Source organism: Polaromonas sp., assembly GCF_012927485.1.
Taxonomy (GTDB): Bacteria; Pseudomonadota; Gammaproteobacteria; order Burkholderiales; family Burkholderiaceae_C; genus Polaromonas.
Genome location: NZ_JABBPC010000037.1, coordinates 1 through 57,671, shown reverse-complemented (window position 1 = coordinate 57,671; position 57,671 = coordinate 1). Strand labels below are relative to the sequence as shown.

At 59.7% G+C, this 57,671-nt stretch carries 48 protein-coding genes and 1 tRNA gene (1 of these 49 running past the window's edge); 16 read left to right on the top strand and 33 right to left on the bottom strand.

The window, feature by feature from the left end; genetic code table 11:
* A protein-coding gene (gene tkt / locus HHJ16_RS16770) for a transketolase (RefSeq protein ID WP_296902448.1) crosses the window boundary here: on the top strand, nucleotides 1–253 show its 3' end. The gene continues 1,820 nt to the left of window position 1, outside the view; 253 of the gene's 2,073 nt are visible here — the last part of the coding sequence; the start codon falls outside the window, past its left edge; the stop codon is at nucleotides 251–253.
* A gap of 104 nt (nucleotides 254–357) precedes the next feature.
* The gene (locus HHJ16_RS16765) at nucleotides 358–912 is read left to right on the top strand and encodes a DUF488 family protein (RefSeq protein ID WP_296902446.1); all 555 of its coding nucleotides are present in this window, start codon (nucleotides 358–360) and stop codon (nucleotides 910–912) included.
* Nucleotides 913–920: 8 nt separating this feature from the next.
* Here the strand turns inward: HHJ16_RS16765 and pgm are convergent, their stop codons facing one another.
* From pgm to rpe, 12 genes are all read right to left on the bottom strand, one after another.
* Entirely contained in the window at nucleotides 921–2,597 is a 1,677-nt protein-coding gene (gene pgm / locus HHJ16_RS16760) for a phosphoglucomutase (alpha-D-glucose-1,6-bisphosphate-dependent) (protein WP_296902445.1), read from the bottom strand.
* A gap of 89 nt (nucleotides 2,598–2,686) precedes the next feature.
* On the bottom strand, nucleotides 2,687–3,781 hold the full coding sequence (gene tal, locus HHJ16_RS16755; protein ID WP_296902444.1) for a transaldolase: 1,095 nt from the start codon (nucleotides 3,779–3,781) through the stop codon (nucleotides 2,687–2,689).
* Nucleotides 3,782–3,872: 91 nt separating this feature from the next.
* On the bottom strand, nucleotides 3,873–4,898 hold the full coding sequence (gnd, locus tag HHJ16_RS16750) for a phosphogluconate dehydrogenase (NAD(+)-dependent, decarboxylating) (RefSeq protein ID WP_296902442.1): 1,026 nt from the start codon (nucleotides 4,896–4,898) through the stop codon (nucleotides 3,873–3,875).
* A gap of 259 nt (nucleotides 4,899–5,157) precedes the next feature.
* Nucleotides 5,158–5,439 (bottom strand): hypothetical protein, encoded by a 282-nt coding sequence (locus HHJ16_RS16745; protein WP_296902441.1) that lies wholly within the window; start codon nucleotides 5,437–5,439, stop codon nucleotides 5,158–5,160.
* A gap of 129 nt (nucleotides 5,440–5,568) precedes the next feature.
* Nucleotides 5,569–6,774, bottom strand: a complete 1,206-nt coding sequence (locus tag HHJ16_RS16740) for a YncE family protein (protein ID WP_296902464.1) — start codon at nucleotides 6,772–6,774, stop codon at nucleotides 5,569–5,571.
* A 50-nt stretch (nucleotides 6,775–6,824) separates the two neighbouring features.
* Entirely contained in the window at nucleotides 6,825–7,781 is a 957-nt protein-coding gene (locus HHJ16_RS16735; protein WP_296902439.1) for a creatininase family protein, read from the bottom strand.
* A gap of 307 nt (nucleotides 7,782–8,088) precedes the next feature.
* Nucleotides 8,089–9,360 (bottom strand): divalent metal cation transporter, encoded by a 1,272-nt coding sequence (locus HHJ16_RS16730; protein WP_296902437.1) that lies wholly within the window; start codon nucleotides 9,358–9,360, stop codon nucleotides 8,089–8,091.
* Between the two features lie 60 nt (nucleotides 9,361–9,420).
* Complete coding sequence (locus HHJ16_RS16725; RefSeq protein WP_296902435.1) at nucleotides 9,421–10,737, bottom strand: YjbE family putative metal transport protein; 1,317 nt, start codon at nucleotides 10,735–10,737, stop codon at nucleotides 9,421–9,423.
* Nucleotides 10,738–10,917: 180 nt separating this feature from the next.
* Nucleotides 10,918–11,799 (bottom strand): protease modulator HflC, encoded by an 882-nt coding sequence (locus HHJ16_RS16720; RefSeq protein WP_296902433.1) that lies wholly within the window; start codon nucleotides 11,797–11,799, stop codon nucleotides 10,918–10,920.
* Nucleotides 11,796–12,854 carry an FtsH protease activity modulator HflK gene (gene hflK, locus HHJ16_RS16715; RefSeq protein WP_296902431.1) on the bottom strand — a complete coding sequence of 353 codons (1,059 nt, stop codon included), beginning with the start codon at nucleotides 12,852–12,854 and terminating at the stop codon, nucleotides 11,796–11,798. Before hflK ends, HHJ16_RS16720 begins: the two co-directional genes overlap by 4 nt.
* A gap of 291 nt (nucleotides 12,855–13,145) precedes the next feature.
* Nucleotides 13,146–14,465, bottom strand: coding sequence for an MFS family transporter (locus tag HHJ16_RS16710; protein WP_296902430.1), 1,320 nt, complete (start codon nucleotides 14,463–14,465; stop codon nucleotides 13,146–13,148).
* 129 nt (nucleotides 14,466–14,594) lie between these two features.
* Complete coding sequence (gene rpe / locus HHJ16_RS16705; protein WP_296902429.1) at nucleotides 14,595–15,296, bottom strand: ribulose-phosphate 3-epimerase; 702 nt, start codon at nucleotides 15,294–15,296, stop codon at nucleotides 14,595–14,597.
* Between the two features lie 104 nt (nucleotides 15,297–15,400).
* On the opposite strand from rpe, the gene apaG reads away from it, so the two are divergent.
* The 5 genes from apaG (at nucleotide 15,401) to thiL (ending at nucleotide 21,443) form a co-directional block, all read left to right on the top strand.
* Nucleotides 15,401–15,796 (top strand): Co2+/Mg2+ efflux protein ApaG, encoded by a 396-nt coding sequence (gene apaG, locus HHJ16_RS16700; protein ID WP_296902428.1) that lies wholly within the window; start codon nucleotides 15,401–15,403, stop codon nucleotides 15,794–15,796.
* An 8-nt stretch (nucleotides 15,797–15,804) separates the two neighbouring features.
* Nucleotides 15,805–17,772, top strand: a complete 1,968-nt coding sequence (locus tag HHJ16_RS16695) for a site-specific recombinase (RefSeq protein ID WP_296902427.1) — start codon at nucleotides 15,805–15,807, stop codon at nucleotides 17,770–17,772.
* Between the two features lie 232 nt (nucleotides 17,773–18,004).
* The gene (locus tag HHJ16_RS16690) at nucleotides 18,005–19,264 is read left to right on the top strand and encodes a cation:proton antiporter (RefSeq protein WP_296902426.1); all 1,260 of its coding nucleotides are present in this window, start codon (nucleotides 18,005–18,007) and stop codon (nucleotides 19,262–19,264) included.
* Nucleotides 19,254–20,393: a YbdK family carboxylate-amine ligase gene (locus tag HHJ16_RS16685; RefSeq protein WP_296902424.1), complete on the top strand. Its 1,140-nt coding sequence runs from the start codon at nucleotides 19,254–19,256 to the stop codon at nucleotides 20,391–20,393. Before HHJ16_RS16690 ends, HHJ16_RS16685 begins: the two co-directional genes overlap by 11 nt.
* A 63-nt stretch (nucleotides 20,394–20,456) precedes the next feature.
* The gene (thiL, locus tag HHJ16_RS16680; RefSeq protein WP_296902422.1) at nucleotides 20,457–21,443 is read left to right on the top strand and encodes a thiamine-phosphate kinase; all 987 of its coding nucleotides are present in this window, start codon (nucleotides 20,457–20,459) and stop codon (nucleotides 21,441–21,443) included.
* Between the two features lie 84 nt (nucleotides 21,444–21,527).
* Here the strand turns inward: thiL and HHJ16_RS16675 are convergent, their stop codons facing one another.
* From HHJ16_RS16675 to HHJ16_RS16630, 11 genes are all read right to left on the bottom strand, one after another.
* Entirely contained in the window at nucleotides 21,528–22,376 is an 849-nt protein-coding gene (locus HHJ16_RS16675; RefSeq protein ID WP_296902421.1) for a peptidylprolyl isomerase, read from the bottom strand.
* A 27-nt stretch (nucleotides 22,377–22,403) separates the two neighbouring features.
* Nucleotides 22,404–23,120 (bottom strand): respiratory nitrate reductase subunit gamma, encoded by a 717-nt coding sequence (narI, locus tag HHJ16_RS16670; RefSeq protein ID WP_296902419.1) that lies wholly within the window; start codon nucleotides 23,118–23,120, stop codon nucleotides 22,404–22,406.
* Nucleotides 23,117–23,812: a nitrate reductase molybdenum cofactor assembly chaperone gene (gene narJ / locus HHJ16_RS16665; protein WP_296902417.1), complete on the bottom strand. Its 696-nt coding sequence runs from the start codon at nucleotides 23,810–23,812 to the stop codon at nucleotides 23,117–23,119. Before narJ ends, narI begins: the two co-directional genes overlap by 4 nt.
* 3 nt (nucleotides 23,813–23,815) lie before the next feature.
* Nucleotides 23,816–25,348, bottom strand: a complete 1,533-nt coding sequence (narH, locus tag HHJ16_RS16660) for a nitrate reductase subunit beta (protein ID WP_296902416.1) — start codon at nucleotides 25,346–25,348, stop codon at nucleotides 23,816–23,818.
* The gene (locus HHJ16_RS16655) at nucleotides 25,345–29,163 is read right to left on the bottom strand and encodes a nitrate reductase subunit alpha (protein ID WP_296902415.1); all 3,819 of its coding nucleotides are present in this window, start codon (nucleotides 29,161–29,163) and stop codon (nucleotides 25,345–25,347) included. Before HHJ16_RS16655 ends, narH begins: the two co-directional genes overlap by 4 nt.
* Before the next feature lie 34 nt (nucleotides 29,164–29,197).
* Nucleotides 29,198–30,826: an MFS transporter gene (locus tag HHJ16_RS16950; protein ID WP_366557508.1), complete on the bottom strand. Its 1,629-nt coding sequence runs from the start codon at nucleotides 30,824–30,826 to the stop codon at nucleotides 29,198–29,200.
* Between the two features lie 27 nt (nucleotides 30,827–30,853).
* Nucleotides 30,854–32,116 carry a nitrate/nitrite transporter gene (locus tag HHJ16_RS16945; protein WP_366557507.1) on the bottom strand — a complete coding sequence of 421 codons (1,263 nt, stop codon included), beginning with the start codon at nucleotides 32,114–32,116 and terminating at the stop codon, nucleotides 30,854–30,856.
* A gap of 254 nt (nucleotides 32,117–32,370) precedes the next feature.
* Nucleotides 32,371–33,081 (bottom strand): response regulator, encoded by a 711-nt coding sequence (locus HHJ16_RS16645; protein ID WP_296902413.1) that lies wholly within the window; start codon nucleotides 33,079–33,081, stop codon nucleotides 32,371–32,373.
* A gap of 12 nt (nucleotides 33,082–33,093) precedes the next feature.
* Nucleotides 33,094–35,022, bottom strand: coding sequence for a type IV pili methyl-accepting chemotaxis transducer N-terminal domain-containing protein (locus HHJ16_RS16640; protein ID WP_296902411.1), 1,929 nt, complete (start codon nucleotides 35,020–35,022; stop codon nucleotides 33,094–33,096).
* Between the two features lie 4 nt (nucleotides 35,023–35,026).
* Entirely contained in the window at nucleotides 35,027–36,142 is a 1,116-nt protein-coding gene (holA, locus tag HHJ16_RS16635; RefSeq protein WP_296902410.1) for a DNA polymerase III subunit delta, read from the bottom strand.
* 50 nt (nucleotides 36,143–36,192) lie between these two features.
* Nucleotides 36,193–36,615 carry an Lrp/AsnC family transcriptional regulator gene (locus HHJ16_RS16630; protein ID WP_296902408.1) on the bottom strand — a complete coding sequence of 141 codons (423 nt, stop codon included), beginning with the start codon at nucleotides 36,613–36,615 and terminating at the stop codon, nucleotides 36,193–36,195.
* Between the two features lie 180 nt (nucleotides 36,616–36,795).
* Between HHJ16_RS16630 and HHJ16_RS16625 the strand changes: the two genes are divergently transcribed.
* The 3 genes from HHJ16_RS16625 (at nucleotide 36,796) to HHJ16_RS16615 (ending at nucleotide 39,663) form a co-directional block, all read left to right on the top strand.
* Entirely contained in the window at nucleotides 36,796–37,899 is a 1,104-nt protein-coding gene (locus HHJ16_RS16625; RefSeq protein ID WP_296902406.1) for an ornithine cyclodeaminase, read from the top strand.
* Nucleotides 37,896–38,813, top strand: a complete 918-nt coding sequence (gene rocF / locus HHJ16_RS16620; protein WP_296902404.1) for an arginase — start codon at nucleotides 37,896–37,898, stop codon at nucleotides 38,811–38,813. Before HHJ16_RS16625 ends, rocF begins: the two co-directional genes overlap by 4 nt.
* A gap of 367 nt (nucleotides 38,814–39,180) precedes the next feature.
* The gene (locus HHJ16_RS16615) at nucleotides 39,181–39,663 is read left to right on the top strand and encodes a YqaA family protein (protein ID WP_296902402.1); all 483 of its coding nucleotides are present in this window, start codon (nucleotides 39,181–39,183) and stop codon (nucleotides 39,661–39,663) included.
* Between the two features lie 85 nt (nucleotides 39,664–39,748).
* Here the strand turns inward: HHJ16_RS16615 and HHJ16_RS16610 are convergent, their stop codons facing one another.
* The 8 genes from HHJ16_RS16610 to HHJ16_RS16575 form a co-directional block, all read right to left on the bottom strand.
* Nucleotides 39,749–40,936: an acetate/propionate family kinase gene (locus tag HHJ16_RS16610; protein ID WP_296902400.1), complete on the bottom strand. Its 1,188-nt coding sequence runs from the start codon at nucleotides 40,934–40,936 to the stop codon at nucleotides 39,749–39,751.
* Nucleotides 40,937–40,953: 17 nt separating this feature from the next.
* Nucleotides 40,954–42,387 (bottom strand): bifunctional enoyl-CoA hydratase/phosphate acetyltransferase, encoded by a 1,434-nt coding sequence (locus HHJ16_RS16605; protein ID WP_296902398.1) that lies wholly within the window; start codon nucleotides 42,385–42,387, stop codon nucleotides 40,954–40,956.
* A 46-nt stretch (nucleotides 42,388–42,433) separates the two neighbouring features.
* Nucleotides 42,434–43,213 (bottom strand): enoyl-ACP reductase FabI, encoded by a 780-nt coding sequence (gene fabI / locus HHJ16_RS16600; RefSeq protein ID WP_296902396.1) that lies wholly within the window; start codon nucleotides 43,211–43,213, stop codon nucleotides 42,434–42,436.
* A 78-nt stretch (nucleotides 43,214–43,291) separates the two neighbouring features.
* Nucleotides 43,292–43,693 (bottom strand): hypothetical protein, encoded by a 402-nt coding sequence (locus HHJ16_RS16595; protein ID WP_296902394.1) that lies wholly within the window; start codon nucleotides 43,691–43,693, stop codon nucleotides 43,292–43,294.
* A complete protein-coding gene (locus HHJ16_RS16590; RefSeq protein ID WP_296902393.1) occupies nucleotides 43,683–45,467 on the bottom strand; it encodes an alpha/beta fold hydrolase in 1,785 nt (594 codons plus the stop codon). Before HHJ16_RS16590 ends, HHJ16_RS16595 begins: the two co-directional genes overlap by 11 nt.
* 189 nt (nucleotides 45,468–45,656) lie before the next feature.
* Nucleotides 45,657–46,406 (bottom strand): rRNA pseudouridine synthase, encoded by a 750-nt coding sequence (locus tag HHJ16_RS16585; protein WP_296902391.1) that lies wholly within the window; start codon nucleotides 46,404–46,406, stop codon nucleotides 45,657–45,659.
* A gap of 144 nt (nucleotides 46,407–46,550) precedes the next feature.
* On the bottom strand, nucleotides 46,551–47,642 hold the full coding sequence (gene ychF, locus HHJ16_RS16580; protein ID WP_296902389.1) for a redox-regulated ATPase YchF: 1,092 nt from the start codon (nucleotides 47,640–47,642) through the stop codon (nucleotides 46,551–46,553).
* Nucleotides 47,643–47,702: 60 nt separating this feature from the next.
* Nucleotides 47,703–48,623, bottom strand: coding sequence for an MOSC N-terminal beta barrel domain-containing protein (locus tag HHJ16_RS16575; RefSeq protein ID WP_296902387.1), 921 nt, complete (start codon nucleotides 48,621–48,623; stop codon nucleotides 47,703–47,705).
* A 116-nt stretch (nucleotides 48,624–48,739) separates the two neighbouring features.
* Between HHJ16_RS16575 and HHJ16_RS16570 the strand changes: the two genes are divergently transcribed.
* The 5 genes from HHJ16_RS16570 (at nucleotide 48,740) to HHJ16_RS16550 (ending at nucleotide 53,542) form a co-directional block, all read left to right on the top strand.
* Nucleotides 48,740–49,861, top strand: coding sequence for an FAD-dependent monooxygenase (locus HHJ16_RS16570; protein ID WP_296902385.1), 1,122 nt, complete (start codon nucleotides 48,740–48,742; stop codon nucleotides 49,859–49,861).
* Between the two features lie 37 nt (nucleotides 49,862–49,898).
* Nucleotides 49,899–50,618 carry a DsbC family protein gene (locus HHJ16_RS16565; protein ID WP_296902383.1) on the top strand — a complete coding sequence of 240 codons (720 nt, stop codon included), beginning with the start codon at nucleotides 49,899–49,901 and terminating at the stop codon, nucleotides 50,616–50,618.
* A gap of 160 nt (nucleotides 50,619–50,778) precedes the next feature.
* Entirely contained in the window at nucleotides 50,779–52,605 is a 1,827-nt protein-coding gene (locus HHJ16_RS16560) for a peptidase M61 (RefSeq protein WP_296902382.1), read from the top strand.
* Nucleotides 52,606–52,638: 33 nt separating this feature from the next.
* Nucleotides 52,639–53,427 carry an enoyl-CoA hydratase gene (locus HHJ16_RS16555; RefSeq protein ID WP_296902380.1) on the top strand — a complete coding sequence of 263 codons (789 nt, stop codon included), beginning with the start codon at nucleotides 52,639–52,641 and terminating at the stop codon, nucleotides 53,425–53,427.
* A 38-nt stretch (nucleotides 53,428–53,465) separates the two neighbouring features.
* Nucleotides 53,466–53,542: transfer RNA gene (locus tag HHJ16_RS16550), tRNA-Met, on the top strand.
* A 95-nt stretch (nucleotides 53,543–53,637) separates the two neighbouring features.
* Here the strand turns inward: HHJ16_RS16550 and HHJ16_RS16545 are convergent.
* Together HHJ16_RS16545 and HHJ16_RS16540 are read right to left on the bottom strand one after the other, a co-directional pair.
* Nucleotides 53,638–54,981 (bottom strand): sigma-54 dependent transcriptional regulator, encoded by a 1,344-nt coding sequence (locus tag HHJ16_RS16545; protein ID WP_296902379.1) that lies wholly within the window; start codon nucleotides 54,979–54,981, stop codon nucleotides 53,638–53,640.
* A gap of 8 nt (nucleotides 54,982–54,989) precedes the next feature.
* The gene (locus HHJ16_RS16540) at nucleotides 54,990–56,306 is read right to left on the bottom strand and encodes an acetate kinase (RefSeq protein ID WP_296902378.1); all 1,317 of its coding nucleotides are present in this window, start codon (nucleotides 56,304–56,306) and stop codon (nucleotides 54,990–54,992) included.
* Between the two features lie 601 nt (nucleotides 56,307–56,907).
* Here HHJ16_RS16540 and HHJ16_RS16535 point away from each other — a divergent pair.
* Nucleotides 56,908–57,540, top strand: a complete 633-nt coding sequence (locus HHJ16_RS16535) for a hypothetical protein (protein WP_296902377.1) — start codon at nucleotides 56,908–56,910, stop codon at nucleotides 57,538–57,540.
* The last annotated feature ends 131 nt before the right edge of the window (nucleotides 57,541–57,671 follow it).

The following is a 57,671-nucleotide window of genomic DNA, read 5'->3' as shown; positions in this document are numbered from 1 at the left end:
CGACATTCAGCCGCAAAGCTACCGCGACGACGTGCTGCCGCCAAATGTGCCGGCTCGGCTGGCGGTCGAACTCGGCGTGGCTCAAGGCTGGCACCGCTATATCGGCGACCGGGGCGACCTAATTTGCGTCGATCGTTTTGGTGCCTCCGCGCCGGCTGACAGGGTATTGCGCGAATTCGGCTTTAGCGTGGACAACGTCGTAGCGCGCGCGCACAAGATGCTCGCGAACCATGAAAACAACCATGCGCCATGAATTCGCAGGCGGCCGAGTCAGCGCAACGCTCATTCAGAGGCCCGCTGAGCCCAGCGACACCATGACTCGTGAGGGGACACGGCGATGAACATGATCGATCCGTGATGCCAATTGAATCCGCTGCTACTGCCATCCAGACAATCTGGACGATTGGCCATTCGACCCGTTCGCTGGAAGCCTTCCTGGGCCTTCTCGCCGACTACCGCATTGAGACTGTCGCCGATGTACGGCGCTTTCCCGGGTCCCGCCGATATCCGTACTTTTCACAGGACGCGCTGACCCAGACGCTGCCGGCGCACGGCATGTCCTATCAGTGGCTGCCGCAACTCGGCGGCCGGCGCAAGATGCGAGCCGATTCGCCGAATACGGGATGGCGCAATGCCTCGTTCCGCGGCTATGCCGATCATCTTTCCAGCCAGGAATTTAACGAAGGCCTGGATGTTTTACTGGCGCTGGCGGCGCGGCAGAGAACAAGCTTAATGTGTGCCGAAGCAGTGTGGTGGCGTTGCCATCGCTCGCTAATCGCTGACGTCCTCCACCTGCGCGGCATCGAAGTCATACACATTTTGGATGCCACGCACAGCAGCGTTCATGACTACACGTCGCCGGCGCGGATTGTGGATGGTCAATTGACTTACCCCCCGGCTTGCCTTGCCTAGGTGCAGGCTCAGCGCAGGCGTTGCGCGCTGGAAGGCGGAGCTTCGATGGCGTGGTCGACGATCTCCTGCGCTTCCTTCAAGATGCGCTGCAAGTGATCGGCACCGCTAAAACTCTCCGCATAAATCTTGTAGATGTCTTCAGTCCCCGAGGGCCGTGCAGCAAACCAGCCGCTTTTGGCGATTACCTTGATGCCGCCGATCGGAGCCCCGTTGCCTGGTGCGCGGCTGAAAATGCACTCAATCTTTTCACCGGCCAGTTCAGCGGACTGGATATTCTGCGGAGCGAGCGCCGCGAGCTGCTGCTTCTGCCGGGGCGTCGCCGGGGCCTCGACCCGGTCAGCAACAGGATTACCGAACTCCTGCGCAATCTCGGTATACAGAGCGCCCGGATCGTGTCCGCAACACGCGGTGATTTCGGCCGCAAGTAAGGCCGGGACGATGCCGTCTTTGTCAGTGGTCCAAACCGTCCCATCGCGACGCAAGAAGGAAGCGCCCGCGCTTTCCTCCCCGCTGAAACCGAGCGACCCGTCGAGCAGCCCGGCCGCAAACCATTTGAAGCCCACCGGTACTTCATAAAGCGCACGTCCGAGCCGCGCGGCGATGAGGTCGATCATCTGCGTGCAAACGACCGTCTTGCCGACTGCCGCCTGCGCCCCCCACTGCGGTCGGTGCTGAAACAGGTAATCAATCGCCACTGCCAAATAGTGGTTGGATGGCAGCAATCCCGCCTTCGCGGAGACGATGCCGTGACGGTCGTGATCGGTGTCGCAGGCAAAGGCGATGTCGTAGCGATCTTTCAGGCCGATAAGACCTTGCATGGCGTAAGGCGACGACGGGTCCATTCGGATGCGTCCGTCCCAGTCGACCGTCATAAAGCGAAACGTAGGGTCGACTTCCTCGTTGATCACGCTCAAATCGAGCTCATGGCGCTCGGCGATTCGTGCCCAGTAATGCACCCCCGCGCCGCCGAGCGGATCGACGCCGATACGGACCTTCGCATCCCGTATGCTGCCCATATCGATCACGTTGCCAAGGTCGGCGACATAGGCGCTCAAAAAGTCATGGCGGTGGGTCGTTGGCGCGCGCAACGCTTGTGCGTGCGGGAGGCGTTTCAAACCGCCTAGCGCCCGCTCCAGCAAAGCGTTCGCAGTGGCCTCGATCCAGCCGGTGATGTCTTGGCCGGCCGGGCCGCCATTGGGCGGGTTGTACTTGAAGCCGCCGCTGTCAGGCGGATTGTGTGACGGTGTGACGACGATTCCGTCAGCCAACCCCGACGTGCGGCCGCGGTTGTGCGCGAGGATCGCGTGCGAGACAGCCGGTGTAGGCGTGTAGTCATCGTTCGTCGCCAGCATGACTTCGACGCCATTGGCTGCCAGGACTTCAAGTGCGCTGGCGCAGGCTGGCCGGGAAAGTGCGTGGGTGTCGATACCGAGGAAGAGTGGGCCGTCAATGCGGTGCTCCTTGCGGTACTGGCAGATCGCCTGCGTGATTGCCAGAACATGCCATTCGTTGAACGAAAGTTCAAGCGATGAGCCACGATGTCCCGAGGTGCCAAACGCGACCCGCTGTGTCGGCACCGCAGGATCGGGAATTTCGGTGTAATACGCGGTGACGAGCTTTGGCACGTCTACCAACAGCGACGGCGGCGCTAGCTTGCCAGCAAGTGGACTGATGTGGGTGCTCATGACGCTGCGACGGAGTGCGCGCTTATTGCGAACTTGGCGATTCCGCCGAGGTCACCGGCTGTGCCCGCAGAAAGTTTTTCATGGGTTGATCACCACGGCGTCTTTCCGGCGAGTTGCACCCTCTTCTCCCTGATGCGCGACAGGAGCGCGTTCCACGATTGTGAAAAAGCATCTGCGCCCTCACGCTGCAGTCGCTGCGCCAGCGCGTCGTCATCGACGCCTTCACGCCTGAATTCGTCCAACACCGCCTCGGCGTAGCCGCCGTCGACAGGCATCATTTCACCGACCTGGCCATGGTCGGCGAATGCCAGCAGCGTCTTTTCCGGAATGGTGTTGATGGTGTCAGGCGCAGCGAAAGCTTCGATGTAAAGCGTATCCGGCGCAGCCGGGTCCTTGGTGCCGGTGCTGGCCCACAGCAGCCGTTGCGGATGGGCACCAGCTTTCGCAAGCTTTTTCCAGCGCGGCGAGGCCAGCAACTCACGGTACGTTTTATAGGTGCGCATGGCGATCGCGATACCCAGGCGGTTGTGATACTGCGCAGAGATGTCCTCCTTCACCGCAACGTCCCAGCGGCTGACGAAGAGCGAGGCGACTGATTCGACCTTGGGGTCAAGGCCGGCTGCAATGCGGCGTTCAATGCCGCGCAGATATGCGCCAGCGGCAGCAACGTACTGCTCGCGCGAGAACAGCAAGGTGACATTGATGGGCACACCGGAAAATATCGATTCCTCGATGGCAGGTATGCCTGCCGGCGTACCCGGAATCTTGATGAAGAGGTTGGGCCGCCGGGCCGCCGCATGAAGTCGCGCCGCGGCTTGAATCGTCTTGACGCTATCGTCGGCAAGGAGCGGTGACACCTCGAGTGAAACCCATCCATCAACGCCATCGGTCTCGTCGTAGGCCGATCGCAACAGGTCGGCGGCCTGGCGCAAATCTTCCAACGCAAGTGCAAAAAAAATAGCTTCTTCCGACTCGCCCTGGCGCGCCAGGTCGGCAATTGCCTGGTCGTAAAGGTGGCCATGGCCGATCGCGTGTTCGAAAATCGTCGGGTTCGAGGTGAGTCCCGTCACCGACAGGTCTGCGATGTATCGTTTCAGCGTACCGTTCGTCAGTATTTCGCGGCTGATATTGTCAAGCCAGATGCTTTGACCGAGATCGTGAAGCTTTCGGAGCTTGGGGTTCATCATTTCTCCTGAATTACGCTCGCCGCGCTTTTCGATCTCTCGAACTATCACTATCGGCCAAATCGCCAATCTGTGCAAGCCGCCGGCGATCTCATTTCGGACCTTCTGCGGTTTTCTCTCTGTGACCGCCGAATTCATGCCGCATCGCCGACAGCAGCTGGTTGGCGAAAGCGGCCTCGCCGCGTGACGCAAAGCGTTCGTACACCGCCGCGCTGAGAACCGGCGTCGGCACCGCTTCGTCGATGGCCGCCTGCAGCGTCCAGCGGCCTTCCCCCGAATCGGAGACTCGCCCATCGTAGGCCGAGAGCTGGGGATCTTCTTGCAGCGCGCTGGCCGTCAGATCGAGCAACCACGAGCCGATCACGCTGCCACGACGCCAGACTTCAGTGATGTCTGGCAGGTTCATTTCGTAGCGATAGAACTCCGGATTGCGCAGCGGCGTTGTCTCGGCGTCACTCGCGTGCTTCCTAGTTCCGACGTTGGCATTGCGCAAGATGTTGAGCCCTTCGGCATAGGCCGCCATCATTCCGTATTCGATGCCGTTGTGCACCATCTTTACGAAGTGCCCTGCGCCGTGGGGGCCACAGTGCAAAAAGCCTTCTTCCGCGTTGGCGACGCTGCCGCTGCGCCCGGGCGTGCGTTCTGCTGCAGCGGTGCCCGGTGCCAAAGCCAGGAAGATGGGTTTCAGGCGCTCGACGATGTCGGCTTCGCCGCCGATCATCAAGCAATAGCCGCGTTCAAAACCGGCCACGCCGCCGCTAGTGCCCACATCCACGTAATGAAGGCCCAATGCGGTCAAGTCGTTCGCGCGTCGAATGTCGTCGCGGTAATACGAATTTCCACCGTCAATTACCACATCGCCTGTGTCCAGATGGGCAACCAGCGCACCGAGCTCGTGATCGACCACCGCTGCCGGCACCATCATCCAGATCATCCGGGGCCGGGTCATCTTGGACACCAGTTCCTCAAGCGACGACGCGCCCTCGGCCCCTGCCTTACTCAGGGTGGCAACCGCCTCCGCTTGCGGGTCATAGACAACGCACTGATGGCCTTTGCTTAACAGGCGCCGAACCATGCTGGCACCCATGCGCCCCAAACCAATCATTCCGAGCTGCATTTTTCTTCTCCGTTCTGAGTGGGGCTGGCTATCGCAGCAAGGGGCGGCTCGCCACTCGGGGATCGATGCGAGTATCTAAATTCATAAGAACTTTAGACTACCCGATTTAACGCCCGTTGCCTCCCCGGATTAGCGCTCCAAGCGGGGTAGGACGCTACCGACCAAGATCTACAACGTTATTGCGGGCATTAAGTTGCGGCGACTTCCCTGATTCAACCGGCGTCAAACACAGGCGGTGGGCGGCCTGGTTGGCGCCTATTCATTCATCTTTTTTTTGTAGCTCTTTTCCGCTCGAATCCGAAGACGGCTCTGCAGTCTCCGTTTTCTCCGCGCCCCGGATATTCATTCCTGCCAGACACACCTGCAGGACCACCAGAGCGTAGGCGTGCGAATACAACCCCCACGTGACCCACAACAGATTGCTGCCCAAGAACAGCCAGAACCCAAGCTTGCGCTTTCTCTTTTTCACTGACGCGATATACCAGGAGGCCACAACGGTGACGACCATTGCTGGCCATTGAATGAGGTCAACGGCGTCCATGAGTCGATTCCTTCATTGCTGCGAAATGAGTGGCGGCATATTGCGATGGCATCGGGCGCTCTGCGTGTTTTTTAATAAAAACCCGATTCCGCAACGCCAGCCATCACCCGAAGCGTTGTTTAACTAGCGTCAGCGCAGATTGCCGGTATGGCCGAGAGAATAGCGTCCAGGCTGCGGCCACACGGTCAGGCCATGCGGTTCCTGTCCCACCTTGATCTGCGCGACGGCTCCTGTCAGCGTGTTGATGCGGTAGACCACGTCGTCGAAGCGACCAGAAAGCCAGAGCGCTTTGCCGTCGACGCTGACATTACCCATGTCCGGGCTGCCACCACCCGGAATCGGCCATTGTGCGACGACCTTTTCACTGGCGAAATCGATCACGGTGACGCTACCTTGACCATGCCGCCGACCGTGGATCTTGTGCGTGCCGCGGTTGGCGACATACAGTCGCTTGCCGTCGCGGCTCGGGTACAGCCCGTGCGCACCTAATCCAGTGGCAATGAAGCCAATCTCTTTGAGCGCATCGCCGTCGACGATGTGCACCCCATCGGCACTCATGTCGGCAATATAGAAGTGCTTGCCGTCAGGCGAAATTCGGATGTCCTGCGGCATGCCCTTGGTCGACGTGCAAATTTCACTCGCTCCCGGGCTGTTCGAGTCGGGTGCGTCTTTGAACCGGGTAGCCGGCATCTTCAGCTTGAGATACCCGGCGACCTTCCGGTTAGCCAGATCGATCTTAGCCACACTGCCGTCAAACTCGCAAGTGAAGAGTGCGTAGCGCCCGTCAATTGAAAAGTCGGCGTGATTGATACCGCCGCATTGGGGCGTGTCGACCGAATACTGCAGGACCATCGTCTGCGGATCGCGAAAGTCCAGTCGGTGCATCGCTTCTGCCACCACGATCGCCGACTTGCCGTCGGGCGTGAAATACATGTTGTAGGGGTCGTCGACCGGAACCGCCTTACCCGGCTTGCCGGACCGCGGATCAATCGGGGTCAAACTGCCAACGGCCCGGCGCTCGGCGTTGTTGGCGACCCATAAAGTACGCAAGTCCCACGACGGAACGACATGCTGCGGGCTGATACCGACCTTGAATTTATCGACCACCTTCATGCTTCCCGGGTCAATCACGTAGACGTCATTCGAGCGCAGGTTCGGCACGTAAATCCGCTCCAGATGATCGCGCACGGAAGGACTGAGATGAGACGCTCCGGTCTCGCTATACAGGTTGCGCGGATCGATCACCGGAGCCATGCCGGGAACGGTGACCACGGCGGCAGGCTCGGCGGGTGCTGGCGCAGCGCCGACGGCGCGTGTCGCGGCGACGATGCCCATCAGGATCAGCAACGCCGTACCTGCACCCATCAGTTTATTCAGTTTCAACATCATTTCCTTTGCGCCGTTGGCTGCGCCCGGTTGTCGCGCTCGCGGATGAATACGCGGATGTCGGAAACGGATGCGTCCACGATTCGCTTGACACCCAATTGGCCTAACTCGGCAGTAGCGCGCCTGGGGTCGCCATACACGCCATCGCGCTCAGTCGACTTGGTACGGCTGGTGAGCGCATCTGCGCGCACCAGCGACTTATCGATCGCCATCGAAAGCGCCGTGTCTGCGAGGCCCGCGTGGGTGCCAATTTCCGCCTCCGTGAAACCGCGGCTCTTCAAGTCGGCCACGTAGGCGGTCTGCGTCACCCGGTAGTAATCCAGCAGGGCATGCACCCGACAGGCTGGATCAGCCGACCATTCCCGGTTAAGGCGCACAGCCACTCGCTCTTCGTTTTTCTGGTAACCGCCATGGTCACCGAGAAACACCACGTCGCGAAAACCGTGTTGTTTGAAACTGCGCGCAGTGGCTTCGAGCAACGACTCGAAAGTAGCCTCGGGGATTGAAATAGTGCCCGAGAAGCGCATGTGTGCGACCGGCGGATGAACGGAGCCTTCTGGAACATAGGCCAGCACGGGCGCCACGACGGTGTTACCGAGTCGTTGTGCGATCTGTCCGGCCAGGGCGCGCACCCGTACATTGTGTTTACCGAGCACCATGTGCGGGCCATTTTGCTCGGTACCGCCGATGGGCACCAGGATGGTCGTCGCCCCGGCGGCAATGCGATCACGCAGCTCGGGCGAAGACATTTCTTCGATATAGACGCTTGGTGACTCACCACCACCTGCCGCATAAGCTGGCAGCGCCGTCCATCCGCACAAGGCTACGGGAATCAGGATCGCGATGCTGCGCGCTGATCGCCCTAGCGGAAGGATGGCATCGGCAAGCCGAGCGCTGCAAGCGGCGAGAAAATCGGTGTGTCGCCCCATTGCGGGGGCGGTCAACAGTTGGTTCATGTTTTGACTATTCGTTTCAAGAGGGTGGTTTTACCGCGTGATACAGCCTGTAAGGGCAAAGGTGAGCGTTGAATGCAACATAGCGCCAATAACCAGTTTACCGGGTAGCCAGCGGCCAACCCATGAGTGCGCGGGACCTTCGCCGATGCGCCTGAATGAAGGTCCAGGACGCTTAAGCCCACTCGACTATTTTCAATACTGCGTATTGGACCCTTTATTGCCTGCGAATTACCGGGGAAGCGCCGACTTCGATGCGGTTTTACACTTTGTAGCCATATTTGGAGTCATGCGACAGGTGGTCAGACACTCAAGTCAGGGAGCCTACGATACCGGCAAATAATCCGACTCCGGCTGTGACCGCAAAAACGACGCCAACGATAACCGCGTATCGCCCCTTCAGTCGATACGGACCGGGCAGTTCCGTCCGCGCCAACCGATACAAAAAGCCCAGCACGACAGGGAGCAGCAATGCATTGACCACTCCGGTGGCGATGGACAGTCGAATCAGGTTCAGGCCGGAGCACACCAGCGCCCCGGCAGCCACCAGCATGACGGCAAATGCCAAATAGAAAAACGGTGCTTCGGTGGGATGCTGCTCTAAAGAATGCTTGGCACCGGTCGCTTCGCCGACAGCCCATGCCGCAGACAGGCAAACCACGATCGTGGCCACCAAGGCAGAGCCACTGAGACCCAAGGCGAACACGGTGCGGCCGAAGGTATCCCCCAAAGCGGCGGTGAAGGCCACTGCGATCTGCGGCACGCTGTCCAGTGTGCCGCCGCCACCTTGTTGCCCCAGCGTGGCGGCCGCGGCGACCAGCACGGCAGCCGCCAGGAGCTGGCAAATCAGCGCACCAACCAGGATGTCATAACGCGCCACTTTCAGATCACGAATTGAGAGCCCTTTGTCTACCAGCGCCGACTGCTGGTAAAAAACAGTCCAGGGCATGACGCTTGTTCCGAGGTTGGCGGCGACCAAATAAAGGTAGCTCCCCTGCGTCAACGGAATCTGCCGCAATTGCGCAAATATTTGTGCAGGGACCGGATGGGCCTTCCATGCCACCACTAAAAAGGCAAGTCCGAACAAGCCAAAGAAAATTGCGATGCGCTCGACGGAATGGTATGAGCCGGTGCAAACCATCGCGAGCGTAAGCACGACGAGCACGCTGATGGTCTGCCAAATTGGAACGCCGAACAATTGACCAATGCCAGCCAAGCCGCTCATTTGTGTCACCAGCGCTCCGAAACAACTCGCCAAGAGCGTGGCAAGGGACAGGAAGGCGAGCATTTTTCCGAAGCGTTGGCGGACCAGTTCGCCGAAGCCCTTGCCGCTGGCCAGCCCCAACCTTGCGGCCAACTCCTGAACCATGAACAGCAGCGGGACGATCGCGAGTTGCAGTAAAAGAAGGCGGTAGCCCCACTGAGCGCCGCTTTGCGCCGCAGTTATAACGCTCCCGGCATCGTTGTCGGCCAGCATCACGATCAGACCGGGGCCAAGCGTTGCTGCCGTGCGACGCCAGCGCGCGGCTACGGTTCCCGCGTTCGCTACCGAGCTCATCGCCGCCGGATCAGCGTCGGGCATGGCGCATTCGCAGCGACACAGAGGAAAACACCACCCGAGCCCGCGACGACGCAGAGAAATTTAGCGGACCCGGCACGTGACATCTTCGAACATTCCACCGTCGATCCGCAGGGTCTTCCCATCGGCATAGAGAATTCGGGTCGGAGGCGCAAATCCCATGGGCTGGCCCACCGCATGGGCGTTGTCCCATTCGATCAGATTGTCGTAAAAAACCACGCCGTTCAGGCTACTGGCGCCCGCGACGAGACGTATCTTCTGGGCGCCGCGCTTGTAGAAGACGCTGACGTCCTTGCTTGAGCAATCGTATCGGGTCAGGGCTACGGGGACAGGCATCCAGCGCATAGTTGCGAGGCTGTAGACAACGCCGATGACAATCACACCCCCCGCAGCGACCAACCAGAGCCACTTGCTGGCAAATAGCCCGCGCCGCGGTTGAACGCTTGCTTGATCGATCGACGGATCAGTCGTGCCCGCATTCACGGTCACGACTTCCGCACGGTCAGGCAGCGCTGGCTGAATCGGTGTGTCGTGAAGCGGCGCTTGAAGGCCAGTCTCCAGGGGGACCAGCTCCGGCACAGCAGTTTTGCTTAAACCCTGCGCGAAACCCATCTCTGACAGCCGGGGCGGGGCGGCAAATCGCAGCGCGACTTTAGGCTCGGGCCGCATCGCGGCGGCACTCGCGCGGGACTGGTCGATGATACGACTCTGCAGAAGAACAAACGCGGCGGTCAGCGCGGGAACCACGACCATCAAGGCCGGCGATTGATGCTCGACCCAGCTGGAATACAGCGGGTCGGACACGGCGATGTCTCCGGCAAACCATCCGAGCATGGCGCCACCAAGCCGCGTCAGGATCGGATAGCGCACCAGCAGCGATTGGACATACCAGCTACCGAACATCAGGATTGGCACACTGAGCAACAGTCCCAGCGCCAGCACCGCCACGTTACCCTTGGCCACAGCCGCCAGCGCGACGACGTTGTCCAGGCTCATGACGAGGTCGGCAATGATCACAGTCCCAACGATCGACCAGAGGTCTACCGCCTCGGCCTCACCCAAGGATTCGGTCCCGTTTCCGCTGCGTTTTCCAGTCCCTTGATCGTCCAGAATAAGCCGAATGGCGATCACCGTCAGGGCGATACCGCCGAGCAGCTTAAGCACCGGGATCTGCAGCAGGGCGCTGGCGAGCAACGTCAGCAGGACGCGAAGCGCGATGGCGATGCCGGTGCCGATCACCATGGCTTGGCGCTGCTGCCGCATAGGCAAAGACCGGCAGGCGAGCGCGATGACCACCGCGTTATCGCCGCTAAGCAATAAATCCAGGAAGAATACTTCCAGTGTCAAATTCAGGTAGGTAAAGGCGCTATCGATGCCCATAGGTCCCGACTCCGTTTACGTCATACACAGGTGCGGTCCAGCCCGGAACCATTGGTCCGGCGAGCGCGTTGGTAGCGTGCGCAGTGCGCCCGATGAGGCGCCTCGGGTCGAGGCTCGGCGACTGACATCCATCACTGGATCGCATGGGGGCTGCGGACATTTGGACTCCGGCACCGAGGCTCACCGCCGCGGTACCGAGTCCGGACCCGCCTTGAAGGAGTGCAGAAACGCGGTGTCGGGTGACAACACAAGCGTTGCGCCGGTGTCTGCCAGGGCCTGGCGGTAGGTCTGCAACGAGCGGTACAGCCGATAGAACTGTGGATCCGATCCAAAGGCCGTCGTCAGAATGTCATTGGCCGCCGCATCCGCCACGCCGCGCGTGATCCTGGATTGCCGCTGCGCCTCGGAAAGCATCACGGTCCGTTCCCGTTCGGCTTTGGCCTGGATCTGCTGGGCCCACTCAAAGCCCTGGGCACGCAGTTCCTTTGCCTCGCGCTGCCGTTCGGACTTCATTCGATCGTAGATAGCCTGGCTGGTCTCCAGAGGGAGATCGGCGCGATGGAGGCGAACTTCGGCCACCTCGATGCCAAGTCCCTTGGCTTTCTCGGCCACTTCGTTCTGGATCTCTTCAACAATTTGCGCGCGCTGCGCTGAGAGCAGCGACGGCAGCATCACCTGACCCAGTACCCGCCGCAGTGACGAGCTGACGATTTGCCCTAATTGCGGTGCCGCGAGATCCAGCGTCCGCACGGATTGGTTAAAGCGCAGCGGATTCGAGATCCTGTAGCGCGTATAGGCCTGGACGACGATACGCTTCTGGTCACCCAGGATGACCTGCTCCGGCGGCGGTTCAAGCGTGAGTAGCCGTGCTTCATAGGAGATGACGGTATCCATCAGCGGAATCTTGAACTTCAAGCCCGGTTCGGTGACAACGCCAATCGGCGCGCCTTGCCGGACGATCAGAGCCTGCTCGCCTTCGTTGATCATGTACAGCGTGCTGGACAAAAGCCACAGCAAAATAAATGCCGCCCCGATCAGGCCGATGCGCCATTGAGACTTCATTTCACACCGTCCTTGCTGGCGGGTTTTACCTTGTCGGTGAGCGGAAGGTAAGGCACTACGCCCGAGACTCCCTTGCCCGACGTATCGACGATGACCCGGGTCGCTTTTTTCAGCACCTCGTCGATGCCTTCCATGTAAAGCCGCCATGCCGTGACGTCTTTGGCCTTGGCATAACTCGCATAGACCGCCAGGAAGCTCTTGGCATCACCATCGGCCAGGTTAACCGCTTGAGATTTATAGGCCTCGGCTTCCTGGTTGATATGCGAGGCTTCGCCGCGCGCGCGCGGGAGGATGTCATTGGCATACGCCTCAGCCTCATTGCGGGCACGCTCCTGATCGGCGCGCGCGCGCTGCACGTCATTGAAAGCATCGATGACTGCGGCGGGGGGATCGACGCGTTGCAATTGCACTTGGGTCACTTGAATGCCCGAGTTCTGCTTATCGAGCAGTGATTGAAGCAAATCGCGTGTCTGATCAGCGATCTGCTGGCGTTTGTCGGACATCGCCGCCTGGATCGGTGTGCGTCCGATGACTTCACGCAACGCGCTTTCCGCGCTTATTTTCAGCGCTGCCTCGGCGTTTTGGATTTTGAACAGGTACTGACCTGCGTCCTTGATGCGCCACATGACGGCGCACCCTGCTTCGACGATGTTTTCATCCCCCGTTAACATCTGCCGTTCCCGGGAAGATTCGTCCTGCCCGCTTGAGAGCGAGGCCGGACCGCTGCCTAACTGGAGCTGGTTAACCTGCGTGACCTTCGGGAACAACACCGTGTCGATCGGGTACGGAAGGTGGTAGTGCAAGCCCGGACCTGTGGTGTCAACCCATTTTCCGAAGCGCAACACAATGCCTTGCTCATCGGGCTGCACCTTGTAAATGCCCGCGTTGATCCAGGCGAAAACCAGCAGCGCGAGGACCAGAAACAAGCCCTTACCGCGCAATCCGAGCAGCTGAATGTAGTATCTAACCCACTGGACCATACCCACTAGGGTGGACGAATGCGCCCTGCGGCCTGAGGTGGCCGCAGAATCTGCGTCCATTGGACTTCGTGACATCAATGCTGCTCCTGGACTGGATCGAAACGCGCCCCGTGGATGCCGTGACAAAGCCCTTGCTTTGCGATAACTACGCGGCCATCGACCCACTGCTCAGGTTCAGCGCTCGCAAGCGGAGACATTCCGATCTGCTGGAATTGCTTGCGACTGCCGAACACCTTGCGCTATCGACGTTCGGCTGGCTGGAAGCGCAGATTATAAAGCCGGTGTTCCCTTGCGGGAGGCTCCTCTGTTGGCATTTTTGTCAGCAGACGCACTGAACGGCAAGGTCCAATCGAAGTTTGAACCGGTCTAGTGGTCGTCGTGGAGGTAACTCGGCTGTCGCGGCAAGCGCAGGGCGACGAGGAAAGCAATCACCATCATCACGGTCACGTACCAAAAGAAAGCTGACTCGTAACCGATCGACTTGAGCCCGAGCGCAACATATTCCGCCGAACCGCCGAAGATCGCATTCGCCACGGCATACGCCAAACCGACGCCCAGCGCGCGAACTTCAGGGGGAAACATTTCAGCTTTCACGATGCCGCTGATGGAAGTGTAAAAACTCACGATCGCGAGGGCCAGAATAATCAGAAAGAACGCGATGAAGGGGTTGGTCACCTGATGCAGCGTGCTCATGATCGGCACCGTCGCGAGCGCGCCCAGAGCGCCAAACAGCAGCATGTTGTTGCGACGGCCAATGCGGTCCGACAGCGCGCCGAACAGCGGCTGCAGGCACATGTAAATGAACAGCGCGAAGGTCATGATGCCGCTTGCGGTCTTGATCGACATCCCGGCCGAATTGACCAGATACTTCTGCATGTAGACAGTAAAGGTGTAGAAAATCAGCGAGCCGCCTGCCGTGTAACCCAGCACCGTGAAGAAGGCGGCCTTGTGGTGCTTGAACAGGCCAGCAATCGTACCGGCTTCTTTATTGACGAGGCTGTCGGCGCGCACCGTTTCGGTGAGGGATCGGCGCAGGTAAAGTGCTACCACGGCCGTGAGGGCACCGATCACGAACGGAATGCGCCAGCCCCAGGCCTTGAGCTCGTCGTTGCTCAGCAACTGCTGCAGCACGACCACCACCAGCACCGCCAATAACTGGCCGCCGATCAGCGTCACGTACTGAAATGACGAGAAGAAGCCACGCTGACCGCGCAGCGCGACTTCGCTCATATAGGTGGCGGTCGTGCCATATTCGCCGCCGACCGAAAGGCCCTGAAATAAACGCGCGACCAGCAGCAGAAAGGGCGCCCAGGCACCAATACTGGCATAGGTTGGCAGGCAAGCGATCAAGAGCGAGCCGCCGCACATCATCGCGACGGACGTCACCATCGATATCTTGCGGCCTTTGCGGTCGGCAATACGACCGAACAGCCAGCCGCCGATTGGCCGCATCAGGAAACCCGCCGCGAAGACGCCCGCCGTGTTGAGCAGCTGCGCGGTCGGGTCGGACTTGGGAAAAAACGCCGGCGCAAAGTAAAGCGCACTGAACGCATAGACGTAGAAGTCGAACCATTCGACCAGGTTGCCCGAGGAGGCCGCCACAATCGAAAAAATACGGTGCCGTTTTTCTGCCGCTGTGTAGTGCGGAACGGAAGCCGATGCGTTAGCGGAAGCGTCTGTACTCATAGTGTCTCTTTGGATGTGTTGTGAAAGCACTCGCATTTTGAACCACGCTGACAAGTGCCGGCTGCCTGATACTGAAATCCGCTAAGCGCCGCGATTCTCCACTGGCATCATCCGCCTTTTAGTGCCCTTTCACAAACTGCGCGCCAGCGCATTCCGCATCGCATCGATCACAGTCCGGTAATTAGGCTGACCAAATATGGCGCTTCCGGCGACAAAGGTATCTGCCCCGGCCGAGGCCACGCGTGCTATGTTGTCGATCTTGATGCCGCCGTCCACTTCCAGTCGAATGTCTCTGCCGGACGCGTCAATGCGTTTTCTTGCTTGTTCAATTTTTCGCAGCGCCGAATCAATGAAACTCTGACCACCGAAGCCGGGGTTGACGCTCATGATCAGAATCAGGTCGATGTCGTCGATAACCCAGTCCAGTACCTCCAGCGACGAGGCCGGATTGAACACCAGCCCGGCTTTGCACCCCTTGGCTTTGATGGCCTGCACGCTGCGGTGCACATGGCCGGTCGCCTCGGGATGAAAGCTGATCAGGTCCGCGCCAGCATCGGCAAACGCGGCGGCCAGCGCATCCACAGGCTGCACCATCAGATGGACGTCAATCGGCACCGCCGAACCGTCGGCGTTTTTGGCGTGTGGCTTCAACGCATGGCAAATCATGGGGCCAAACGTCAGGTTGGGCACGTAATGGTTGTCCATCACGTCGAAGTGGATCCAGTCAGCCCCCGCCGCAATAACGGCCTTGAGCTCATCGCCCAAGCGGGCAAAGTCGGCGGACAAAATGGACGGAGAAATCCGGAATGTAGGCAGCGTGGTGGTACTCATTGCTGAATTGTCGCAGCAAGCTGGCGTAGGGGCATCTGGCGCCGTTTGGGCGCCGCTGATCCGGGCGGTTAACATGGAATTTGAAGCCAACCGATTTTTTTGCCATGCCCAAATACCAATTTTCTTGCGAAGTCACCCCCCAATACCTGCCTGACCAATCCGTACCAGAAGATGCCGTCTATGGATTTTCGTATACCGTAACGGTCACCAACACCGGTGATGTCGCGAGCCAGCTGATTTCACGCCATTGGCTCATCAACGACGCCAATGGTCACACGGAAGAAGTGAAGGGGCTCGGGGTGGTAGGCCATCAGCCGCTGCTCAAACCGGGTGAGTCGTTCCAGTACACCAGCGGCTCCCGCCTGCGCACGGCCAGCGGCACCATGCACGGCAGCTTTTTCTGTGTCGCCGAGGATGGCGAACGTTTTGAGGTCGCCATTCCGATGTTTGTTTTGGAGGCAAACCAGGGCAACAGCCGGCCCAGCCGGGTGTTGCATTGAAGCTGCCGATGAGGGATCTTCCCGCGCTGCTTAATTCGCTCGACCCGGACGCCGGCCTGGCCCAGCGCCACGTCTGGCTGATCAAACTGTTTGAGTGGATTCGCGGCGACCAGACCTCACCTCAGGCCGCAGTAGCGCGGTGCCAGACCTTTATCGACGCGGTCCAAAGGCAGCCTGCTTTGCAAGACCGACTCCAGGCCTGGTGGCAAACGCTGATCCAGACTGTCGACATCACCCCCCTGCTGGCTGATTTTGGCTTCGCGCCGCGGACGGCCTTTGTAAGCGAACTGGCCGAGCGCTTACGCCGCAAACTACTGCCTGGTACGCCCGAAACCGTCGACGCGTCCGAGCTGTTTCCGTTGGTGGCCCCGACACGTTTTGATGCACAGTGGCTGACCGCGCTGGACGAGTCGCAAATCGTTCAGCTGACCCGGCTGCTGTCGGCTAGTCCTGAGCGCGACACGCTGCACTGGCAACACAGCCTTTTGGACGCCCTCACTTACTGCACTGCGCAAATCCAGGCAACTGGTTTCGCCCATGAGCTTCGTTTGCGCATGAACGATGCCACCCACAACTCGCAGGCGTTTCATGCCCTGGCCGCGGACGTGGAAGAATTAGGCCGCGTGTTTTTTCGCCCCGACCGCGACCTCAATCAGGACGATCTGCAGCTCCAGGCGGCCATCGTGCAGTATCGGGAGCATCTGGACGCCTGCCGCCAAGCCGTCAACAGCGTCTACACCCATTTGGAGGAGAACGGAATTTCGGTCGGCATGGTGTTCCGTTTGCGGCAGTTGCGGGAGCGCATCGTGCGCGTACGCGAGCTGCTCGACAGTCTGACCTCGCCCAAACCGGCTGTGGCCGCCTGCAAGCTCCTCGCGCGTCGTGTCATTACCTGGCAAGAAAGCAAGAGCATAGGCGCACTGATCGGCGCCAATTCCACACTGCTCTCGGCAAAGATAGCCGAACGCAGCGCCGAAACTGGCGAAACCTACCTTACCCGCAACCGCGGCGAGTACCGCGAAATGCTCGGCAAGGCCATGGGCGGCGGGGCGGTCACCGCCCTGACAACCTTGCTCAAATTCATAGTGGTTGGGATCGGCCTGTCTGCCTTTTGGAGCGGTTTTTGGTCCAGCATCGCCTACGCGGGCACCTTCATTCTGATCCAGCTGCTGCATTTCACGCTGGCCACCAAACAACCCGCCATGACCGCGCCGGCCATGGCGGCAAAACTGAAGGATATCGACTCGGCAGAAGCCGTCCATTCCTTTGTCGATGAGGTCACTCACCTGGTGCGCTCCCAGGTGGCGGCTGTGTTTGGCAATGTATTTATGGTGGTGCCCAGCGTGCTGTTGGTCAACACGCTGATTCAACTGCTGCTGGGTCATCCCATGATTAGCACGGCCAACGCCCAGCATGTCTTGACGACACTGACGCTGCTCGGCCCGACGCTGTTGTGGGCCGCTTTTACCGGCGGGATTCTTTTTGCGGCCGGATTGATGGCGGGCTGGGCAGAAAACTGGTTTGTACTTCACCGCCTGGGTTCGGCCATGCGCCACAACCCACGCATTACCGCCATGTTGGGAACCGAACGCGCTGCACGCTGGTCGCTCTTCATGCGAAAAAACATTTCGGGCTTCGCTTCGAATATTGCCTTGGGCTTGATGTTGGGCCTGATCCCGGCGTTTACCGGCTTCTTCGGGTTGGAGCTCGAGGCGCGTCACGTCACGCTCTCGACGGGACAACTGGCTGCGGCCGGCGCTTCGCTCGGGCTGGACGCCTTCAGACATCCCGCGATCTGGTGGTGCATCGCGGCGATCCCGCTGATTGGCGCGCTCAATCTGGTGGTGAGTTTTTACTTTGCGTTCCGATTGGCCCTGCAGGCCCATAACGTCAGCAGGGTAAACCGCGCCCGAATTCGTTCGGCCATCTGGGCGCGCTGGTACAGCCATCCACGCAGCTTCTTCGTGCCTGAATAGTGCCGCCATAAAAGAGGCGCACAATCCTCAAACTTGTCCTACAGTCCTACTGGCGTAGTGGCTGTAAAGTTGTGAGGCACGTTTTGCCCTCTGCTGGGCTCCGGTTCTCACTGCCGATCTTGGGGCCGTCATGGCTAACCAACGTTACCGCGCCATCCGCCATTCACTATTCACCCCGCCGCAGCGACAGACATCGCTGCAGAAGTTCTGACCTCAATGGAGACAAACGCCTATGAACGAAATTTTGGCCATCTGGGCTGAATGGATCAAACCGTCCGCTGGATTGCCAACCGTCCAGTGGTCTATTTTGCTGGCGATTGCCGCCGCTGCCGGCCATCTCATCAACCGCTACACCGGCCTGCCCAAGGTGATCGGCTATTCGATCGTGGGCGCCTTCGCTGGTCTGGCCGGCTTCACTGGGGCGGTCTGGCCGTTGCAAGGAATCGGGCTTTTTCTGCTGGAACTCGGCGTGGCGGTGGTGCTGTTCGAGGCCGGTGGCCGTATTCCGTTGCGCTGGTTTCGCCATAACCCCATGGTGCTGGTACAAAGCGTGGCCGAATCCGCATTGACCTACTTTCTGGTTCATTGGGTATTGATAAGGCTGGGCGTGAACATAGTCGTCGCCGAATCGCTTGCTTTGCTGGCAATGGCCGCGTCGCCGGCGGTGCTGTCCCGCGTCGCCATGGACACGCATGCTGCCGGCCCTGTGACGGAGCGCGCGCTGGTGCTGTCCACGCTCAGCACCTTGTATGCCCTTACCCTGTGCAGTGCCCGCGCCGGCATGATGCCCCGGGGAGAAGCCGGCCTGTCGAGCACGCTCTATCCGGTGCTTGTCGTCCTCGGCTTGTCGGTGGTGGTGGGGGCCGTGCTGGCGCTGACCCTGCGGATCGCCCTGCGCGTGATGAGCCCCACCAGCGAAAACACCGCAATTTTGCTGCTTGCACTGATCGCCGCGGGGGCTGCGCTGGCGGCCCATTTTGGCGGATCGGCACCGCTGGCCGCGCTGCTGGGGGGCATGCTCCTCAAGCAGCTGAATCCGCGTCCCTGGTCATGGCCGCGCCAAATGGGCACCGCATCTTCCATGCTCACCATGCTGATGTTTGTGCTGGTATCGGTGGTGGCTGCGCAAGCCGACTGGCGACGCCCGGTGGCCACCCTGGTCGCGGCACTGATTCTGGCGCGGATAGTGGCCAAAATTTTCGGCGTTGCACTTGGCAATGTCGGCAGCGGTACCAGCTGGAAGCAAGCCTTGTGGGTCGGTTGCGCAATGTCGCCGATGTCCTCGGTGGCGCTGCTGCTGGTTTCACAGTATGTCGCCGCCTCCGCCACGTTCGGGCGCCAGATCGCGGGCGTGGCCTTGCCCGCCATTTTGCTGATGGAGGTGCTGGGAGCGATGTTGGCCACAGTGGCCATCTACCGCGCCGGAGAAAGTTCAAAACCCTGGGCGCCGCTGTCACGCGGCCCCTCATCAGTACCCGCCCATGAGTCTTGAGCCGTTCCAAAAATCAGCCGCCCTGTCACTGGGCGTCGAGCTTGAGCTACAGCTCGTGAACACGCACGACTATGACCTTGCCCCCTACGCCGAAGACATGCTGCGGCTGATGACCAAGACGCCGCTGCCCGGCGCCGTGGTGCCCGAGATGACGTCGAGCATGATTGAAATTTCCACGGATGTGTGCCAGTCGTCCTCGGAGGTGCTGGGCCAGCTTTCACAAATCCGCGACGCTCTGGTAAAAAGCGCCGACAAGCTCAATATCGCCGTGGTGGGCGGGGGCACCCACCCATTCCAGCAGTGGCACGAGCGCAGGATTTATGACAAGCCTCGCTTCCGCGAGTTATCCGAACTCTACGGCTATCTCTCTAAACAGTTCACCATTTTTGGTCAGCACGTGCATGTGGGTTGTCCGGACGCCGACAGTGCGCTGCTCACGCTGCACCGCATGTCGCGTTACATCCCGCATTTCATTGCCTTGTCAGCCTCCTCGCCTTATGTGCAGGGTCAGGACACCGCATTTGATTCAGCGCGGCTCAATTCTGTGTTTGCTTTTCCGCTGTCGGGCCGGGCTCCGTTTGCCTTGACCTGGGAGGACTTCACCGTGTACTTCGACAAAATGACACACACCGGCGTCGTCAAGAGCATGAAGGATTTTTACTGGGACATCCGGCCAAAGCCCGAGTTCGGAACCATCGAGATCCGGGTGTTCGACACGCCGCTTACCGTGGAGCGGGCCGCCGCGCTGTCCGGTTTCGTGCAGTCGCTGGCGTCATGGTTCATGCACGAGCATCCTTTCATGCCGACCGAAGACGACTACTTGGTCTACAACTACAACCGCTTTCAAGCTTGCCGCTTTGGCCTCGAAGCGGTTTATGTGGACCCTGCCACGGGCGGCCACATGCCGCTGCGGGAACACATTCTCCTGACCATGAGCCAGATCGCCAAGCATGCGGCCAGCGTCGGTGCCAGCGGAGCGATTCACCAGCTGCGGACCAGCGTGGACCGCGGCGGCAACGATGCCCGCTGGCTGCGCGAAAAGCAGGGCGAAGAACAACTGCTCGCCGAGGTTATCCGGCAGGCGGCCGAGCGCTTTCGCGGCGGTGTGACACACCTTCAACAGCGCTGAACTCAGCGCGGGGTGATCCCGCCCCTGCATTGGGCCTTGCGCACTGCCTGTATGCTCGGCGCCATGGGTGAATTTGACTTGATTGCGCGCTATTTCACACGCCCCACCGCGCGGGCCGCCCTGGGCGTGGGCGACGACTGCGCTTTGCTGCAGCCGACACCGGGTACGCAACTGGCCATTTCCAGCGACATGCTGGTGGAAGGTCGACACTTTTTACCCGACGTAGACCCGGCCGCGCTGGGACACAAAGCGCTGGCCGTCAACCTGAGCGACCTTGCCGCCTGCGGTGCCACGCCGCTGGCCTTCACACTGGCGCTCGCCTTGCCCAGCGCCGAGGAAGCTTGGCTGGCGCCGTTCTCGCGCGGTCTGCTGGCACTGGCCGATGCCCATGGCTGCGAGCTCATCGGCGGCGACACCACGCAAGGGCCGCTCACTATCTGTATCACCGTGTTCGGCGAAGTGCCCGTGATTGACGGCAAGAGCCAGGCACTGCTGCGCTCAGGCGCCAGAGCCGGCGACGATGTGTATGTAAGCGGCACGCTAGGCGATGCCCGGCTCGCTTTGGACACACTGCGAGGCACGCAAGTCTTGCCGCCAGCCGTCTTTGAACAAGCCAGACAGCGGCTTGAGCAACCGACCCCCCGCGTCGCGCTGGGCCAAGCACTGCGGGGCATCGCTTCGGCGGCGATTGACGTGAGCGACGGTTTTCTCGGCGATCTTCGTCACATCCTGGATGCGTCCAATGTGGGCGCCACGATCAACACCACCATTGCGACTGGCTTAATGGCTTGCTGTACACGCCCCGATTGGTCTAATGGTGTTATTTCCTTTGAACAGCAATTGAGCTGCGTGCTAGCGGGGGGCGATGACTACGAGCTGGTCTTCACGGCAGCGGTAGCGGCTCGCCAAGCCGTGCAGTCCGCGTCGCGCGAGGCGCGCACACCCGTCACTCGTGTCGGCCGTATCGAGCGAGCAGCCGGCTTGCGGTTGATTGACAGTCAGGGAAAAGCCTGGCCCAACCACTACCCCTCGTTCGATCACTTTTGCTGAACTTGCGGCGGAGCGAGTGCACGCAGAGAGTCCGCCAGCGTGGCGCCAGTTTGGTCGCCAACTCGCCGGCTTTTACTGATCCGCTCATTGCACCAAAGGCGAATCGACTCCTTCGAGATCCACGCCTTCCACCAGCGCCTGCCCGACCAGCAGCGTCATGTACTGGTGCAGCGCCCGGGCGCGCGATTGCATGGCCAACTGCACCTCGACGCGTTCGCGTACTTCCTCGTAAGGTGCCTGCTTGCCCTCGCGGCGACCCAGCACCTCGATGATGTGAAAACCAAAGCGTGTGTGGGTCAGCCGCGGATGCACGCCCATACCCCACTGCGAGTGTTTCTGATGAAACAGTTCGTTGGCCAGTTCCGGGGCACAGTCGTCAGGACTGATCCAGCCGAGGTCGCCGCCCAGCGTACTGGTTGGGCAGTTAGACAGCTCGGCTGCCAGTTGCGCAAAACGGTCGGGAGAGACGTCCTTGTGCGACAGCTCCAGCAGCGCCTTTTCAGCATGCACCGTCAACGCGTGGACATTCACGCCCGGCGTCACCGCAAACAGAATGTGCCGCACATGCAGCGCCTGTCCCACCACGAACTGCGGCTGGTGGGCCTCGTAATAACGCTGGCATTCACTCTCCGTGGGCTGAGGCGTCAGCACCTCCCGGTCCACCATGGCCTCGATCACCTTGCGCTCGGCCTCGCCAAGCGCGGGTGCCGTCAGCCCTTTGTGGCGCGGCAACAGCCCCGCCGACACCGCCTGCTGCCGCAGCAGTTCGGAATAGGCCAATTCGCCCAGCATGGTTTTGTCCGGGCGGTGCCCCGGCTCATGCAGCGCAATGCCGTTGATGCAGGCCGTTGCCAGAGTACCCTCGCTCGCGGTATCGGCACATTCGCAGGCACTGCTACCGCAGCCCGTGACCGTGGAAGTTGGGGTACTCATCGATATTTCCTCGCTACTTGACAAAATTTAACGGTTGACGGACGGCTTGCCCGGCAGGCCCAGACGGCGGCTGCGCACCACCTGGTAGGGTCGAAACAGATAACCGACCGAGGCAAAGCCGCTCCACACATGGACCAAGCGGCTAAACGGGAAGAGCAGGAAAATCGTCATGCCGAGCACGATGTGGAACAGATACGGCCATGGCACGGCAGCCAGCGCTTCAGCGTTCACCGCGCGCAAGGTGAGAATGCGTTGCGCCCAATCGGCAAGTATCAACATCACGCTGCCGTCAGAATGCGCCCATGAAAACGGCAAGGTAATCAGGCCGATCACCAACTGAGCCCAAAGGATCACCAAAATCGCAAGGTCGGTCCGATGACTGGTGTAGCGAATGCGCGGATCGAAGACCCGGCGGTAGATCAGCATCGAAAGGCCGATGAAGCACAGCACGCCGAAAGCACCGCCCGAGTAAATCGCTATTTTCTGCTTGACCGGTGCTTCGAGGAAGTGCGAATAGAACGCGTGCGGTGTCAACAAACCCAGCAGGTGGCCGAAGAACAAAAACAAGATACCGACATGGAACAAATTGCTGCCCCAGCGCAGCAGGCCGCTACGCAGAAGCTGGGACGAGTCGCTCTTCCAGGTGTACTGGTCCCGGTCGAAGCGGATCAGACTGCCGAGCAGAAATACCGTTAGGCAGATGTAGGGGTAGACGCCAAAGAGAAAACCATGCAGCGGGGTCATGCTTGCGCTCCTTCGACGGGTCGTCCCTTGCGGACGATGTGAATGGGTTGCGGCTGGTCGGGTCGGGATTGACCTTTGGAGGAACACCCGTCAAAAACGACGGGCTCTTCCCAGACCGCGTCGATCGGCTCTTCAGCCGCGACCTGGACCGGCTGCGCTTTTTCTCCCGCCAGTTCCAGCAGGGCACCCAGCACGCAGGCATAAGCACTGCCGCGCTGCTGCAACGCGGAAAAAATAGCGTTGAAGATGTGCGCCATTTCGGCCAGGAACTCGCGCGCCTCGCGCGGTGGTTGTGTCGAGGTGAATTCAAGCACCACCGGCAGAAAGTCGGGCATCTCGCCTTCGGCAAGAAACAAGCCGGCCTTCTCGTAAGTTTGAGCCAGATCGATCATGGCGGGCCCGCGGTCACGGGAGTCACCATGCACATGTTCGAAAAGATGCAGGGAGGTGGCCCGGCCGCGGTCAAAAACTTCCACGTAGTCTGCTTCGGCGTCGAGCGGCGCCGCACGTTCCAGCGAATTGATCAAGGCGTCGAGCTCGGCCAGTCGCTGCTGCGGCAACGCCCGTTCGTCGTGAAGCGCTTTGCGAAGTTCCGCTAGATTGCTCCGCAGTGCGGTATCCGGATACCCGAGGAGTCGTGCCAGTACGCGCAGACTCATCGAAGACCTCGGAGGATTGTTGAAAAATGTCATCGTTCAGACCTCCACCTTGATGGGAATAGTACGTTTCCGGTTGCCACCGAACAGGCTCACGTCGCTGGAACCGTCAGAGCAGCCGTTGCCGAAAGAAAAGCCGCAACCGCCGCGCATATCGAACGCGTTTTCTGCGTATTCGCGGTGGCTGGTAGGGATGACGAAACGGTCCTCGTAGTTGGCGATTGCCATGACGTGGTACATCTCCTCGACCTCGGCGACCGTCAGCCCGGCTTGCTCAAGCACCGCCAGGTTCTGCACTTGGTCGACGTGCTTGCTGCGCTGATAGGACCGCATGGCCAGCATCCGTTGAAGCGAACGAATCACCGGCGCGGTATCGCCTGCCGTCAACAGGTTGGCCAGATACTGGACTGGAATACGCATCTGGGCAATGTCCGGCAGTTCACCGTTAATGCCGATTTGACCGGCGTTGGCCGCCGACGTGATGGGCGACAGGGGCGGCACATACCAGACCATCGGCAGCGTGCGGTACTCCGGGTGAAGCGGCAGGGCCACTTTCCATTCAACGGCCATCTTGTACACCGGGCTGCGACGCGCGCCCTCGAGCCAGGCCTCGGGTATGCCATCTTTACGCGCCTGTTCAATAACTTCGGGGTCATTCGGGTTCAAAAAGATGTCAAGCTGGGCACGGTAGAGGTCCTTGTCGTCTTCCACGCTGGCCGCTTCCTGAATACGGTCAGCGTCGTACAGCACCACGCCGAGATAACGGATGCGTCCAACACAGGTTTCACTGCACACCGTCGGCTGGCCGGCCTCAATACGTGGATAGCAAAAAGTGCACTTCTCGGCCTTGCCACTCTTCCAGTTGTAGTAAATTTTCTTGTATGGACAACCCGAGACGCACATACGCCAGCCGCGGCACTTGTCCTGGTCAATCAAAACAATGCCGTCTTCCTCGCGCTTGTAAATCGAGCCCGACGGACACGACGCCACACAGGTCGGATTGAGGCAATGCTCGCACAGCCGCGGCAAGTACATCATGAAGGTGTTCTCGAACTGGCCAACCATGTCCTTCTGGACCTGCTCAAAATTGGCCAGGTTGGCATCCTTGCTGCGCTTGGAAAATTCGCCGCCCAAAATCTCTTCCCAATTCGGCCCCCACTCGATTTTTTCCATTCGCTTGCCAGTGATCAGACTGCGCGGCCGCGCGGTCGGCGTGGCCTGCATCTCCGGAGCCGACTGCAGGTGGTCGTAGTCGAAGGTAAAGGGTTCGTAGTAGTCGTCAATCTGCGGCATGTTCGGATTGGCGAAAATGCGCATCAGCAACTTCCACTTGCCGCCTTGGCGCGGTTCGATTGAGCCGTCGTTTTTGCGAATCCAGCCGCCATTCCACTTGTCCTGGTTTTCCCATTCCTTGGGGTAACCGATGCCGGGCTTGGTCTCAACGTTGTTGAACCAGGCGTATTCCATTCCCGGCCGACTGGTCCAGACGTTCTTGCAGGTAACCGAACAGGTATGGCATCCAATGCATTTGTCGAGATTCAGCACCATGCCGATTTGCGCGCGGACTTTCATGCTGCTTCTCCCAGTTTTTGCACCGTCTCAGCGCGGTCGTCATCGCGTGGCGTGTCGAGCCAGTCCACCTTGTCCATCTTGCGCACGACTACGAATTCGTCGCGGTTGGTACCGATGGTTCCGTAATAATTAAAGCCGTAAGAGAGTTGCGCGTAGCCACCGATCATGTGGGTAGGCTTGAGTACGATGCGGGTCACCGAATTGTGGATGCCGCCGCGCTGGCCTGTAATCTCCGAGCCCGGCGTGTTGATGATCTTTTCCTGCGCGTGATACATCATCACCATGCCGGGCTTGATGCGCTGGCTGACGACCGCGCGAGCGGCAATCGCGCCATTGACGTTGTACAGCTCAACCCAGTCGTTGTCCGCGACGCCAATGAGTTTGGCGTCGTCTTCGCTGAGCCAGATAATCGGGCCGCCGCGGCTCAGGGTGAGCATCAGCAGGTTATCGGTGTAGGTCGAGTGGATGCCCCATTTCTGGTGTGGCGTGATGAAATTCAGAAGGATCTCAGTGTTGCCGTTGGACCGGATGCCATGCACCCCGGCCGTCGCCTTCAGGTTCACCGGTGGCCGGTAGCTGGCGAGGCCCTCGCCGAAGGCCAGCATCCACGGGTGATCCTGGTAAAACTGCTGCCGCCCGGTCAGGGTGCGCCAAGGGATCAGCTCGTGTACGTTGGTATAGCCGGCGTTGTACGACACGGTCTCGGATTCGATACCGCTCCAGGTCGGCGAGCTGATGATCTTGCGCGGCTGCGCCTGAATGTCGCGAAAGCGGATTTTTTCGTCTTCGCGGTGAATTGCCAGATGCGTGTGCTCGCGGCCGGTCTGCTTGCCCAATGCGGTCCAGGCCTTCACCGCCACATGGCCGTTGGTTTCGGGCGCGAGTTGCAGCACCATTTCGCAGGCATCGATGTCGCTGTTAATCCTGGGCATGCCCAAGGTCACGCCTGGCTCGGTGACAACGCCGTTCAGCTCGCCGAGCTGTCGCACCTCTGTCTCGGTGTTCCACGAAATGCCTTTTCCGCCGTTGCCAATCCTGGTGAGCAGCGGGCCGACCGCCGTGAAGCGTTTGTAGACGTTCGGATAGTCGCGTTCGATGACCTGCATCTGTGGCGCAGTCTTGCCGGGAATCAGCTCGCACTCGCCACGTTTCCAGTCTTTCACTTCAAACGGCTGGGCCAGCTCGCCGGGAGAGTCATGCATAAGCGGCGTCAGCACCATTTCACGCTCGACACCCAGATGGCCGTCACAGAGTTCGCTGAATTTTTTCGCAAACCCTTTGTAGATTTCCCAGTCGCTTTTTGATTGCCACACCGGATCCACCGCAGTCGACAGCGGATGGATGAAGGGGTGCATGTCACTGGTGTTCAGATCGTTCTTCTCATACCACGTTGCGGTCGGCAGCACGATGTCGGAATACAGGCAGGTCGTGCTCATGCGGAAGTCCAGCGTGACCAGCAGATCAAGCTTGCCTTCGGGCGCCTTGTCGTGCCAGACCACTTCCTGGGGCTTGCCTTCCTCGGCGCCCAAATCTTTGCCTTGCACCCCGTTGCTGGTTCCGAGCAGGTGCTTCAAGAAATATTCATGGCCTTTGCCGGACGATCCGATGATGTTGGATCGCCATACGAACATGTTGCGAGGCCAGTTGTCGGGATGATCCGGGTCTTCGCAGCTCATCTTGAGCGAGCCGTCCTTGAGCGACTTGACGACATAGTCTTTTGCATCCAGGCCCTGCGCTTGCGCGTCGCGCACCACCTGCATCGGGTTGGTTTGCAATTGCGGTGCTGATGGGAGCCAGCCCATGCGCTCTGCACGCACGTTGTAGTCAATCATGCTGCCGCCGTAGAGTTTCTTGTCCGCGAGCGGGGACAAGACTTCATCAACGCCCAGCTTTTCATAGCGCCACTGATCCGTGTGGGCGTAGAAAAAGCTAGTCGAGTTCATCTGGCGCGGCGGGCGGATCCAGTCGAGCGCGAAGGCAAGCGGGGTCCAGCCGGTCTGCGGACGCAGCTTTTCCTGACCCACATAGTGGGCCCAGCCACCGCCGCTCTTGCCGACGCATCCGCACATCATCAACATGTTGATGACACTGCGGTAGTTCATGTCACTGTGGTACCAGTGATTCATGCCGGCACCGATGATCACCATCGATCGGCCTTCGGTTTTTTCGGCGTTTTCGGCGAACTGGCGCGCGACCGTGATCACCTGATCGCGCGGCACGCCGGTGATCTGTTCCTGCCAAGCGGGCGTGTAAGGGGTGTTGTCATTGAAATCGGCGGCGGCCAGTTCACCGGGCAAGCCACGCGGAATACCGTATTGCGCGGCTTGCAGGTCAAAAACGGTTGCCACCAGGGCCGAACGCTCCTCGCCCGCCTTACCCAAGGCGATGCGCTGCACCGGCACCGTGCGCACCAGCACATCGCCTTGCTCGTTGTTGGGAAAATGCTCGTGATGAATGCCGCCAAAATATGGGAAACCGACTTGTACACAGTTCTGACTCGGCGCTTCGCCTTCCATCACCGACAGCTTGAGTGCCACATCGCCGCCATGACGTGCTTCCTTGGCCTCAAGGTTCCACTGTCCCGCATCGGCGCGGCCATCCGGGCCCCAACGAAAACCGATGGCGCCGTGCGGTAACACCACCTTGCCACTTGCATCGAATGCAACGGTTTTCCATTCTGGATTGTTGTCCTGGCCAAGCTTGCCGTTGAAGTCGGATGCGCGCACGTAGCGGTCGGGGACCATCACCGTCTCGCCGTTCGTCAGCTGGTGTTCCTTCAGCATCACCAGCATCGGCAGGTCGGTGTAGCGACGCGCGTAATCGTCGAAATAGGCCGAGCGAGGTCTCCCGTTGCCGCCGAAATAGAAGTCCTTCAAAATCACATGGCCCATCGCCATCGCCACCGCGGCATCGGTGCCCTGCTTGGGATGCAGCCACAGGTCCGAGAGCTTCGCGACCTCGGAATAATCAGGCGTGATGGCGACGGTCTTGGTGCCTTTGTAACGGACTTCTGTAAAGAAGTGCGCATCGGGCGTCCGCGTCTGCGGTACGTTCGAGCCCCAAGCGATGATAAAACTGGAGTTGTACCAATCGGCCGATTCCGGCACGTCGGTCTGCTCACCCCAAACCTGCGGGCTTGAAGGAGGCAGGTCGCAATACCAGTCGTAAAAGCTCAAGTTGACGCCGCCGATCAGCGACAAATAGCGTGAGCCCGATGCATAACTGACCATCGACATGGCCGGAATTGGCGAGAAGCCGACGATGCGGTCGGCACCATGCTTTTTGATCGTGTAGACATTCGACGCGGCGATGATCTCGTTAACCTCGTCCCAGCTCGAACGCACAAAACCACCGAGACCGCGCACGCTTTGATAGTCGCGCCGTTTGGCGTCGTCTTGAACGATCGCCGCCCACGCATCGACCGGAGCCAGCGTCTGGCGCGCTTCGCGCCAGTGCTTCAGCAGGCGCCCGCGCACCATCGGATATTTGACGCGATTGGCACTGTACAGGTACCAGCTATAGCTCGCGCCGCGGGCACAACCGCGCGGTTCGTGGTTAGGCATGTCCCAGCGCGTGCGCGGGTAATCGGTCTGCTGGGTTTCCCAGGTCACGATGCCGCCCTTGACATAGATCTTCCACGAGCAGGAGCCGGTGCAATTCACGCCGTGCGTGCTGCGCACAATTTTGTCGTGCGCCCAGCGGTTGCGGTAGGCATCTTCCCAGGTGCGGTCTTCAGCCGTGGTGATTCCATGGCTGCCCGAAAACGATTCCGTCGGGCTGGAAAAGTGGCTTAATCGATCAAGAAAATGACTCATTTGATTCTCCGTTACCAGCTTGTTGAAGAGTGCTTCAAGGGTTTTTAATCTCGGCCCCGGCGCGGAGGTAGAACCACCAGTTGAGCACCAGGCACAAGGCATAGAAGATGGCGAAGCCATACATCGCGTTCTCGGGCGTGCCCGCCTTGATCTGGGCACCAATCACAACCGGGGCAATGAAAGCGCCATAAGCGGCAATGGCCGAAGTCCAGCCCAGCACGGGACCGGCTTGCTGGCGGTCAAAAATGACGCCGATCGTGCGGAAGGTCGAGCCATTGCCAATGCCGCTGGCTGCGAACAGTACGACGAACAACACCATGAACATCAGAAAATAGTGCTCTGGAGTCGCCGACTTGTAGGCCAGCAGCATGACGTAGCCCACGGCTGCCGAGGCGGCGACCATGATGGCAGAAATGATCTGCGTCACGATGGAGCCGCCGATCTTGTCCGCAATCCAGCCCCCCACAGGTCGAATCAGCGCGCCCACGAAGGGACCGATCCAGGCATACGCCAGCACCGCCGGCGCGTTCGGGTTGTTGAGGGTGTGCTGCATCACCCCCGCCGCGTCAGGCACATGACTGATGCCGAAGATCACTTTCATCGACAGCGGCAAAGCCATCGAGAAACCAATGAAAGAGCCGAAGGTGACGATGTACAAAATCGTCATCGACCAGGTGTGCTTGTTGCGAAAGATGGCGAACTGCTTGGCGACGCTTTCCTTCATCGGGCCAAAGGCCGTGACTTTCAGCACCATCAGCGTACTGACGATGATCAGCGGCATGGCAATCCACATGTTCAGCAGGCCCAGTCCGCTGGGCTTGGGCAGGTACAGGTACAGCCCAATACCCGCCGGCACGAACGACAAGGTGTACAGCCAGATGATCTTGAGAAAGGCTGGAATCGTGCCACCAATAGCGGGAGACACCGTCGTCAGATTGTTCAGGCCGAAGAAACACAGGATCGACAAGGGCACCAGTGACAGCAGCCAGGCAAAACCGGCGTTTTGAATCCAGGTCGGCGTGCCGGCGGCGATCTTGCCGAAGATCCAGCCACTGTCTTTGACCAGCATCATCGGTTCGCCACCGAAGCTGCCGAAAACGCTCACGGTCATGACCAGTGGAATGACGACCTGCATGGCCGTCACGCCGAAGTTGCCGAGCCCGGCGTTAATGCCAAGCGCCGTGCCCTGCAGGCGCTTTGGAAAGAAGGGGCTGATATTGGACATGGAACTGGCAAAGTTGCCGCCGCCCACGCCAGACCAAAGCGCCATCAGTTGAAACGTCCACAGCGGCCATTCAGGGTGCTGCAACACAATGCCCGTACCGATGGCGGGTGCCAGCAGCATGGACGTGGTCAGAAAGATGGTGTTGCGCCCACCGGCCAGCCGGATCAGGAAGGAAGCGGGAATGCGCATGGTGGCCCCCGCCAATCCGGCGATGGCGGCGAGCGTGAACAACTCCGCTTGAGTGAACGGGTAACCCAGATTCAGCATCTGTACCGTGATGATCCCCCACATGCCCCAGACGGCAAAGCCGCACAACAGGCTGGGCACGGAAATCCAGAGATTGCGGTAGGCAATGCGCTTGCCGGTGCTTTCCCAGAACTGCTCGTCCTCGGGACGCCAATCGGTGATGTCAACACTGGAATTTTTTTGTGTGTTCATGATGTTTTTTTTGCAAAGAGTTCCGTTTCAAGCCTGCGCGCCGACCGCGTTCTTACCAAGGACTTCAGTGCGGCGCACTTCTGTCCAGTAAAGCCAGATCAGTGAGACCCAGACCACGCCGTACATCAGCATGAAAGCGCTGGAGCGAATGCCTGTCAGGTCCATCAGTGCACCGAACATGATCGGCAGCACGAAGCCGCCCAATCCGCCCGCCAGCCCGACGACGCCGCTGATGGCACCGATATTGTGGGAATAATCGTCGCTGATGTATTTGAAGACACTGGCCTTACCGAACGCAAAGGCCACACCCAGAATGGCCATCAACGCAGTGAAGGTGTACATGTTCAAGCCGAGGTGGAAAGTGGTGGGTCCGTTAGCCGTGAAAATAGTGAAGTCGGTCTGCGGATACGACAGCAGGAACAGACAGATCCAGCTCACCCAGAGGACCCACCAGGTGACGCTGTGCGCACCGTATTTATCGGAAAGCACACCGCCCACTGCGCGCAATACCCCACCGGGCAGCGAGAAGCAGGCCGCCAACAGCGCAGCGACGCGAATGTCCAGCCCATACTCGCCCACGTAGTACTGCACCATCCACAGTGACAGCGCCACGTACCCGCCGAACACAATGCTGTAGAACTGACAGTATTTGAGTACTTTGGGATCTTTCAGCGTCTTGAGTTGGTCCATGAACTTGACGTTGCTAGGCACCAGGTGCGCCGGGTCACTTTGGCTGAACAGCCAAAATAGCACCAGCGCGCCAAGCATGATGGCCGCATACACCTGCGGCACCATGGCCCAGCCGAAACCAACCAGTAACACCGGCGCTATAAATTTGTTGACCGCAGCCCCGGAGTTGCCGGCGCCGTACACACCCATGGCCATACCCTGGCTCTTCTTGGGAAACCAACGCGCCACGTAGGGTGTTCCCACCGAGAACGAGCCGCCAGCCAGACCGACGAACAGTCCGATCACAATGAAATGCCAATATTCGGTGGCGTAGCTGAGAACCCAAATTGCCGGCACCGTCAGAGCCATCAGAACGGCCATGACGATGCGCCCGCCGTACTTGTCGGTCCAGATGCCCAGCGGGACGCGAATAAGCGAACCTGTCAGTATCGGTGTCGCCGTGAGCAAACCGAATTGCGTGGCGTTGAGATTAAGCATCTTTTTGATTGGGATGCCGATGACGCCAAACATCATCCAGACCATGAAGCAGACGGTGAACGCCAGCGTACTAACAATCAACACTGACCATGCTTTTCTTGAATTACTCAGTTCAGAGGCCATATTTTTTTCTCCAAAGACATGGCATGACTGTGAGTTTTTTCGCGCGTTTTGAATATCCCCCTTAGGGACGTAACAGGAACGAAAGAGGAACTAGGGCGACCTCGGTGGCATAGTTCTAAAGAACTAGGTCGCGACGAAAACGCTTTATCGCTGTAGCGCCCCGCTACGAAGACTGGCTACTTCTAAAGGCGCGTGATCGCGCGACTGAGTGCAGCGGTCGACTTCCGTCTGCGACTACGCCCTACGGCCAGGCGTCAACCCAGTTCCCGGCTGGCTGCATAAACAGCGGCCTGAACCCGTGAGGTCAGTTGCAGCTTGCGAAGAATATGCTGGACGTGAATCTTGACCGTGGTTTCGGCGATGTCGAGCTTGCGCGCAATCGCTTTGTTGCTGTCGCCGTGCGCGATCAAGGTAACCACTTCGCGCTCACGTGCAGACAGCAAATCGAGGGCCGAACCATCGCGAGAATACGCTACCCGCTCGACCCGCGGGCTGGCGGTTTCGATCGCGGCAGTGCCGCCTGAAGGAGCGGGCGGGGCTTTCGCGCGGAAGGCCGTGACCAGCTTGGTCATCATTTCCGGGCTGACCACGGACTCCCCTGCGAGTACCTTGACGATTAATTCGGACAGGTGATCCAGTTCCACCGTTTTGAGCAGATACCCGTCCGCACCGGCCTGCAGTGCCGCAGCCAGATCATCCTCGTCCTCACTCACGGTCAGCATCAAAATGCGGGTGTCCGGGGCGGCTTCCTTAAGGGTCGCGATGCCGTCCACGCCGCGAACGCCAGGCATGTGGTTGTCCAGAAGAATCAGGTCCGGCTTGCCGCGTTCTATACAACGCAGGGCTTCGCCGATATCGCCAGCCTCGAAGGCCACGTTGAAGCGCTCGTCGAGTGACAGCAATGCAATCAGTCCCCGACGGAACAGGGGATGGTCGTCAACCACCAGCAGCTGAATCTGTTTCATGGTGTCTTTTCCTCAAATTCCATGCACGACCTGGAGCGGGAGTGCCAAATTCAGTCCCGTCGCCAATCCGCCGCCTGTGACCGGGTGCGGCGGCAGCGTCAAAGTCACCGTCGTTCCCTGACCTGGGTCGGAGAGGATGGCGACCTCGGCGCCAATTCGTTCGGCGCGTTCGCGCATGATTTTCATGCCTACATGGGATTCCCCATGGCCGCTATGCAGGTCGAAACCGACACCATTGTCATGCACTACGAAGCGCCAGTGCGCCCCCTTGAACACATCAAGATCGACCTGCGTAGCCCGGGAATGCTTTCGCACATTGGACAGCGCCTCCTGCACCACATGCAACACCTGAACCTGCACGTCGGGGAGCAGCGGCAGACCATCGCCCTGGATCTTCAGATACGTCGGCAGACCCGTTTGATGCTGGAACTTTTGCAGCGTTTCTTGCAGCGCCTGCTTGATGTCGTCGGTGTTGGTACGGGTGCGAAAATGGACCAGTAGCTCGCGCACGTCGCCGATACTCTCGCGCAGTCCTGTATCCAGTTCGTCGAGCGCCGTCTGCATCTGCGCTGCTTGACCGCGCTGAACGGCGGTCCGCAGCAACTGCACCTGAATTTTGAGAAAAACCAGCGACTGCGCAATCGAGTCGTGCAGTTCGCGCGCCAGCAGAGCCCTCTCCTCGGCGACCGCGGCCTCTCGCTCCAGCGCAGCGGCACGCAACCCTTCCAGAGCACTGGCCAGGTGACTGGCCAGCGCGTCCAGTAGTTCGGTCTCCTCGATGCTCAGCACGACGGGGCTTCGGAAGAACAGGTTGAACTCGCCCAGCAGACGGTGTTGCAGCCGAATCGGCACGCTCACCACGCTTTCATACCCCGCTTTGGCACAACCGCGCACGGGTTCCTCGTCATGGCTCAGGATTGGGATCACGCGCGTTCGGGCATCCGGCTGCAGGTTGCCGCAGGCGCAGGCGCCGGCCAGCAGGCTGCGCTCCTCCTCCTTCATGTCTTGCGGAAAACAGTCTGAGGCGAGCATCAGATAGCGCTGGTTTGCCTCGTCACACCACCGGACTGCCGCGGCATCCGCCTTCATGACCGTGCGCACCCGGCGGGCAAATCCGCGCGCGAGCTCGTCGATACTGTTGGCGTGGGCCAGAAAGGCGCTGACTTCGTAAAGTGCTTCAAGCCGCGCCCGTTGCGCCTCAATACGCCGCGTCTTGGCCTCAACCTGCGATTCCAGCCCTTTGTAAAGCGACTGGAGCGTCGCGGCCATGCGGTTAAAGCCGGACGCGACCTGGCCGAACTCGTCCTCGGTGTCGACCTCGATACGTGTCGCGAATTCCCCGGACTCCACCTTCCGCAGTCCCTGCCGAAGCCGCCCAAGGGGGCTGATCACGTACAGATGGCCGGTATAAAGCATCACCACTGCCCCGCCGATCGCCAGCGCCATCATCGCGAATTGAAACAAGTTGAGGATCGCTGTCAGCCGGGACAGATGCTGCTCGATCGCGAGCACGAGGCGGTCGATAGCGTCAACGAAATCGCCGGCCGCCCGCAACGAGGCTTGGGGGGTCGGTTCCGGTTCTGCCAACCATTGCTGGCGTTGCCCCTTCCACAACGACTCAACGACGGCAAACCGATCATGAACTTGCTGGTCCCAGGGTACGAACAGTGGCCGTAAAGGATCACCTGCTTTCAACACGGCCAGGCTCGCATCGAATCGCGCCACGAGAGCTTCTAGATCCGCGCGCGCCACGCCCGCCTGCACCGCGCTAGCGAGTCGCCAAGTCTGCATGCGCATGCGCCCCGCTTCATTGACGGCCGCAGCGCCACCTTCAAGCTGCCAGGTCACCCATAAGGTCAACCCGATAGACGCCAACGCGACCACCAGCAGGCTGGCGCCGATGCGAATCAGTTTTTTGGACAGGGAGGCGGTTTGCCGCATATCACTAGCCTTTTGCGCCGCCTGCTGCGACTCGCGACACCCAGGGCCGCGGCGTCGCGCATTGCGCACACACCAGCCCCGCGAGGCGATGCAGCGCCTGCCATCCATCGTCCGGCCAGTCTGGCTGCTTCAGTCCTTTGACAATACCGTCCACCTTGTGCGCCGCATACAACAGGTTGGCCAATGCGGTGTCATCGATATTGGGCAGCACGCGTTCAAATAATTTTTCTTTAGCGCCCCAGACGCGATTTTCGCGCAGCGCCATCGGCATGGGCCGACCGGCTTGAAGAGCGTCTTTCACGCGCTTCAAACTACGAATGTCTTCGGCCAGCGCCCAGTGCACCAACACTTCGGATTCGCCTTCGGACTGCAGGCCGTCGAGCATGCGCGCCACGCGCACCGGCTGACCGCCAAGCACGGCTTCGGAGAGCTTGAATACATCGTAACGCGCCACATTGAGTACCGCGTTTTCAACCTGGTCAAAACTCAGCACATCTTGGCCGTCGCCCTCCTCGCCCGCCGGATACAACAGCCCCAGCTTCTGGATTTCCTGGTGCGCGGCCAGTAGGTTGCCCTCGACCCGATCGGCAAAAAACTGCAGCGTGCGTTGACCCTCCTCGCCCGCTGCCACGCGCTGGCCTTGCCGCTGCAGGCGCTGCGCAATCCATTGCGGCAGGACGCGGCGATCAATGGGCTCGAACCTGACCGTCACCCCAAAGCTGTCGAGCGCGCCGAACCAGGCCCCCTTAGTCGTCATGCTGTCCAGTTTGGGCAACGTGATCAAGGTGAGTGTGGCGTCATCCCTTTGGGCGCGTTCAGCCAGCTGCTGCAACGCTACCGAACCGTCTTTGCCCGGCTTGCCACTCGGAATCCGGATTTCAACGATTTGTTTGTCGGCGAACAGGCTCAACGAGCCGCCGCTAGCGAGCACCTCGCTCCAGTCAAAATGCGCTCCCGACACGGTGTGTACCGTGCGTTCTGTGTACCCATGTTGTCTCGCGGCAGCGCGCAGCGCATCGGCAAACTCCTGCAGCAGCAAAGGCTCGTCACCTTGCAGGGTATAGAGGCTTTTGAGTCCCCGTTTGAGGTGCTCGGACAATTGGGCAGGGGCCAAGTTCATACCTCAAGTTTACTGGCTGGGGAATGCCCGGCGTTGCTGCGTGGCAGGCCCTACAGCTTACTGGTCGACAGCAGCAGACTGGTCTCGGTGCGGGCAATGCCTTCCAGCAGGCGGATGCGCCCAAGAACGCGGTCAAACGCCTCCAGGGTGTCGGCGCGTATTTCGGCCACGATGTCCCAACGACCATTGGTGGTGTGGAGCGCGCTGACGGCCGGGTCCCCACGCAGTGCACTCAACACATGATCGATGCGATTGCCCTGCACCGCCACGGTCATCAAGGCCCGAATTTGGTGGACTTCGGCCTGTGGCCTCAACCGGACGGTGTAGCCCACGATGGTGCCGTCGGCCTCCAGCTTGTCGACGCGGTTTTGCACGGTTCCCCGAGACACCCGCAAAACCTTGGCCAGCGCTGCGACCGAAGTGCGTCCGTTGTCGCGTAGCAGAGAGATAAGTTGGCGGTCTGTGTCGTCCATCAACCGATTTTATTGAGGAAATGGCAATCGCATCTGACGAATTGCACAATTAAGTTAATTAATTGCACAAATAGTTGCCTTTTGTTTAACGCCAAGACTTCTGACAATGGTGAAAGGTCTGGATTGCCTGTACTGGCAATGCCTACGGCGTAAAGAGTCAAAAGCTTCGGGAGAGCCACCATGGTTGAGTACATCGGCATTCAAGGGATTCAGCGCATCCTCGGCCAATTGGGGCCAGCGCCCTTCATGGAAGGACTGGCGGCGGAGATCGAAACTGATTACCGGCGTTGGGGCGAATTTGACAAGTCGCCGCGCCATGCCATTTATTCCCCAGAGGGTGTGATAGAACTGATGCCGACCAGCGACGGTCATTTGTATTCGTTCAAGTATGTCAACGGGCACCCAAAAAACACCGCGCGCGGCCTGCTGACCGTGACGGCTTTCGGCGTGCTGGCGGATGTTCAGACCGGCTATCCACTGTTACTGTCTGAACTGACTGTTACCACCGCTCTGCGCACGGCGGCTATGTCGGCGCTCGCAGCACGCTGGATGGCACGCACGGACAGCCGGGTTATGGCATTGATTGGCAATGGCGCGCAAAGCGAATTTCAGGCTATCGCGTTTCACCACATGTTGGGCGTGCGCGAGTTCAGGCTGTATGACGTGGACGGCCGGGCCACTGAAAAATTAGCACGCAACCTTCACGCGCTGGGCGAAAAAAATCTGCAAGTAAAGCTGTGCGGCTCGGTCGCTGACGCGGTAGAAGGCGCGGACATTGTGACCACACTGACTGCCGACAAGCGCAATGCCGTCATCCTGACGCCAGAGATGATTTCGCCTGGCATGCACTTGAATGCCGTCGGCGGTGACTGCCCCGGCAAGACCGAATTGCACGTGGACATTCTTCGACGCGCGGATGCGCGTGTGGTTGTAGAGTACCAACCTCAGTCTCGCGTCGAGGGCGAGATCCAGCAACTGCCGATCGACTTCCCGGTAACCGAGTTTGCGGACGTGCTGCGCGGCGCGGCGCCCGGCCGCCTGTCGCCAGCAGAAGTAACTATTTTTGACTCGGTCGGTTTTGCGCTCGCAGATTACTCGGCCCTGCGCTATTTATACACGCTCCAACGGCAGCAAAACCGATCGCAGAGCATCGACTTGATCCCTCATCTGGACGACGCAAAAAACCTCTTTGGGTTGCTCACTGGAACTTGCGCTTCCGAGGCGGCAGCCCAGGGGTTCGACGGGATCCTTAAAAACTCTTCAATCGAATTAGCTTTGACATGACGCTACCGATCCGGCTCATCGGGGCCCCGACCGACATCGGAGCGGGAATTCGTGGCGCTCGCATGGGACCCGAAGCATTGCGGGTTGCCGGGCTGCAGGCTGCGCTTGAATCGCACGGCCTCATCGTGACGGATTACGGCAACCTCAGTGGGCCCGCCAACCCGTGGCAGGAACCCGTCAACGGCTATAGGCACCTGGCCGAAGTGGTGACGTGGAACCGGTCGGTTCATGAGGCTGTGCATTTGGCGTTGACCGAGAACGCGCTGCCGATTCTGCTCGGCGGTGACCACTGCCTGGCCATTGGATCCATCAGCGCCGTAGCCCGCCACTGCCGCCAGGCGAACAAAAAATTACGCGTGTTATGGCTTGATGCCCACACCGATTTCAACACTAACACCCTGACGCCCACTGGCAATATTCACGGCATGCCGGTAGCTGTGCTGTGTGGTCACGGACCTGACGCGCTGACTGGCATCGGCGGCATGGTTCCTGCCATGCCGCCATCATCCCTTCGTCAGATCGGGATCCGTAGCGTGGACGAGGGTGAAAAGCGCTTTGTCAGACAAGCCGGACTGGAAATATTTGACATGCGCTATATCGATGAAGTGGGCATGCGACGTGCCATGGAAACAGCGCTCTCCGGTATGGACGAAAACACGCATCTGCATGTGAGTTTTGACGTCGACTTTCTGGATGCCGCACTCGCGCCAGGCGTGGGCACGACCGTCAAGGGCGGCCCAACCTACCGCGAAGCCCAGCTGTGCATGGAAATGATTGCCGATACCGGGCGGCTGGCGTCACTGGATATTATGGAGATCAACCCCGCATTGGATCTGCGCAACGGGACCGCCGAGCTCGCGATTGACCTCATCGAAAGCCTGTTTGGAAAGAGCACGCTGATGCGGAACAGTTGATTCGGCCAGGGTGTCCCGAATTTTGTGTAGACGGCGCTTGAATTAGGCGCTCGGCGCGCGCTCGTCGAACTGAACGGTAGATCGATTCACGGCAGCCTTCCCGTCGCGTCTTGGCAGGGTCCATGTCCGGCGGCTGTTGTCTAGTGCGAGATAGAACTTTTGGACACCGCAGCGCCGGCTGAAAACGAGCCTCGAGGCCTGCTGATTTTCGTCAAACTGAGCTTGACCGACTCAATGGCGTTGGTCGTGTCGATCACTTTGCGGAGGTCTGCAGGGTAGCCAAGGAACAGGCTCAGGCTCATTCCTCATGGGACAAGGCTGGCCCTTTCCGTGCTGCCTATACTTTGGCACTTTAGCTCGGAGACATATGGAAGCCTGGATTCACCAGCTTTTACACTGGCTGGCATTGCCGCAATTCGGCCTGAGCACGGTATTTGTGGTGTCCTTTATTTCCGCGACCTTGTTGCCGCTGGCCTCTGAACCTGTGGTGTTCGGGCTGGTCAAACTCAACCCCGACCTGTTTTGGCCGACGATTCTGGTGGCGACTGCGGGCAATACCCTGGGCGGTGCAGTGGACTGGTGGATGGGTTACGGCGCGCATCAGGTGGTGAACAACTACGCGCATTCGTCGCACCACAGCCGGGCCATCCGGTGGTTAGAAAAGCTGGGACCGAAAGCCTGCCTTTTGGCCTGGCTGCCGTTGGTAGGAGACCCTCTGTGCGCGGTCGCGGGCTGGCTCAAGTTTCCCTTCTGGCCGTGCCTGGCCTACATGGCTATCGGCAAGTTTGCGCGCTATTTTTTAATGACAGGCAGTTTGATCTGGGCATTTTCCGGGATTCCAGGCATCTGAGCCTTCTGCACCCAAGCGCTGCTAAATCGCTCAACCACGTCGCCCATAGCGATACGCGCTCTACGCCAAAATCAGAACCGCCGTCTTAGCCCCGAGCGATGAGCTGAGCCGCTTCGCGCGCGGCCACACTGCCTTCGTCGGTGGGCACAACCCACACTTGCACCGGACTGGTGACGGCATGGATGGCCATAATGGTTTCACCGGTAGCCTGCTGATTGAGCGATTCGCCCAGTTGCACCCCCAAATAGCCCAGACCGGCGCAGACTTGGGCGCGCAGCACGGCGTCATGTTCGCCGATGCCGCCGCTGAAGGCCAACACGTCCAGCCCCCCCAGGCAAGCCGTCAGCGCCCCCGATTCACGCACCACGCGGTGGGTGAACTGGTCAATCGCCTTACGGGCCCTTTCGCTGCCGTCGGCGCGCAGGCGGCGCATGTCGGCCGAGATGCCAGAGACCCCTAGCAAACCGCTCTGCCGGTACAGCAGCGTTTGCAGTCGGTCATGGTCCCAGCCCTGCTCCATAAGGTAGAGCAGCACGCCCGCATCCAGTGAACCGCTGCGCGTGCCCATCATCAAGCCGTCCAGCGCGGAAAAGCCCATGGTCGTGGCACGGCTGAGTCCGTCGCGGGCCGCGCACAGGCTGGCGCCGTTGCCCAAGTGGGCCATCAGCACCCGGCCGTCAGCCTGCGGCGTGCGCTGCTGCAGGGTGTTCATGATGTACTGGTACGACAGACCATGAAAACCATAGCGCCGCACACCTTGTTCCGCCAGCGCCGGCGGCAGCGCAAAAGCGTAGTCCACCTCCGGCAAACTGGCGTGAAAGGCGGTGTCGAAACACGCCACCTGCGGCAGCTGTGGAAAGGCTTTCTGGAAGGCGCGAATGCCCTCCAGGTTGTGCGGCTGGTGCAGCGGTGCCAGTGAATTCAGGCGAGTCAACTGGGACAATATGTCGTCGGTCACGATGACGCTGGCACGAAACGCCCGGCCGCCATGCACTACGCGGTGGGCCACCGCCTCAATCGGCGGCACGTCCGCCTCGGTGGTTAGCAGATCGCGCAGACTCAGGAGAGCTTGGTGGAAGGGGTCGTCAGCCGTGACATCCAGCGCGCGACACTGCGCCTTCCCTTGACAGGACCAACCGATCTCGGGCATGCCCCCAGGCTCCAACCCCTGGATCTTGCCGGCCAGCAAGCTGGGCTGCACTTGGCTGGCTTTCAGCGGATGAAGGGAGAATTTGAGCGTAGACGAGCCCGCGTTGACGGCAAGAATGGCCATATCCGTGTGCTCCGTCCTCAGACGCTGGCCTTCCAGGCTTGGTGCGTGGCATCACCGCGGGCGTTGTAGGCCGCCAGCTGGGCCAACAGGGCCGAGGCTACGCGGCTCATGGGACCATCGGCACGGCTGGTCAGTGCAATCGGTACCCGCGCGCCAAGCACCAGGCCCGAACCAGTGGCCCCGGCCAGGTATTCCAGCTGTTTGGCCAGCATGTTGCCACTTTCCAAATCAGGCACGACCAAAATGTCTGCATCCCCCGCCACGGCTGAGGAAATATGCTTGATCTGCGCGGCATGGGCCGACACCGCATTGTCAAATGCGAGCGGACCATCCAGTACGCCGCCCGTGATCTGGCCCCGATCGGCCATTTTGCACAGCGCAGCGGCATCCAGCGTGGACGGGATGTTGGGATTGACCGTTTCCACCGCCGACAAAATAGCCACTTTAGGACAGCCAATGCCCATGATGCGGGCGAAGTCGATGGCGTTTTGAATGATGTCCACCTTTTCCTGCAAGCTGGGGTGAATGTTCAGCGCAGCATCGGTGATCAGCAGCGGCTTGGGGTAAAGCGGCACATCGAAGCGGAAAACATGCGACATCCGTCGACCGGTGTGCAGCGCCGGTCGAGCCAGCACCGCGTGGATCAGCTCGTCGGTGTGCAAGCTGCCTTTCATCAGCAGCTCCACCTCGCCAGCGGCGGCCAGGTCGGCAGCCTTCTCCGCTGACGCGTGACTATGCGGCACCGAAATGATTTCGATCCCGGTCAGATCAATGCCCGCTTCTTCGGCCAGATGACGAAGGCGGACCTCTGGACCGATGAGCACCGGCACGATCAAGCCGTGACGTGCCGAGTCCATGGCCCCACTCAGCGATTCAACATCGCAGGGGTGGACCACGGCGCACCGTACCGCTGGCATGCCGTCGCCGAGGGACAGGAGTTCCTTGAAGCGCGCCTCGGGGTCGAACAACTGAATTTGCGGGGCGTTAATCTTTGGCAAGCGTATCTTTAACGTCGGTGCCAGAACGCGCGCCGTACCGTTGAGAACCCGCTCGCCTTTTTGGTTGACTACCTGACAGTCCAATTCGACCTGCTTCGCGGAATCATCCTTGCGGATTACGGTTACCGTCACAGTCAGCGTGTCGCCAATGCGAACCGGCTTGGTGAAGTGCAACACCTGCTCTAAATAAATGGTGCCAGGCCCGGGAAACTGCGTGCCCAGTAGCGCCGAGATCAGCGAGCCCCCCCACAGGCCATGCGCAATGACGCCATGGAACAGCGTCCCATTGGCATATTGAGGGTTCAGATGGGCCGGATTGGTGTCTCCTGAGACAGCGGCAAAGGCCTGGATGTCGGCCAGGGTCAGCGTGCGAAGCAATCGGGCGCTTTGGCCCAGGGAAATTTCGTCATAGGTGATGTTTTCAATCCACTCAGGGGGCGAGGTCATGTTCATGGCATTCTTCTTCTTTGGCGGCAGGTAGTGTGAAAGGGCGAAAAGCTCAGGCCATGGCGTGGCAACCAGCATCGACATAGATGGTCTGCCCGGTCATTCCCGATGAGGCGTCGGTACACAAAAAGGTGCAGAGCTGGGCAATTTCTTCCAGCGTGACCAGCCGGCCTAACGGAGCCTTGCGGATGGCACCGTTCAAAAGCTCATCAAACGAAGGAATGCCCGACGCGGCGCGGGTCATGATGGGCCCGGGCGACACCGCATGCACGCGGATACGCTGCGGCCCCAGTTCCAGCGACATGTAGCGCACCAGCGATTCCAGCGCCGCCTTCACAGGCCCCATGAGACCGTAGTGCGGCACCGCTTCGTCAGCGCCCAAATAGGTCATGGTCAGCAAGCTGCCACCGTCAGGCATGTGCGGGGCGCACAGTTTGGCCAGCGTGGCAAACGAGTGGCAGGACACTTCCATGGCCCGGGCAAAACCGGTACTGGAGCTGTTGATCACCTGCCCGTGCAGGTCTTCCAGCGGTGCCCAAGCGATCGAGTGCACGACAAAATCCAGCCGTCCTAGCCGCGCCACGGCGTGGTCCACCAGCGCCTGCAGTTCCCCAGGCCGCTCGACGTCGCAGGGCTTCAGGTCGATGCCGACCGACGTGGTCAGTGGCGCGACAAATGGCAGGGCTTTTTCGTTCAGACATGAAACCACCACTTCGGCGCCCTGCTGTTGCGCCATCTGGGCGCAACCCCAAGCGATACTGTGCTCGTTGGCCAGACCCAAGATAAGGCCTTTTTTGCCAGCCAGGCTGAAGGGAAGGAGAGGGGGGGTCATGGAATCAACTCAAAGAATAGGAACAGGTGTCGGCGGGTGCGCCTGTCGCTACAGGCCAACCGCTTGACGGGGGAGGTGTCAGCGTTGGTCGAATAGACGGCGCAGGTCGATGCCGTCTGCTCCAGGCTGAAAACCCTCACGCACCATTTGCGCTTCGGCCTCGACCAGCAGCTCGCGCGTCACCGTGACGCCGACTTGATCCACGTAGCTCTTTTCAACGCCATAGCGCAATACCAGCAGGCCGCGCAGCTCGGTCCACTTGCAGGCCAAGCGCCGGTCCGGCGTACTTTGGAACTCCTGCGGCGCGGCCTGATTCTGCAGCGGACTCATCACGCGGGCTAGCTCGTTTTCATTCTTCAGCGACACGCCTAACGCGATCGCCAAACGAGCAATGCGCGCGTTAAGCTCTTCAATCGACGACTCCATTCGGTACAAACGCCGGGTTTGGGGACTCGCCTCGGGCGTCGCATCAGTCGGCATAGCGCACCATCACATACTCGCCGGGAGCCTCGCCCACCACACTGGCTCGTTTGATGACAGGGGGCGACACCTTTGCGCCCGACCGATCGTGCAGCCAGGTGTGCATTGCTTCCCACCACGATCCCTCGTGCAACTTCGCCTTGGCCACCCATTCGTCGGGCGGGGTCCAGCCATGGTCTTTCTCCACGCTGTCCATTTGGTAGCTGCGGTGGGGGTGTCCGGGTTCAGACACTATGCCCGCGTTGTGACCCCCCGCAGCCAAAACGAAGGTCATGTGGGTGTCGGTCAGCAAATGGAGCTTGTAGACCGATTGCCAAGGCGAGACATGGTCGCGCACAGTGCCAACCACCAGCATTGGCGCTTTGATGTCCATCAGCGCCACAGCGCCAACGCCATCGACGCGGAAGTGGCCAGAGGCCAGCGCATTATTGAGAAACAGCGACGACAGGGATTGCGCGTGCATTTGTTCCGGCAAGCGTGTGACGTCGGCATTCCAGCTCATCAGGTCATTCCCCACCTCGTCCTGACCCAGTAGGTAACGGCGGGTGTTTCGCGACCAGATCAGGTCACGCGAATGGAGAAACTGAAACGATGCGGCCATCTGCCGCCCGGAAAAGTAGCCCGTGCGAGCCATTTCCTCGCGCAGCGTCTGAAGCTGGTCGTCGTCAATGAAGACGCCCAGTTCACCCGGTTCGCTGAAATCGGTCTGCGCCGCCAGCAGCGTCACGGTAGCCAGTTCGGGCAAGTCTTCCGGACCGACTGCGTTCTCAGGCCCAACCTTCGGATCGGTTCGGCCCAGCGCAGCCACCACGATTGCCAGCAGGGTGCCGCCCAGGCAGTAACCGATGGAATGAATCCGCGGCGCACCGGTTCGCAATTTCACTGCGGCCATAGCCTGCATCACGCCCATGTGCAAATAGTCTTGCATGCTGAGGGCACGGTCGGTAGCATCCGGATTGCGCCAGGAAATCATGAATACCGTGTGCCCCTGACTCACGAGATAGCGCACCATGGAGTTGTGTGGCGACAAGTCCAGAATGTAGTACTTCATGATGCACGACGGCACGATCAGCAAGGGCTCGGGGTAGACTTTTGCCGTGGTTGGCGTGTACTGGATCAGTTCGATCAGGTGGTTGCGGAATACGACCTTTCCCGGGGTCACGGCCACCTCCTTGCCGACCTCGTACGCCAGCGGCCTAAGGGCGCCGGAGTCGATGGGGGAGTGGCTATCGTGGTAACCCGCCAGATCTTCGGCATAGCTTTGGTAGCCCTTAAGCCAGCTTTGGCCTTGCGACTCACGCCCTTTCTGAAGCACCTCGGGATTAGTGACCATCCAGTTGGACGGCGACAGGGCATCAAGCCACTGGCGCGTGAAAAAATCCACGATGTTGTGGTGATGCGTGGACACGCCGTCTACCTGGGTAGCTTCATTCCACCAGACCTCACTGACCTTAAAACGTTCCTTCAAAGTATTGAACGGCCACTGGCTCCAGCTTGAATCGCTGAATCGGGGGTCCGTTTCGCTCACGGGCGTAGCCTTGGCATCGCCGGCGGGCACACGTTGCCATGGGCTTTTCAGGGTTTGCTGCAACAGTGCCGTCGCACCCTGCGCCAGCAGCATCTGCCGGCCTGGTGATGCGGCCAGATGGAGAGCCCAGTCTGCATAAGCCAAGGCCAGAGAAATCGGTGATGTACCCAAGTTCATCTTGGCCAATTGCGAGTGAAATGCTTCGTCAAGCGATTTGGCTGCCTCGTGTTGCTGTAAGGATGTCATCAGCGGTGAGTTCAGTTTTTCCATAAGCTTGACGTTTGGTCGGTTGGATGACAAGCGTCCAATGTACTCGACTAATAGCAAACTGATACAAAACTAACAATTAATTGCCAAACTGGCAATAACGTCAATTCCGAGGAAAGAAAGTAAACGCGTCTAAGACTGCAAAACCGAGGAAGGCAAGCGGGCTGATCAGAATCGTTCGTGCGCCAGCAAATAACGCCATTGGCCTGGTTGCAGCGGTTTCAGAGGGATACGACCCACACGAAGACGCTTCATGGCCTGCACCTTCAGCCCCACGCTTTCGCACATGTATGCGATCTGCCCCGGCATTTCGCCTTTCAAAGCAAAGCGCAGCCGCGCCTCACTCTGCCAGCTCACCTTGGCCGAAGGCAACAACGCGCCTTTAAAAGTAAAGCCGTGGTCGATGCGGTTGAGACGCTCCAGGCCACCGGGTGCAATCTCGCCCGTGACCTCGACAAGTACCTCATGCTCCAGCACCCGGGCATCTTCCCGTAGCTTGCGCAACACGCGCCAGTCTTGCGTAAACACCACCAAGCCGCTGGCCGCAAAAGCCAAAGGGGTCGCGAGTTCGCAGGCGGAAAAATGCTTTTTCAGAGGCCGAATGCCTGAGCGATCGTCGGGTGACTGTGTCGCCGGAGACAACAATTGAGCGGCCGAAAGAGCGTTGCCTCCCACGGCACCGCCCAGACCCGCTTCGCAGGCCGCCGGCTTGTGCAGCAACAGGGTCACGGGCGTCAGCGCCAGCAGGCTGGCATCCGCGGACAGCGCAATCGTTTGATTCTGGACCCGGAATTGCGGCTCTTCCACGACCACCCCATCGACAGTGACCCAGCCGCATTCGATGTACTGTTCAGCCTCTCGGCGAGAGCAGGCTTGCATCTCGGCGAGGCGTTTGGCGAGTCGTACCGGTTCGGTCATGGCAGCAGTGGTCCTGGTGAGTCCGGGTGAAATGGAAAGCCCTGGCGGCTATTGAATTAAGCGCTGTCAGCACCCACACGTGCCGGACTGAAAGCCAATCTTCTTGAAAAATACCCGCACCAGGATTCGCGCTGCGTAGCCCGCTTAGGCGCTAAACAGGAAGTTCATGACATCGCCGTCCTTGACGACGTATTCCTTACCTTCACTGCGCATCTTTCCCGCGTCTTTAGCACCCTGCTCCCCCTTGAAGGCGATGAAATCCTGAAAGGCGATGGTCTGGGCCCGAATGTAGCCCTTCTCAAAATCCGTGTGGATAACGCCTGCGGCTTGCGGACCGGTATCGCCTACATGGATGGTCCAGGCACGCACTTCCTTCACCCCTGCCGTGAAGTAGGTTTGCAGTCCGAGCAGTTTGTAGGCAGCGCGAATGAGTCGATTCAGGCCCGGCTCTTCCTGCCCGATTTCCGACAGGAACATGGCCTTGTCTTCATCGCTCATGTCGGCCATCTCGGCTTCTATCTTGGCGCAAATAGCCACCACGGGCGCATTCTGGCTGGCCGCGTAATCGCGCAGCTTGTCCAGAAAAGGATTGTTCTCAAATCCGTCTTCAGCCACATTGCCAACAAACATGGCGGGCTTGGCGGTGATCAGGAAAAACTGTTGCAGCAGCGGCTGCTCTTCCTTGCTGAAATTCAGCGTACGCACTGGCTTGGCTTCATTCAGCGCGGCCTGGCACTTCTCCAAAATTGCCACAAGCTTGATCGCTTCCTTGTCCCCCGAGCGGGCCGTTTTGGTCACCCGGTGCAAGGCTTTTTCGACTGCCGCCAGGTCAGCCAGACAAAGCTCGGTCTGGATCACTTCAATGTCGGATAGCGGGTCCACCTTCCCGGCGACGTGAATCACATTGTCATCTTCAAAGCAGCGCACTACATTGACAATGGCATCGGTTTCGCGGATGTGGGCCAAAAACTTGTTGCCCAGACCCTCGCCTGTACTGGCGCCCGCCACCAGGCCGGCAATGTCCACGAACTCGACGATCGCACGCTGAACTTTTTGCGGGTTGACGATGGCTGAAAGTGCATCCAGACGCGCGTCGGGGACTTCCACGATGCCGACATTGGGCTCAATGGTACAAAAAGGATAGTTTTCCGCCGCGATGCCCGCTTTGGTCAGCGCATTAAACAGGGTGGATTTTCCGACGTTAGGCAAGCCAACGATGCCGCACTTCAAACTCATGAGAAACCTTCAAAAACAGGGTAAGAAGTGTATTCGATACTCAGCGGACAAGGCCGCAGGCTATTCAAATCGGTAGTTGGCACCAACGTCTTGGCCGACCTTCAGCATGTAATCCATACCGCGAAGCACGATCGCATTCATGCCAAAAGTGACTGCCCCATCGACGCGCGGATCCTGACGGTAGCGTTGCAGCATGTCGCCGACTTCCGGACTACTGATAGCGGACGCTGGGTCAATATTGGGAATCGGACAGCGCGAGCAGGGCTTGACCGGTTTCAGCTGCGCCACGCCCTGCCCCGTGGATATTTGCAACAGCTCAAGCCAGTCTTCATCGTGCGGCGCCAGTTTGTAGCCTGTAGCCGCAGGGCCAAGCACGATGTTGGGCCGAAAACGCGCCATAACCACCGGCGCAGCGCCTTCAACGGCCAGCCTTTCATTGAGGTGGTCGAGCGAGGCTTGGCCGATAACCAGCACGGAGTAGCCATCGTTGAACTGGTTGAGCGCCTGAATGCCGCCAGTCCATTGCAGACTACTGATTCGTTTATGTTCCGGGTCAAAACGCACCAGGCGCGCGGCAACGCCGAGAAAGTCCGTAAACCATCGTGCAGCAATCGGGCCCATGTCGTGCGCCAGAAACTCGTCTTTCCAAAGGGACACACGCACCCGGCTTTCAACCCCCTCCAGCGCGACGTGCAACGCACGCATTCCAGGGGCACTCAGCACCATCTCATAGCGCTTTAGCTGGGGCTGGATAAGCGCCATGCGTGGTAGCGTGCGCTGTGTAAGGAACTCTCCTTGCGCGTCTACCACCATCCAGGTGCGGTCAAACTCCAGCCCCGTTTTGGTCAGGAGCGCCTGTTGTCGTTGCACCCCGGCACAGGACTTTACCGGGTAGATCACCAACTGCGAAATCACCGCAGCAAGGTCCCAGGGCGGATTCCGGCTGGCGCCCGTCAACGTGTCGTTCAATGAATCGCTCACTTGATTCAAGTCCTTGTGATCACAGTAGTGAATGCAGGGATGGCTATGCGGCTTGGCCAAACAACCACGAAAGGCCTGCTTAAACACCAATTCTGCACTGCCTCCTAAAATGATGCATGTCTAAATCCTTTGACGTTTGTATTCGCGGCGACGGTGTCGTCGGCCGCACGCTGGCGTTGCTCCTGGCGCGCGAGCGCTTGCACGTGGCACTGGTCAGCCGAACTTCCGACCCCCAAGCCGGGCAGAGCACTGCCGATGTGCGGGCGTATGCGCTGAACAGCGCTTCCCGGGGGGTGCTGGAACCCTTGCGCGTCTGGCCCGCCGAACCTCTTTCTACCCCGGTGCTGGAAATGCAAGTCTGGGGCGACGACGGCGGCAGGCTTGATTTCACCGCGCAAAGCGTGGAACAAGCGGCGTTGGCCTGGATTGTGGATGTGCCGGCGCTTGAGCAGCAATTGATCCAGGCAGTTCGTTACCAACCACAGATTGAAATCGTGGAGACCCCGGTCGAAGCCGCACTTAACGTCATTTGCGAAGGCAAAAAAAGCAGCAGTCGCGATGAATTTGGCGCGCACTGGACCGTCAAACCCTACTTCCAAAAAGCCATCGCCGCGCGGCTTGAATCCGACCTACCCCACCGGGGTATCGCCCGCCAATGGTTCTCCAACGGCGAGATACTGGCACTTTTGCCTTTGTCCGGAGTCGCCGGGAACGCTGTGGCGCTGGTCTGGTCGGTCTCCGTGGAACGGGCCGACGCGCTCCAGAAGATGGCCCCAGAAGAATTTTGCGCCGCCTTGCAAGCGGTTTATGGCGAGGAAGTCAGCGCGCAAGTGGGCGCCATGCGTTTGACCACTGAGCGCGTTTGCTGGCCTCTTGCACTGAGCAATGCCGATCATTGGGTAGGGCCGGGTTGGGCACTGGCCGGGGATGCGGCGCACACCGTGCACCCGCTCTCCGGGCAGGGCTTGAATCTGGGTCTGGCCGATGCGGCCTCGCTCGCAAAGGTGATCGCGCAGCGTGAATACTGGCGTGGACTAGGCGATGAAAAGCTGCTGCGTCGCTACGAAAGATCGCGTAAGGTTGACGTGACGACCATGAGCGCGGTGACCGACGGATTGCATGGCCTCTTTGCACTGACCAATGGCCCATGGCCAGCGTTGCGCAACTGGGGCATGAAAGGGTTTGCAAGCAGTGCTCTTCTCAAGCGCTGGGTGGCGCGGCAGGCTGCAGGGCGATGAATTGTTGGACCGAATTTTTGAAAAACCAGGAATAAAAATGAAATTAGTGAAATTGATCGCAGTGCTCGGCATGCTGGCGTGCAGCTTGAGTTCCGCGTTTGCGCAAGAAGCGGTGATACGCAAGAACCTGGCGGAAAGGCTGCCTAGCTTTTCCAAAATCAATGAGGTTAGCAAAACACCGATGAACGGTCTGTATGAAATTCGCGTCAACGACAACGATATTTTTTACACCGATGCCAAAGGCAACTTTCTATTGCAAGGCAACCTGATCGACACCCGGGCCAAACGCAACCTGACCGAAGAACGGGTTGAAAAACTCAATGCAATCGACTTTAACGCCCTGCCATTTAAAGATGCGTTCACCGTGGTTCACGGCAATGGCAAACGCAAGTTGGCCGTCTTTGAAGATCCCAACTGCACTTATTGCAAGCGCTTCGAACATGACCTGGAAAAAGTCAATGACGTGACCATTCACACGTTTCTTATTCCCATCCTGAGCCCCGACTCCGTTGACAAGGCCAAAAATATCTGGTGCGCCAAAGACCAGGGCAAGGCTTGGCTCGACTGGATGATTCGCGACCAGACGGCCGCCAAGGCCAGCTGCGACACGGCGGCGCTGGAGCGCAACCTGGACTTCAGCAAGAAACACAAAATCTCTGGCACACCGACGGTTTTTTTCGTCGACGGTTCACGCGTGCCAGGCGCCATTAGCGCCCAACAGGTGGAGAAGCTGCTGACGAGCGCCAAAGCGCCGTAGCACCGCGTGGCTGGCAGGTTACTCTTTCATTAGCCGCCTAGCCCCGACTGCGCGGATACTCTTTGCTCCTTTTTTACAGCCTTACCCCGGCCTTTCGCGGCCACCAGACTGCCCGGCTTCGGGGGCAGCTGCGGCGAACCTGGAGTATTCTTGATCCAACATGCCTGTCTCCCAACAAAACACCAACGCCCTTATTCACTGTCGCGTGGAAATCGGCGGGCTGAATGCCCATTTGTTTCGCGTCACCCTGACCATTGAGCAACCGTCGGCGCTTCAGCGGGTCTCGCTACCAGTGTGGATACCGGGCAGCTACCTGGTCCGTGAATTTTCAAAAAACCTGCAAGGCTTGCAAGCCCACCAAGGCGCCCGCACAACCGTTCCTTTGGTGCAGCTCGATAAATGCAGCTGGCAAATCCAGTGTTCGCCCGCCAAACCGCTGGTGTTGAGCTACGACGTCTATGCCCACGACAACTCCGTGCGCACCGCATGGCTGAATGCCCACCGCGGCTTTTTCAACGGCACCAGCTTATGCCTCAAGGTGGAAGGCCAGGAGTCGTCGCCGCATGTGCTTGAACTTCCGGTGCCCAAAGCCGCCAGCGGACTGAGCGCATGGTCGGTGGCCACCGGATTGACTGCTCAGAAAATCAACAAGCAGGGATTCGGTACTTACAGGGCCGCCAGTTATGACGAACTCGTTGATTGCCCGGTAGAGATGGGTCCATTCTGGAGCGGCACCTTTACCACTCGGGGGGTACCTCACCGCTTTGTTGTAGCTGGTGCAGCCTCCACATTCGACGGTGCTCGGCTGCTGGCCGATGCCCAGACTATTTGCGAAACCGAAATCAGGTTCTGGCATGGGAACAAAAAACCCCTCTTTAAAAATTATTTATTCATGCTCAATGCCGTGGACGAAAGTTATGGGGGGCTGGAGCACCGCAACTCGACGGCACTGATCTGCACGCGCAAGGACCTGCCGCGTGTGGGCGAATCCAAAGCAACCGAGGGCTACACCACGCTGCGGGGTTTGATCGGTCATGAATATTTCCACACCTGGAACGTCAAGCGGCTGCGCCCTTCAGAATTTCAAAGCTACCAGTATGGGCGCGAGAATTACACCGAACTGTTGTGGTTTTTTGAAGGGTTCACGAGTTATTACGACGACCTGCTGCTGCGCCGCGCCGGCTTGCTGGACAACGCGGCTTATTTGCGACTGCTTAACAAAACCATCAATCAGGTTATGCAAACGCCGGGACGGCTGGTCCAATCAGTAGCGCAGGCCAGCTTCGACGCCTGGGTGAAATATTACCGCCCGGATGAAAACACGCCCAATGCGACGGTGAACTATTACGCCAAGGGCGCGTTGGTGGCCTTGTGCTTTGACCTGACGCTGCGCAAGGAGGGCCGTGCTGCTCATGGCAAGACGCTGGACGATGTAATGCGCGCACTCTGGCTGAGCTGCAAGGCCGGTCCCATGCGCGAAGCTGACTTTGCAGAAGCGATCAAGTCACTCGGCGGCCGCTCGTTTGCGCCTGAACTGGCGCGCTGGGTGCATGGCCTGGACGAGCTTCCGCTCAAGGCGCTGTTGCAGGCGCAGGGAGTCGCCGTGTTTGAAGATCCCGCGCAGATGGCTCAACGGCTGGGCCTGCGCGTCAGCGAAAGCCAGGGCGTGCAGGTGCAAACCGTACTTCGCGGCGGTCTTGCCGAGCGCGCAGGCTTTTCGGCCGGCGATGAATGGCTGGGACTTGAGCCTGCCGGGCGCGCGCCAACAAAGGCCACCCCTCAAGCGGGCCAAGTGGCTGGCTGGCGCATGAGCCGTCTCGACGACCTCTTGCTGTACGCAGGGTCAGCCAAAAAAGTGATTGCTTTGGTGTCGCGCGACAAACGCCTGCTGCGGCTCGAGTTGACGCTGCCGCCCGCCCTTACGACGTGGCGCCTGGCGGTGCAAGATGCCGCCCTGGTGAACGAGTGGCTGTCGCCCAAAGACTGAATTCATCCCTCACTACAAAAGAAAAGAGTCCCCATGAACTACGAAATGATTTTGACCCGCACCGAAGGCCCGGATTCGCGCCAAGTGGGCATCGTGACCTTAAACCGGCCCAAGCAGCTGAATGCGCTGAATGACCAGCTGATGGATGAACTGGGCAGCGCGCTAAAAGGCTTTGACGCCGACGACAGCGTGGGCTGCATCATTCTTACCGGCAGCGAAAAAGCATTTGCAGCGGGGGCCGACATTGCCGCCATGGCAAAGCTCGACTTTGCCGATGTCTACGGCAACGACTTCATCACCCGCAACTGGGAACAAATTCGCGGCATTCGGAAACCCGTGATTGCAGCCGTCAGTGGTTTTGCACTGGGCGGCGGCTGCGAGTTGGCGATGATGTGCGACTTCATCATTGCCGCGGACAACGCAAAATTCGGTCAACCCGAAATCAAGATCGGCATCATTCCCGGCGCCGGCGGGACGCAACGCCTGCCGCGCGCTGTCGGCAAAGCCAAGGCCATGGAAATGGCCCTGACGGGCCGAATGATGGATGCCGTAGAAGCGGAACGCGCGGGTCTGGTGAGTCGAGTGGTGGCGCTCGACAAATTGATGGACGAAGCAATGGGCGCGGCCTTGACTATTTGCAGCTTCGGGCAGCCCAGCGTGATGGCTGCCAAGGAAGCCGTTAACCGGGCGTTCGAGAGCGGGCTCAGCGATGGCGTGATGTTCGAACGACGTTTGTTTCATTCGCTATTCGCCACCAGCGATCAAAAAGAAGGCATGGATGCCTTCCTAAACAAGCGCAAGCCCACATTCGCCCACCGCTGACAAAGACGGCCGTCAAATCGCTATAATACCGGTCGCAAGGTGATATAGCTCAGTTGGTTAGAGCGCAGCATTCATAATGCTGATGTCGGTGGTTCAAGTCCACCTATCACCACCAAACATTGCAAAAACCCGCACGAGCGCTTGCTCTGCGGGTTTTTTGCTATTGTGGCCAAGAGGCTCGGGCGGGCGTCTAAATGGGCGCATCGCCCCTCACCCGGCACCCAGCGCGAGACCGTGTTTGTCCATCAGTCGGTACATTGTCATACGGGAAACGCCGAGTTCTCGCGCCGCGTGGGTGACGTTGTGGCCAACCCGTCCGAGGGCTAGCGAAATCGCATCGCGTTCTGCCAGCGTGCGCACCGCATCCAGTCCGATGCCGAGAGGGTTGCACGCCACGGACAGGCCCAGGTCGGCCGGAGTAATCAAGCGCTCGTCGCTCATGACCACGGCGCGTTGCACCCGGTTGTACAACTCGCGCACATTGCCCGGCCAGCGGTGAGACATCATGGCCGCCATCGCCTCCCGACTGAAGCCCTCCACTCGCAGCCGGTGCTTGTCGGCCATGCAGGACTGAAGAAAATGCTGCGCTATCACGGGCACATCGGACAGGCGTTCCCGCAGGGACGGCACCACAAGGGCCAGCACATTGAGGCGATAAAACAGATCTTCGCGAAACCGACCCGCCGCCACCGCCTCCGCCAGATCCACGTGCGAGGCCGCAACCACCCGAACATCGATTTGCAGGCTGCGCGTGGAACCTACACGATGAATAGTGCGTTCCTGCAGGAAACGCAACAGGTTGGTCTGCAGTTCAAGTGGAAGTTCGGCGATCTCGTCCAGGAAGATGGTCCCACCGCTGGCCGCTTCGATCAATCCAAGCTTGCCTGCCGTCGCGCCGGAGAAGGAGCCGCGTTCATGCCCAAACAGTTCCGAATGAATAAGCGACGGCGCAATGGCGCCGCAATTAACGGCGACGAACGGGCCAGCAGCGCGCCGGGAATATTGGTGAATGGCACGCGCGGCGAGTTCCTTGCCACTGCCACTTTCTCCGCCGATGAGCACCGGCGCATCGGTGACCGCTACCTTTCGGATCTGTTGCTGCAACCGCACAATCTGCAGACTGTGCCCGACCATGTCCATGCTCCCCGCGGCGCCAGCCTCCTTCACGTCGCGGCCCCGTAATTGGGCGCGGCGAAAGGCGTGGCCCAGTGTCAGATCCAGCACCCGCCAATCGACCGGTAGCGTGTGGTAGTCGAAAAAGTAGCTCAGAACCAGCTCGCGCAGGATCGGCGAATTGAGGGCCTCGATGCGAAACACACCCACCCACTCGATCCCGCGCGACTGCCGCAGGCACGCCTCAACCCAGCCCATTTTCTCGGGCGAAAAGTCCTTGAGCAGCAATGCGCCAACCTGTACCTGCTGGTGCACCTGGACGCGTCGCACGGCAGCCAGGTCGGCAACCGGCAGCACGTCCCAGTCGCCAGTCCGTAAATAGTCGGCCATCTCTGAAGAGTGCTCCCCCAGACTCACACAAAGAATTTTTCGCAACACCATGAATCGCCTTAAAAAGACATCGGGATGCGGAGGTTGACGGTCAGGTCCGGTGTATCCCGCGTCAGCCCGGCACCGATCGTGACGCTGAAAGCGGTCTTGTCGCTGTATCGGTATGAATAGCCCAACAGCACGCTGGCCAGTTGGGTACGCACCGAGCCCGCCACCGGCTCACCGTTCTGCCGCGTGCGTCCGACCGAGTTCAAGTCAAAGCCCACGCTGAGCGAGGATTTATCGTTAAGCGCCAGCCCCATGCCGAAATTAATCCCGAAGATCCCGCCGGGTGCCAACTCACCAATGGACTCGCGCTCGCCGTTGAGCACTAGCCGGCTGACATTGCTACGCTTAAAGTTATAGGTGTAGCTGACGCCGCCAAAGAACACCGCGGGATCGGACGGAAAAAGCCACGTCAGGCCGGGCTGCAGTGAGTAAAAGCCCGAGCCGGTCGGTAAATTGAGCGGCAGGCCGGTTCCCGTGGTGTTGCCCACGCAGCGCGTGACGCAATCAGTGACCACCTCAAACGGGTCCGTGCCAGTGCGTGTTTTAAAGCGCAACGACCCAATGAAATAGGGCAGGTTGTTGCCGCCCTCGTTGAGCTGATAACGCGCCGCGAGTTCAACATCGCCAAGGGCCTTGCCGCTGGTGTTGAACACCCTGTCAGCGGCGGATCCCGTGAATACCTCGCGGCTGATGGTCGAATCAGACCGATACACATAGGGCACTCTCGCCTCTACTTCAAAGCGATTGGTCAAGCCATAGCGGGCCGTCAATGCCCCGGTAACCGTGCTGCGCTTGACCTCCCGCACGTCTATCAAACCGATCAGCAGGGCCGGAATGACGGTATACCCCACCAGCGCCACGCGGTTACTCGACGAATAGCTGTATTGGACCGAAGGCTCCAACACATATTTGCCCTTGGGAGTGAGAATGCCCGGCTGATCGAATAACTGCGCAACCGCCGGTGGTGGGGGCTCTTGAACCGGCGCCGCACCCACGCGCACAGTGCGCTGACTGTCATCCGTCGCGTTGTCTGCAAGCGGAGACTCCCCGGAGGGCACCCCATCCTCGGGCCGCTTGGCGACGGAGCGCGGCGCCTGTCCCAGAGAGAGCAACAATTCACGATGACGCGCCGCCTGGTCCGCCACTGCTCGCTTGAGCGTATCGATCTGTTGACTTTGCTCGGTCAGCTGCTGCTGCAGTTGCTCCATGCGAACGCCGGTATCGGTATTCGCCATCGGGACGCCCTGTGCGCAAGACGCCGATGCCGTCATGGCTAACGCCGAGCAGGCAAGGACAGCCAATGACCCCTCATAGCATGAACTATTCATCAACCTCTCCCCTTAAACGGTCTCACGGCGTGGACCCTTTTTTACTTGGGAGTAGCGTAGGCGATGGTCGCAATGGACTGCAAGAAACAAATTGCAAGAGAAGGTAATTTTATTTACCAAGTCAGCCGTGATGTCACATGGCTGATGCACCCAGAAGCGAGGTGCCGAAGTGGCCCAAAAACCCGTGGCGGAGAGGAGCCCCGCCAGCCATTTTGAGGGAGGAGGCAGGCATCCAGGATATCGCCGTTGGCGACATCGTCTCAGACTTGAGACAGTTACTCAGACGCATCGCCATTGCACCCGGGTGCCCCTTACGCCATTGCCGAGGTCTCCAGCCGGCGGAACTCAGCAAGCCGCAGGCACCTCAAGGAAGAAGCCGCACCGTCAAACAACTGTGACAGATTGCCCTTGACAGACATTTGATGGCCAATTGCGATCCCCTGCACCACGGCCGTAATCCCAGTTATCTCCAACAGATTCAAGGGCGTACCGATGCCAAAAAGTAGTTGGCATCGAAGTTGCTCAGCTACCGAGGATTTGCAAGTAAGCAATTCAACCACGGCGATTTTTTAGACAACTTTAATCATCTTTTGGAGGTTCCATGAAGAAGACACTTCTAGCTTCGGCCATTGCAGTCGCATTCGGCTTCAGCGGCGCGGCGTTTGCGACTAATGACCAGAGCTCTACGATCGGCAACAACACCAGTTCAAGTTCCAACTCAACCACAAGCACCAACACAAACCAGTCAGACAGCAGCTCCAACAAGAATTCCGGCCAGGCGCTTGCAAGCGCTGAACGGTCGGCTGCACTCAACAATGGTTCCACCGGCACCTTTACCAACGCCTTTAACCAAACTACCGCCACGGCCAGCAGCAGCTTGAGTGGCGTTGTATCCGGCAACTCGGTAAGTGGCCTCGGCAACACCGCCTACAACACGGGCTCTGCGGCAGGTGGCACCGGCAACGGTGGAACCGGCGGCAGCGGCTCAAGCGGCCAGAGCAGCGGCACGGGTACCGGCGGCACGGGCGCTGGCGGCGTCGGTGCGGTGGGTGCAGCAGGCGGTAGCGCTTCCAACGGAGCCATCACTCACGGCAGTGCCACCAATGGCAGCGCATCTGGGGCGGCGGGCGGCAGCGGCACAGGCGGTGCTGCCAGTGGAACCAATAGCGGCGGCTCGGCGACAGCCAACGGCGCCAATGGCGGTGGCAGCGGCGCCCGCCACCGCCGGTGGTAACGGCGGTAGCGGTGCGGCCACAGCCGGGGGTGACGGCGGTAGCGGTGCGGGTGCGTCAGCAATCGGAGGCAACGCCGGTATCGCGGGCGGTGCTGGGTCCTGCGGTATGGCCGCTGGCGGGAACGGTGGGG

What these genes read in the sequence shown, in the direction of transcription:
- HHJ16_RS16740 (WP_296902464.1), bottom strand. Translation starts at nt 6,774, where the DNA reads ATGGGCATCGTCGCCGCGACACGCGCCGTCGGCGCTGCGCCAGCACCC.
- HHJ16_RS16585 (WP_296902391.1), bottom strand. Translation starts at nt 46,406, where the DNA reads ATGACCGAACCGGTACGACTCGCCAAACGCCTCGCCGAGATGCAAGCC.
- HHJ16_RS16730 (WP_296902437.1), bottom strand. Translation starts at nt 9,360, where the DNA reads ATGCCCGACGCTGATCCGGCGGCGATGAGCTCGGTAGCGAACGCGGGA.
- rpe (WP_296902429.1), bottom strand. Translation starts at nt 15,296, where the DNA reads ATGAGTACCACCACGCTGCCTACATTCCGGATTTCTCCGTCCATTTTG.
- HHJ16_RS16945 (WP_366557507.1), bottom strand. Translation starts at nt 32,116, where the DNA reads ATGGCCTCTGAACTGAGTAATTCAAGAAAAGCATGGTCAGTGTTGATT.
- gnd (WP_296902442.1), bottom strand. Translation starts at nt 4,898, where the DNA reads ATGCAGCTCGGAATGATTGGTTTGGGGCGCATGGGTGCCAGCATGGTT.
- rocF (WP_296902404.1), top strand. Translation starts at nt 37,896, where the DNA reads ATGACGCTACCGATCCGGCTCATCGGGGCCCCGACCGACATCGGAGCG.
- HHJ16_RS16695 (WP_296902427.1), top strand. Translation starts at nt 15,805, where the DNA reads ATGAGGGATCTTCCCGCGCTGCTTAATTCGCTCGACCCGGACGCCGGC.
- HHJ16_RS16555 (WP_296902380.1), top strand. Translation starts at nt 52,639, where the DNA reads ATGAACTACGAAATGATTTTGACCCGCACCGAAGGCCCGGATTCGCGC.
- apaG (WP_296902428.1), top strand. Translation starts at nt 15,401, where the DNA reads ATGCCCAAATACCAATTTTCTTGCGAAGTCACCCCCCAATACCTGCCT.
- narI (WP_296902419.1), bottom strand. Translation starts at nt 23,120, where the DNA reads ATGACCCCGCTGCATGGTTTTCTCTTTGGCGTCTACCCCTACATCTGC.
- HHJ16_RS16765 (WP_296902446.1), top strand. Translation starts at nt 358, where the DNA reads ATGCCAATTGAATCCGCTGCTACTGCCATCCAGACAATCTGGACGATT.
- HHJ16_RS16560 (WP_296902382.1), top strand. Translation starts at nt 50,779, where the DNA reads ATGCCTGTCTCCCAACAAAACACCAACGCCCTTATTCACTGTCGCGTG.
- HHJ16_RS16545 (WP_296902379.1), bottom strand. Translation starts at nt 54,981, where the DNA reads ATGGTGTTGCGAAAAATTCTTTGTGTGAGTCTGGGGGAGCACTCTTCA.
- HHJ16_RS16725 (WP_296902435.1), bottom strand. Translation starts at nt 10,737, where the DNA reads ATGGGCATCGATAGCGCCTTTACCTACCTGAATTTGACACTGGAAGTA.
- HHJ16_RS16735 (WP_296902439.1), bottom strand. Translation starts at nt 7,781, where the DNA reads ATGAACCAACTGTTGACCGCCCCCGCAATGGGGCGACACACCGATTTT.
- HHJ16_RS16595 (WP_296902394.1), bottom strand. Translation starts at nt 43,693, where the DNA reads ATGCCGACTGATGCGACGCCCGAGGCGAGTCCCCAAACCCGGCGTTTG.
- narJ (WP_296902417.1), bottom strand. Translation starts at nt 23,812, where the DNA reads ATGACATTTTTCAACAATCCTCCGAGGTCTTCGATGAGTCTGCGCGTA.
- HHJ16_RS16540 (WP_296902378.1), bottom strand. Translation starts at nt 56,306, where the DNA reads ATGAATAGTTCATGCTATGAGGGGTCATTGGCTGTCCTTGCCTGCTCG.
- HHJ16_RS16640 (WP_296902411.1), bottom strand. Translation starts at nt 35,022, where the DNA reads ATGCGGCAAACCGCCTCCCTGTCCAAAAAACTGATTCGCATCGGCGCC.
- HHJ16_RS16565 (WP_296902383.1), top strand. Translation starts at nt 49,899, where the DNA reads ATGAAATTAGTGAAATTGATCGCAGTGCTCGGCATGCTGGCGTGCAGC.
- HHJ16_RS16655 (WP_296902415.1), bottom strand. Translation starts at nt 29,163, where the DNA reads ATGAGTCATTTTCTTGATCGATTAAGCCACTTTTCCAGCCCGACGGAA.
- HHJ16_RS16630 (WP_296902408.1), bottom strand. Translation starts at nt 36,615, where the DNA reads ATGGACGACACAGACCGCCAACTTATCTCTCTGCTACGCGACAACGGA.
- HHJ16_RS16610 (WP_296902400.1), bottom strand. Translation starts at nt 40,936, where the DNA reads ATGGCCATTCTTGCCGTCAACGCGGGCTCGTCTACGCTCAAATTCTCC.
- narH (WP_296902416.1), bottom strand. Translation starts at nt 25,348, where the DNA reads ATGAAAGTCCGCGCGCAAATCGGCATGGTGCTGAATCTCGACAAATGC.
- pgm (WP_296902445.1), bottom strand. Translation starts at nt 2,597, where the DNA reads ATGAGCACCCACATCAGTCCACTTGCTGGCAAGCTAGCGCCGCCGTCG.
- tal (WP_296902444.1), bottom strand. Translation starts at nt 3,781, where the DNA reads ATGAACCCCAAGCTCCGAAAGCTTCACGATCTCGGTCAAAGCATCTGG.
- hflK (WP_296902431.1), bottom strand. Translation starts at nt 12,854, where the DNA reads ATGTCACGAAGTCCAATGGACGCAGATTCTGCGGCCACCTCAGGCCGC.
- ychF (WP_296902389.1), bottom strand. Translation starts at nt 47,642, where the DNA reads ATGAGTTTGAAGTGCGGCATCGTTGGCTTGCCTAACGTCGGAAAATCC.
- HHJ16_RS16690 (WP_296902426.1), top strand. Translation starts at nt 18,005, where the DNA reads ATGAACGAAATTTTGGCCATCTGGGCTGAATGGATCAAACCGTCCGCT.
- HHJ16_RS16745 (WP_296902441.1), bottom strand. Translation starts at nt 5,439, where the DNA reads ATGGACGCCGTTGACCTCATTCAATGGCCAGCAATGGTCGTCACCGTT.
- HHJ16_RS16685 (WP_296902424.1), top strand. Translation starts at nt 19,254, where the DNA reads ATGAGTCTTGAGCCGTTCCAAAAATCAGCCGCCCTGTCACTGGGCGTC.
- HHJ16_RS16950 (WP_366557508.1), bottom strand. Translation starts at nt 30,826, where the DNA reads ATGAACACACAAAAAAATTCCAGTGTTGACATCACCGATTGGCGTCCC.
- HHJ16_RS16720 (WP_296902433.1), bottom strand. Translation starts at nt 11,799, where the DNA reads ATGAAGTCTCAATGGCGCATCGGCCTGATCGGGGCGGCATTTATTTTG.
- HHJ16_RS16570 (WP_296902385.1), top strand. Translation starts at nt 48,740, where the DNA reads ATGTCTAAATCCTTTGACGTTTGTATTCGCGGCGACGGTGTCGTCGGC.
- HHJ16_RS16675 (WP_296902421.1), bottom strand. Translation starts at nt 22,376, where the DNA reads ATGAGTACCCCAACTTCCACGGTCACGGGCTGCGGTAGCAGTGCCTGC.
- HHJ16_RS16645 (WP_296902413.1), bottom strand. Translation starts at nt 33,081, where the DNA reads ATGAAACAGATTCAGCTGCTGGTGGTTGACGACCATCCCCTGTTCCGT.
- thiL (WP_296902422.1), top strand. Translation starts at nt 20,457, where the DNA reads ATGGGTGAATTTGACTTGATTGCGCGCTATTTCACACGCCCCACCGCG.
- HHJ16_RS16615 (WP_296902402.1), top strand. Translation starts at nt 39,181, where the DNA reads ATGGAAGCCTGGATTCACCAGCTTTTACACTGGCTGGCATTGCCGCAA.
- HHJ16_RS16710 (WP_296902430.1), bottom strand. Translation starts at nt 14,465, where the DNA reads ATGAGTACAGACGCTTCCGCTAACGCATCGGCTTCCGTTCCGCACTAC.
- holA (WP_296902410.1), bottom strand. Translation starts at nt 36,142, where the DNA reads ATGAACTTGGCCCCTGCCCAATTGTCCGAGCACCTCAAACGGGGACTC.
- HHJ16_RS16535 (WP_296902377.1), top strand. Translation starts at nt 56,908, where the DNA reads ATGAAGAAGACACTTCTAGCTTCGGCCATTGCAGTCGCATTCGGCTTC.
- HHJ16_RS16625 (WP_296902406.1), top strand. Translation starts at nt 36,796, where the DNA reads ATGGTTGAGTACATCGGCATTCAAGGGATTCAGCGCATCCTCGGCCAA.
- HHJ16_RS16590 (WP_296902393.1), bottom strand. Translation starts at nt 45,467, where the DNA reads ATGACATCCTTACAGCAACACGAGGCAGCCAAATCGCTTGACGAAGCA.
- HHJ16_RS16605 (WP_296902398.1), bottom strand. Translation starts at nt 42,387, where the DNA reads ATGAACATGACCTCGCCCCCTGAGTGGATTGAAAACATCACCTATGAC.
- fabI (WP_296902396.1), bottom strand. Translation starts at nt 43,213, where the DNA reads ATGACCCCCCCTCTCCTTCCCTTCAGCCTGGCTGGCAAAAAAGGCCTT.